The 57,671-nt window shown below is 70.5% G+C and carries 56 protein-coding genes and 2 tRNA genes (2 of these 58 cut by a window edge); 38 read left to right on the top strand and 20 right to left on the bottom strand.

Translation table 11 applies throughout. The annotated features are described in order from the left end of the window. The 5 genes from FE256_RS01210 to FE256_RS01190 form a co-directional block, all read left to right on the top strand. Positions 1-223: the 3' portion of a YraN family protein gene (locus FE256_RS01210; RefSeq protein WP_138172400.1), read on the top strand. It extends 140 nt beyond the left edge of the window; 223 of the gene's 363 nt are visible here — the last part of the coding sequence; its start codon lies off the left edge, out of view; the stop codon is at positions 221-223. After that, positions 220-1,743 carry a YifB family Mg chelatase-like AAA ATPase gene (locus tag FE256_RS01205; protein WP_138172399.1) on the top strand — a complete coding sequence of 508 codons (1,524 nt, stop codon included), beginning with the start codon at positions 220-222 and terminating at the stop codon, positions 1,741-1,743. Before FE256_RS01210 ends, FE256_RS01205 begins: the two co-directional genes overlap by 4 nt. After that, on the top strand, positions 1,740-2,900 hold the full coding sequence (dprA, locus tag FE256_RS01200) for a DNA-processing protein DprA (protein WP_138172398.1): 1,161 nt from the start codon (positions 1,740-1,742) through the stop codon (positions 2,898-2,900). Before FE256_RS01205 ends, dprA begins: the two co-directional genes overlap by 4 nt. Before the next feature lie 233 nt (positions 2,901-3,133). Then, the gene (locus FE256_RS01195; protein ID WP_138172397.1) at positions 3,134-4,039 is read left to right on the top strand and encodes a tyrosine recombinase XerC; all 906 of its coding nucleotides are present in this window, start codon (positions 3,134-3,136) and stop codon (positions 4,037-4,039) included. 113 nt (positions 4,040-4,152) lie between these two features. Beyond that, complete coding sequence (locus FE256_RS01190; RefSeq protein WP_138172396.1) at positions 4,153-4,776, top strand: DUF3060 domain-containing protein; 624 nt, start codon at positions 4,153-4,155, stop codon at positions 4,774-4,776. A gap of 16 nt (positions 4,777-4,792) precedes the next feature. Here FE256_RS01190 and FE256_RS01185 read toward each other — a convergent pair whose 3' ends face one another. Beyond that, positions 4,793-5,308 carry a murein hydrolase activator EnvC family protein gene (locus FE256_RS01185; protein WP_252370863.1) on the bottom strand — a complete coding sequence of 172 codons (516 nt, stop codon included), beginning with the start codon at positions 5,306-5,308 and terminating at the stop codon, positions 4,793-4,795. 315 nt (positions 5,309-5,623) lie between these two features. Between FE256_RS01185 and rpsB the strand changes: the two genes are divergently transcribed. The 9 genes from rpsB (at position 5,624) to FE256_RS01140 (ending at position 12,366) form a co-directional block, all read left to right on the top strand. Beyond that, complete coding sequence (rpsB, locus tag FE256_RS01180) at positions 5,624-6,550, top strand: 30S ribosomal protein S2 (RefSeq protein ID WP_138172395.1); 927 nt, start codon at positions 5,624-5,626, stop codon at positions 6,548-6,550. Between the two features lie 129 nt (positions 6,551-6,679). Further along, complete coding sequence (gene tsf / locus FE256_RS01175; protein WP_138172394.1) at positions 6,680-7,507, top strand: translation elongation factor Ts; 828 nt, start codon at positions 6,680-6,682, stop codon at positions 7,505-7,507. 115 nt (positions 7,508-7,622) lie between these two features. Continuing rightward, a complete protein-coding gene (gene pyrH / locus FE256_RS01170; protein WP_138172393.1) occupies positions 7,623-8,342 on the top strand; it encodes a UMP kinase in 720 nt (239 codons plus the stop codon). A 74-nt stretch (positions 8,343-8,416) separates the two neighbouring features. Beyond that, complete coding sequence (frr, locus tag FE256_RS01165) at positions 8,417-8,971, top strand: ribosome recycling factor (protein ID WP_138172392.1); 555 nt, start codon at positions 8,417-8,419, stop codon at positions 8,969-8,971. Positions 8,972-9,070: 99 nt separating this feature from the next. Beyond that, a complete protein-coding gene (locus FE256_RS01160) occupies positions 9,071-10,021 on the top strand; it encodes a phosphatidate cytidylyltransferase (RefSeq protein ID WP_252370862.1) in 951 nt (316 codons plus the stop codon). Further along, positions 10,018-10,587 (top strand): DivIVA domain-containing protein, encoded by a 570-nt coding sequence (locus FE256_RS01155; RefSeq protein ID WP_138172391.1) that lies wholly within the window; start codon positions 10,018-10,020, stop codon positions 10,585-10,587. Before FE256_RS01160 ends, FE256_RS01155 begins: the two co-directional genes overlap by 4 nt. Before the next feature lie 48 nt (positions 10,588-10,635). Next, positions 10,636-11,349 carry an aggregation-promoting factor C-terminal-like domain-containing protein gene (locus FE256_RS01150; RefSeq protein ID WP_252370861.1) on the top strand — a complete coding sequence of 238 codons (714 nt, stop codon included), beginning with the start codon at positions 10,636-10,638 and terminating at the stop codon, positions 11,347-11,349. A 7-nt stretch (positions 11,350-11,356) separates the two neighbouring features. Next, on the top strand, positions 11,357-11,644 hold the full coding sequence (locus tag FE256_RS01145; protein WP_138172390.1) for an Rv1322 family protein: 288 nt from the start codon (positions 11,357-11,359) through the stop codon (positions 11,642-11,644). After that, positions 11,644-12,366 carry an alpha/beta hydrolase gene (locus FE256_RS01140; RefSeq protein ID WP_138172389.1) on the top strand — a complete coding sequence of 241 codons (723 nt, stop codon included), beginning with the start codon at positions 11,644-11,646 and terminating at the stop codon, positions 12,364-12,366. The genes FE256_RS01145 and FE256_RS01140 overlap by 1 nt, the downstream gene beginning before the upstream one ends. 3 nt (positions 12,367-12,369) lie before the next feature. Here the strand turns inward: FE256_RS01140 and FE256_RS01135 are convergent, their stop codons facing one another. After that, positions 12,370-13,443, bottom strand: coding sequence for an AI-2E family transporter (locus FE256_RS01135; RefSeq protein ID WP_138172388.1), 1,074 nt, complete (start codon positions 13,441-13,443; stop codon positions 12,370-12,372). A gap of 174 nt (positions 13,444-13,617) precedes the next feature. Here FE256_RS01135 and FE256_RS01130 point away from each other — a divergent pair, with 174 nt between their 5' ends. Next, entirely contained in the window at positions 13,618-15,420 is a 1,803-nt protein-coding gene (locus FE256_RS01130; protein ID WP_171024133.1) for a DUF8094 domain-containing protein, read from the top strand. Then, the gene (locus FE256_RS01125) at positions 15,417-16,352 is read left to right on the top strand and encodes a tetratricopeptide repeat protein (RefSeq protein WP_138172386.1); all 936 of its coding nucleotides are present in this window, start codon (positions 15,417-15,419) and stop codon (positions 16,350-16,352) included. Before FE256_RS01130 ends, FE256_RS01125 begins: the two co-directional genes overlap by 4 nt. A gap of 58 nt (positions 16,353-16,410) precedes the next feature. On the opposite strand, the gene glgB is transcribed toward FE256_RS01125, so the two are convergent. From glgB to glgX, 3 genes are all read right to left on the bottom strand, one after another. After that, entirely contained in the window at positions 16,411-18,549 is a 2,139-nt protein-coding gene (gene glgB, locus FE256_RS01120) for a 1,4-alpha-glucan branching protein GlgB (RefSeq protein WP_138172385.1), read from the bottom strand. Further along, entirely contained in the window at positions 18,546-20,633 is a 2,088-nt protein-coding gene (locus tag FE256_RS01115) for an alpha-1,4-glucan--maltose-1-phosphate maltosyltransferase (protein ID WP_394529557.1), read from the bottom strand. Before FE256_RS01115 ends, glgB begins: the two co-directional genes overlap by 4 nt. An 84-nt stretch (positions 20,634-20,717) precedes the next feature. Then, positions 20,718-22,808: a glycogen debranching protein GlgX gene (gene glgX / locus FE256_RS01110; RefSeq protein ID WP_138172384.1), complete on the bottom strand. Its 2,091-nt coding sequence runs from the start codon at positions 22,806-22,808 to the stop codon at positions 20,718-20,720. Positions 22,809-22,855: 47 nt separating this feature from the next. On the opposite strand from glgX, the gene FE256_RS01105 reads away from it, so the two are divergent. The 3 genes from FE256_RS01105 to ligA all read left to right on the top strand — a co-directional run bounded on the left by FE256_RS01105 (position 22,856) and on the right by ligA (position 27,747). Continuing rightward, positions 22,856-24,040, top strand: coding sequence for a cysteine desulfurase family protein (locus FE256_RS01105; RefSeq protein ID WP_138172383.1), 1,185 nt, complete (start codon positions 22,856-22,858; stop codon positions 24,038-24,040). A 9-nt stretch (positions 24,041-24,049) separates the two neighbouring features. After that, on the top strand, positions 24,050-25,147 hold the full coding sequence (mnmA, locus tag FE256_RS01100; RefSeq protein ID WP_138172382.1) for a tRNA 2-thiouridine(34) synthase MnmA: 1,098 nt from the start codon (positions 24,050-24,052) through the stop codon (positions 25,145-25,147). 158 nt (positions 25,148-25,305) lie between these two features. Further along, the gene (gene ligA, locus FE256_RS01095) at positions 25,306-27,747 is read left to right on the top strand and encodes an NAD-dependent DNA ligase LigA (RefSeq protein WP_138172381.1); all 2,442 of its coding nucleotides are present in this window, start codon (positions 25,306-25,308) and stop codon (positions 27,745-27,747) included. Positions 27,748-27,810: 63 nt separating this feature from the next. Here ligA and FE256_RS01090 read toward each other — a convergent pair whose 3' ends face one another. Next, positions 27,811-29,499, bottom strand: coding sequence for a long-chain-fatty-acid--CoA ligase (locus tag FE256_RS01090; RefSeq protein ID WP_138172380.1), 1,689 nt, complete (start codon positions 29,497-29,499; stop codon positions 27,811-27,813). A 60-nt stretch (positions 29,500-29,559) separates the two neighbouring features. Between FE256_RS01090 and gatC the strand changes: the two genes are divergently transcribed. From gatC to FE256_RS01060, 6 genes are all read left to right on the top strand, one after another. Continuing rightward, positions 29,560-29,859 (top strand): Asp-tRNA(Asn)/Glu-tRNA(Gln) amidotransferase subunit GatC, encoded by a 300-nt coding sequence (gene gatC / locus FE256_RS01085; RefSeq protein ID WP_138172379.1) that lies wholly within the window; start codon positions 29,560-29,562, stop codon positions 29,857-29,859. Then, a complete protein-coding gene (gene gatA, locus FE256_RS01080) occupies positions 29,856-31,376 on the top strand; it encodes an Asp-tRNA(Asn)/Glu-tRNA(Gln) amidotransferase subunit GatA (protein WP_138172378.1) in 1,521 nt (506 codons plus the stop codon). Before gatC ends, gatA begins: the two co-directional genes overlap by 4 nt. Further along, positions 31,376-32,893, top strand: coding sequence for an Asp-tRNA(Asn)/Glu-tRNA(Gln) amidotransferase subunit GatB (gene gatB / locus FE256_RS01075; RefSeq protein WP_138172377.1), 1,518 nt, complete (start codon positions 31,376-31,378; stop codon positions 32,891-32,893). Before gatA ends, gatB begins: the two co-directional genes overlap by 1 nt. A gap of 263 nt (positions 32,894-33,156) precedes the next feature. Further along, the gene (locus FE256_RS01070; protein WP_138172376.1) at positions 33,157-34,413 is read left to right on the top strand and encodes a DNA polymerase IV; all 1,257 of its coding nucleotides are present in this window, start codon (positions 33,157-33,159) and stop codon (positions 34,411-34,413) included. A 63-nt stretch (positions 34,414-34,476) separates the two neighbouring features. After that, the gene (locus tag FE256_RS01065) at positions 34,477-34,797 is read left to right on the top strand and encodes a hypothetical protein (RefSeq protein WP_138172375.1); all 321 of its coding nucleotides are present in this window, start codon (positions 34,477-34,479) and stop codon (positions 34,795-34,797) included. Further along, a complete protein-coding gene (locus tag FE256_RS01060) occupies positions 34,772-35,365 on the top strand; it encodes a nucleoside/nucleotide kinase family protein (protein ID WP_252370860.1) in 594 nt (197 codons plus the stop codon). The genes FE256_RS01065 and FE256_RS01060 overlap by 26 nt, the downstream gene beginning before the upstream one ends. A gap of 12 nt (positions 35,366-35,377) precedes the next feature. On the opposite strand, the gene FE256_RS01055 is transcribed toward FE256_RS01060, so the two are convergent. From FE256_RS01055 to FE256_RS01030, 6 genes are all read right to left on the bottom strand, one after another. Next, positions 35,378-35,884: a DUF2017 family protein gene (locus FE256_RS01055; protein WP_138172374.1), complete on the bottom strand. Its 507-nt coding sequence runs from the start codon at positions 35,882-35,884 to the stop codon at positions 35,378-35,380. Next, positions 35,881-36,174: an ATP-dependent Clp protease adapter ClpS gene (gene clpS / locus FE256_RS01050; RefSeq protein WP_138172373.1), complete on the bottom strand. Its 294-nt coding sequence runs from the start codon at positions 36,172-36,174 to the stop codon at positions 35,881-35,883. Before clpS ends, FE256_RS01055 begins: the two co-directional genes overlap by 4 nt. Then, positions 36,174-36,551, bottom strand: a complete 378-nt coding sequence (locus FE256_RS01045) for a metallopeptidase family protein (RefSeq protein ID WP_138172372.1) — start codon at positions 36,549-36,551, stop codon at positions 36,174-36,176. The genes clpS and FE256_RS01045 overlap by 1 nt, the downstream gene beginning before the upstream one ends. Positions 36,552-36,677: 126 nt before the next feature. Further along, positions 36,678-36,753: transfer RNA gene (locus FE256_RS01040), tRNA-His, on the bottom strand. A 36-nt stretch (positions 36,754-36,789) separates the two neighbouring features. Next, a complete protein-coding gene (gene orn / locus FE256_RS01035; protein WP_138172371.1) occupies positions 36,790-37,416 on the bottom strand; it encodes an oligoribonuclease in 627 nt (208 codons plus the stop codon). A gap of 37 nt (positions 37,417-37,453) precedes the next feature. After that, positions 37,454-37,526 (bottom strand) — tRNA-Arg (locus tag FE256_RS01030). 103 nt (positions 37,527-37,629) lie between these two features. Here FE256_RS01030 and FE256_RS01025 point away from each other — a divergent pair. Further along, the gene (locus FE256_RS01025; protein WP_138172370.1) at positions 37,630-37,839 is read left to right on the top strand and encodes a methyltransferase; all 210 of its coding nucleotides are present in this window, start codon (positions 37,630-37,632) and stop codon (positions 37,837-37,839) included. Between the two features lie 10 nt (positions 37,840-37,849). Here the strand turns inward: FE256_RS01025 and yczE are convergent, their stop codons facing one another. Further along, positions 37,850-38,458, bottom strand: a complete 609-nt coding sequence (gene yczE / locus FE256_RS01020) for a membrane protein YczE (protein WP_138172369.1) — start codon at positions 38,456-38,458, stop codon at positions 37,850-37,852. Positions 38,459-38,519: 61 nt separating this feature from the next. Between yczE and yczR the strand changes: the two genes are divergently transcribed. Next, positions 38,520-39,938: a MocR-like transcription factor YczR gene (gene yczR / locus FE256_RS01015; RefSeq protein WP_138172368.1), complete on the top strand. Its 1,419-nt coding sequence runs from the start codon at positions 38,520-38,522 to the stop codon at positions 39,936-39,938. Positions 39,939-40,013: 75 nt separating this feature from the next. Here yczR and FE256_RS17980 read toward each other — a convergent pair whose 3' ends face one another. After that, entirely contained in the window at positions 40,014-40,271 is a 258-nt protein-coding gene (locus FE256_RS17980) for a hypothetical protein (protein WP_171024131.1), read from the bottom strand. Positions 40,272-40,508: 237 nt separating this feature from the next. Here FE256_RS17980 and FE256_RS17975 point away from each other — a divergent pair, with 237 nt between their 5' ends. From FE256_RS17975 to FE256_RS00995, 4 genes are all read left to right on the top strand, one after another. Then, positions 40,509-41,039 (top strand): single-stranded DNA-binding protein, encoded by a 531-nt coding sequence (locus FE256_RS17975; protein WP_171024130.1) that lies wholly within the window; start codon positions 40,509-40,511, stop codon positions 41,037-41,039. A gap of 41 nt (positions 41,040-41,080) precedes the next feature. Continuing rightward, positions 41,081-41,569, top strand: a complete 489-nt coding sequence (locus FE256_RS17970; RefSeq protein WP_252370859.1) for a DUF6993 domain-containing protein — start codon at positions 41,081-41,083, stop codon at positions 41,567-41,569. A gap of 181 nt (positions 41,570-41,750) precedes the next feature. After that, complete coding sequence (gene ettA, locus FE256_RS01000; protein WP_138172366.1) at positions 41,751-43,430, top strand: energy-dependent translational throttle protein EttA; 1,680 nt, start codon at positions 41,751-41,753, stop codon at positions 43,428-43,430. Beyond that, complete coding sequence (locus FE256_RS00995) at positions 43,423-43,959, top strand: acyl-CoA thioesterase (RefSeq protein WP_252370858.1); 537 nt, start codon at positions 43,423-43,425, stop codon at positions 43,957-43,959. The genes ettA and FE256_RS00995 overlap by 8 nt, the downstream gene beginning before the upstream one ends. Before the next feature lie 27 nt (positions 43,960-43,986). On the opposite strand, the gene FE256_RS00990 is transcribed toward FE256_RS00995, so the two are convergent. Beyond that, positions 43,987-44,856: an acyl-CoA thioesterase gene (locus FE256_RS00990; RefSeq protein ID WP_138172364.1), complete on the bottom strand. Its 870-nt coding sequence runs from the start codon at positions 44,854-44,856 to the stop codon at positions 43,987-43,989. A gap of 52 nt (positions 44,857-44,908) precedes the next feature. On the opposite strand from FE256_RS00990, the gene FE256_RS00985 reads away from it, so the two are divergent. Then, positions 44,909-45,577 carry a DUF8185 domain-containing protein gene (locus FE256_RS00985; protein ID WP_138172363.1) on the top strand — a complete coding sequence of 223 codons (669 nt, stop codon included), beginning with the start codon at positions 44,909-44,911 and terminating at the stop codon, positions 45,575-45,577. 171 nt (positions 45,578-45,748) lie between these two features. Then, a complete protein-coding gene (locus tag FE256_RS00980) occupies positions 45,749-46,555 on the top strand; it encodes a cation-transporting ATPase (protein ID WP_138172362.1) in 807 nt (268 codons plus the stop codon). Between the two features lie 18 nt (positions 46,556-46,573). Here FE256_RS00980 and FE256_RS00975 read toward each other — a convergent pair whose 3' ends face one another. From FE256_RS00975 to pepN, 5 genes are all read right to left on the bottom strand, one after another. Then, complete coding sequence (locus tag FE256_RS00975; RefSeq protein ID WP_171024129.1) at positions 46,574-47,056, bottom strand: globin; 483 nt, start codon at positions 47,054-47,056, stop codon at positions 46,574-46,576. Next, a complete protein-coding gene (locus tag FE256_RS00970) occupies positions 47,053-48,330 on the bottom strand; it encodes a mechanosensitive ion channel family protein (RefSeq protein ID WP_138172361.1) in 1,278 nt (425 codons plus the stop codon). Before FE256_RS00970 ends, FE256_RS00975 begins: the two co-directional genes overlap by 4 nt. 68 nt (positions 48,331-48,398) lie before the next feature. Further along, a complete protein-coding gene (locus FE256_RS00965) occupies positions 48,399-49,187 on the bottom strand; it encodes an ABC transporter permease (protein WP_138172360.1) in 789 nt (262 codons plus the stop codon). Further along, entirely contained in the window at positions 49,184-50,095 is a 912-nt protein-coding gene (locus FE256_RS00960) for an ABC transporter ATP-binding protein (RefSeq protein WP_138172359.1), read from the bottom strand. Before FE256_RS00960 ends, FE256_RS00965 begins: the two co-directional genes overlap by 4 nt. Positions 50,096-50,226: 131 nt before the next feature. Beyond that, positions 50,227-52,776 carry an aminopeptidase N gene (gene pepN / locus FE256_RS00955; RefSeq protein WP_138172358.1) on the bottom strand — a complete coding sequence of 850 codons (2,550 nt, stop codon included), beginning with the start codon at positions 52,774-52,776 and terminating at the stop codon, positions 50,227-50,229. A gap of 126 nt (positions 52,777-52,902) precedes the next feature. Here pepN and FE256_RS00950 point away from each other — a divergent pair, with 126 nt between their 5' ends. The 5 genes from FE256_RS00950 to FE256_RS00930 all read left to right on the top strand — a co-directional run. Continuing rightward, positions 52,903-54,090, top strand: coding sequence for a ferrochelatase (locus tag FE256_RS00950; RefSeq protein ID WP_138172357.1), 1,188 nt, complete (start codon positions 52,903-52,905; stop codon positions 54,088-54,090). An 84-nt stretch (positions 54,091-54,174) separates the two neighbouring features. Next, a complete protein-coding gene (locus FE256_RS00945) occupies positions 54,175-54,717 on the top strand; it encodes a ribose-5-phosphate isomerase (RefSeq protein WP_138172356.1) in 543 nt (180 codons plus the stop codon). Further along, positions 54,717-55,706, top strand: coding sequence for an Fpg/Nei family DNA glycosylase (locus FE256_RS00940; RefSeq protein WP_138172355.1), 990 nt, complete (start codon positions 54,717-54,719; stop codon positions 55,704-55,706). Before FE256_RS00945 ends, FE256_RS00940 begins: the two co-directional genes overlap by 1 nt. 18 nt (positions 55,707-55,724) lie before the next feature. After that, the gene (locus FE256_RS00935) at positions 55,725-56,357 is read left to right on the top strand and encodes an FMN-binding negative transcriptional regulator (RefSeq protein WP_171024128.1); all 633 of its coding nucleotides are present in this window, start codon (positions 55,725-55,727) and stop codon (positions 56,355-56,357) included. Beyond that, positions 56,354-57,671: the 5' portion of an amidohydrolase gene (locus FE256_RS00930; protein ID WP_138172354.1), read on the top strand. It continues 179 nt past the right edge of the window; the window shows 1,318 of its 1,497 coding nt (coding positions 1-1,318); it begins with the start codon at positions 56,354-56,356; the stop codon falls past the right edge of the window. The genes FE256_RS00935 and FE256_RS00930 overlap by 4 nt, the downstream gene beginning before the upstream one ends.

The following is a 57,671-nucleotide window of genomic DNA, read 5'->3' as shown; positions in this document are numbered from 1 at the left end:
GCTCGTCGTGGTGGAGCTGAAGGCCCGGACGAGCGAGGCGTTCGGGCACCCGTTCGAGGCGATCGACAGACGCAAGGCGACACGCCTGTGGCGCCTGGCGATGGCGTGGATCGCGGTACACCCCGACGAGGCGCGCTCCCGTCGGCTGCGCATCGACGCGATCGCGCTGATCGGCGCCGATCCCCGCACGGCCCGCCTGGAGCACCTCGAGGACGCGCTGTGACCGTCGCGCGGACGTGGGCCGTGGCCCTGACCGGCGTGCGCGGCGACCTCGTCGAGGTCGAGGCCGACCTCTCGCCCCAGACGCCCGAGTTCGCGATCATCGGGCTCCCCGACAAGGCCCTCGGTGAGGCCGGGCGGAGGGTGCGGAACGCCTGCACCAATCGCGGGCTCGAACTGCCCAAGCGACGGCTGACGGTGAACCTGTCGCCCGCGAGCCTGCCGAAACGCGGGTCGGCGTTCGACGTCGCGATCGCGGTCGCCGCGCTGGCGACGACGGGGACGATGGATGCCGCCCGCGTCGCTGACACGGTACACATCGGCGAATTGGGCCTCGACGGTCGTCTTCGCCCGGTCCCGGGGGTTCTCCCGGCGGTGTTGACCGCGCAACGCGCGGGCAGGTCGCGGGTCGTGGTGCCGGTCGCGAATGCGGCGGAAGCGGCGCTCGTCGAGGGCATCGAGGTGCGCGCAGCCGTCTGCCTCGCAGAGGTCGTGCGCTGGCACGGAGGCTCGAGCGAGGCGCCGGATCTTCCGGCGGTGTTGGCCGCGGACGAGCCGGCGTCCGTCGGGGAGGTCCTGGATCTCGCCGATGTCGTGGGGCAGCCCGACGCCGTGGAGGCCCTGATCGTCGCCGCCGCCGGTGGACACCATCTGCTCATGAGCGGCCCGCCGGGCGCGGGGAAGACGATGCTGGCGCGCCGTCTCCCCGGCATCCTGCCCGATCTGGACGACGATGCCGCGCTGTCCGTCGCCTCGGTCCGGTCGCTGTCCGGAGAGGTGGTGACGCGACTGTCTCGGACGCCGCCGTTCGAAAGCCCCCACCACGGTGCGAGTGCGGCCGCCCTGATCGGGGGAGGATCCGGAGTCGTGCGGCCGGGGGCCATCGCACGCGCGAGCGAGGGCGTGCTGTTCCTCGACGAGGGCGGCGAGTTTCCCGCGTCGGTGCTGGACGCTCTCCGGCAACCGCTCGAGAACGGTGTCATCCAGCTGCACCGGTCAGGGGTGTCCGCGACCTTTCCGGCCCGGTTCCAGCTCGTCGTGGCCACCAACCCGTGCCCGTGCGGGCAGTACGGCGTTCCCGGCGGAGTGTGCGAGTGCGCGCCGCAGGCGATTCGGCGGTACACGCGCAGACTCTCGGGACCGCTGCTCGACCGCATCGACCTCGACCTGCGGTTGCAGCGCGTGTCGCGCGCACTCCGCGACGGCGGATCGCCCCTGGTGACGACGACCGAGGCACGCGCCATCGTGCGGAGCGCCCGAGAACGCGCAGCGCAGCGATGGGCGGATACGCCCTGGCGACGCAACGCTGATGTGCCCGGTACCTGGCTGCGGGGCCCCGCGCTCCCGGACGGCGAGATTCTTCGTCCTCTGGACACGGCTCTGCGACGCGGTTCGCTCACGCTGCGCGGGTACGACCGTCTGCTGCGGGTGGCGTGGACCGTGGCAGATCTCGCCGGTCGAGATCGCCTGCACGGCGATGACGTGGGGCGAGCGCTGTTCCTTCGACAGGGGAGTGTCGCGTGAACGGCATCGAGCATTCCGCGGATGCGGTGGTCGAGGCCCTGGACGGTCTGGGCGTCGCGGGAGGCGTCGACCTCGCCGACGCTTACGCCCGGGTGTGGTGGACCGTGCTCGCTGAGCCCGGCGACGGCGCGGCCGGCGAGCTGATCGCCCGGTACGGCGCGATCGAGGCGCTCCGCATCGCGACGACGGACACCGACGACGAGTGGGATGCCGCTCGCGAGCGATGGCGCCCCCGCCAGAAGCCCGAGTTCGTCCGATCGACGCTGGAGGCTGCCCGTCGGGCGAGCGCTGCGCTGATCGTTCCGCCCGATCCGCGCTGGCCCGATCGCCTCGATGATCTCGGTGTGCACACGCCGCCGGCGCTCTGGACGCGAGGAGACCTGGGCCGACTCGCGGGCGCCGCCACGGTCGCGATCGTCGGTGCGCGCGCGGCGACACCCTACGGAGAGGGCGTCGCCACGGACCTCGCCGCCGAGCTGGCCTCCGACGGCGTGATCGTGGTCTCCGGGGCCGCGTACGGGATCGACGGAGCGGCACACCGCGCGACATTGAGGGCCGGGGGGAGCACCGTCGCCTTCCTCGCGGGCGGCGTGGACCGCGCCTATCCCCGCGGGCACGAGAGCCTCCTTGCCGGTGTCGCGGTGTCGGGCGCTGTGGTCAGTGAGACGCCGTGCGGGGCGACCCCCACCAAGTGGCGATTCCTCGCTCGAAACAGACTCATCGCTGCTCTGGCGGATGCGGTCGTCGTCGTCGAGGCGGGCCACCGGAGCGGATCGCTCAACACCGCCGCGCACGCGGCGCAGCTCGGGCGCGCGCTCGGCGCGGTTCCCGGACCCATTACGAGCGCGGCGTCGGCCGGCAGTCATCGCGTGCTCCGAGAGTTCGACGGTGTGTGCGTGACCTCGGCGGCCGACGTTCGCGAAATGCTCGGGGAGCGAGTCACCGGGTCCTCGGAAGGCGGCGCCGAGGGCCGCACCGACGACACCACGCGACTTCTCGACGCCCTGTCACCGCGCGCCGGGCGGGATGTCGACGACATCGCCCGTCGCGCCGGGTTCTCCCCGGATGACGCGCGTGCGCGGCTGGGGTTCGCCGAATTCGAAGGGCGTGCCGTGCGGGACGACGACGGCCGGTGGCGTTCGCTCTCCGCGCGGTGAGGATCTCCCCGCGCAACGAAGCACCGCGGCCGGGGTGCGCTCCCGGCCTCGGCAGCGGCGGGCAGATGCAGCGTCGTGTTCCGCGCCGGGGACGCCACCGCCGCCCCCGGCGCGCGTAGATGATCCGCCGTTCACCGCGCCGCGGACGTCGCCGCCCTCGCTCCGCGCAGATTCTCCGCCGATCACGCGCGTCGCACGCCGCCCGCATCGCGCGCCAGGGGCAGTCTTGTCCCGTGCGCATCTCCGAGGCGGTCGAGGGCTACCTGAGCCACCTCGGCGACGTGCGCCGGCTCTCGCCCGCGACGGTCCGCGCATACCGGTCCGATCTCGTCGATCTCGTGCGGGCAGCGGGAGATCCCGACGTGCGCGACGTCGACATCGAGGCGCTGCGGCAATGGCAGTGGGATGCCGCGACCGCCGGTCTCAGCAAGGCCACGGCCGCACGTCGCACGTCGGCGGCGAAAGGCTTCCTCGCCTGGGCGCAGGACGAGGGCCTCATCGACGCGGACCCGGGGCAACGGCTCGTGGCCCCCAAGCGGGGACGGAGCCTTCCCCGGGTCGCGACGGCACCGGCTCTCGACGGGCTGCTCGCCGACGCCGAGAGCGCAGCCCGGTCCGGAGACCCCGTCGCGCTGCGCGACCACGCCCTCCTCGAGATCCTCTACGGCACCGGCGCGCGCGTCTCGGAGATCTGCGGGCTCGACCTCGACGACATCGACCACGAGCGCCGCACTCTGCGGCTGCGCGGAAAGGGAGACAAGGAACGCGTCGTTCCCTACGGCGTCCCCGCCGCGCACGCGCTCGACGCCTACCTCGTCCGGGGCCGCGCCGGGCTCGTCGACCGCGGCGACGGGGGCGGCGGGCCCGCCGTCTTCCTCGGCGCGCGCGGAGGCCGCCTCGGACCCCGCGCCGTGCACACCCTCGTCTCGCGCATCGTCGCGCCCGTCGTGGGAACCGAGTCGCTCGGACCGCACGCCCTGCGCCACTCCGCCGCCACCCACCTCCTCGACGGCGGCGCCGACCTGCGTTCGGTGCAGGAGATCCTCGGTCACGCCAGCCTCGGCACGACGCAGATCTACACGCACGTCTCCGCCGAACGTCTGCGGGATGCGTATCGGCTGGCGCACCCGCGCGCCTGACGCACACGGACCGCTCCCGGCACGTGCGCCCGCGCATTCGCGCGGCTGACACGCACCGACACGCACCGCGGTTGCGCTTGGCTCCCCTCCACGCGGCGTCGTAGCGTTGCCGTGTGAACCGTCGCGCACGACTCGCCGCCTCGGTGATCGGGGTGCTCGTCGGAGTCTCGGTGCTCGTCGGCTGCGGACTCGCGCCCCAACCCGTCATCACCCGGCTGCCGCCACCCGCCACTTCCGGCACCTCCTCGAGCGCTGTACCGACCCCGTCGAACACGCCGAGTGTCGAGGCCGCGCCTTCGACGGCTCCCTCGCGGAGCCCGGACTCCGCCCGCGGTGCCGCCGACGGTGCGCTGACGGACTGCGGCGACGGGGGCACCGCGTCGGTCAACGGCGGTGAGCGGGCGGTCCGCGTCGAGGGAACGTGCGCTCAGCTCACGGTGTCGGGCTCCGCTCTCACCGTCGACGCGAGCGGCGCCACGATCGGTGTGCTGACCCTCGCCGGTGACCGCATCCGCGTCGTCGCGGCATCCATCGACAGCGCGACGAGCCAGGGCAACGACAGCGCCCTCGCCGTCGCGGGAGCCGTCGGACGACTGGACCTCAGTGGCGACCGTGCGACCGTGACGGTCGGCGGCGCGATCTCGTCGCTCCTCGTCCGCGGACAGGACAACACCGTCACCGCCGCCGGCGGCATCGGCGAAAGCGCGGTCGAGGGACGCGGCAACCGCATCGGCTGAGCGACCGCCATCACCCTCAACAGCACGGGAGCAGCACCGCCCGCGGCACTCCGCCGAGCAGACGCAGCGGATTGACGTAGTCGCCGTTCCAGCGCACCCCGAAGTGCACCGTGCCCATCGCCGCGTGGCCTCCCTCGGCCACCTCGCCGACCTGATCGCCGCGGGCGACGGCATCGCCGACGCGGAGCAGCGTCGTCACGGGCTCGAACGTCGTGACCAGGCCGTCGCCGTGGTCGATCGTCACCACAGGGCGACCGGCGACGGACCCGGCGAACGCGATCGTCCCGGCCGCGGGGGAGCGGACCCTCCCGACCGATCCGAGATCCACGCCGCGATGGCCGGCTGCGTACCGGTGCACGGGCGCCTCGAACGGCCGCACGATCTGCACGGCGTCGACCGGCCACACCCATCCGCGGTGCGCGAGCGGATCGTCGACACCGGCCCACGCCGGTCCGACGCCCCCGGCCCCCGCGATCACGACGATCGTGAGGAGCATGCTCCACCGTTGCGCGGTCGTGAGTCGAGCGTTCATGCCTCGATGCTGCCGGGGACGGGGGAGCCGCCGCGGGCATCGCGGACCGTTCCGTGCACGGCCCTCGAACCAGGCCGCGTGGGGAGGAGCCGTCCTGTATGCTGGAGGACGCATCCCGTCTCTCGGGATGACTCCGCGTGCCCACAGCGCAGCGCACTGGTCTCCGGATCAGCGCATCGCGCGGCATCCACACCCCACGGTCCTCCGCTCCGGCGGAAAGGCGGGTGTGCGCCGGGCACCAGGCTCGCCGCTCGATCGAACGGCGCGAACAACCGCAACCACGGCGTGAAAAGCGCCCAGAACAGGAGTACGACCATGGCCGTCGTCACCATCCGCCAGCTGCTTGACAGCGGCGTGCACTTCGGACACCAGACCCGTCGGTGGAACCCGAAGGTCAAGCGCTTCATCCTGACCGAGCGCTCCGGCATCCACATCATCGACCTCCAGCAGTCGCTGTCGTACATCGACAAGGCCTACGAGTTCGTCAAGGAGACCGTCGCGCACGGCGGCACCATCCTCTTCGTCGGCACCAAGAAGCAGGCGCAGGAAGTCCTCGCCGAGCAGGCCACCCGCGTGGGCCAGCCCTACGTCAACCAGCGCTGGCTCGGTGGCCTCCTCACCAACTTCCAGACGGTGTCGAAGCGCCTCGCCCGCATGAAGGAGCTCGAGGAGCTCGACTACGAGAACCCGGCCGAGAGCGGCTTCACCAAGAAGGAGCTCCTGCTCAAGAAGCGCGAGCTCGACAAGCTGCACAAGTCGCTCGGTGGTATCCGCAACCTGCAGAAGACCCCCTCGGCGATCTGGGTCGTCGACGCCAAGCGCGAGCACCTCGCCATCGACGAGGCCAAGAAGCTCGGCATCCCCGTCATCGGCATCCTCGACACGAACGCCGACCCCGACGAGTTCCAGTACCCGATCCCCGGCAACGACGACGCGATCCGCTCCGTGAGCCTGCTCACGCGCATCATCGCCGACGCCGCCGCCGAGGGCCTGATCCAGCGTCACCAGCCCGCCGGTGAGGAAGAGGCCGCCGAGCCCCTCGCCGAGTGGGAGCGCGAGCTGCTCGAGACCCCCGCCGAGTCGACCGAGGCACCCGCCGAGACCGGTGCCGAGGCCGTCGAGGCCGCGACCGAGTCGGCTGACGACGCCGCCGGCGCCGAGGCCCACGACGAGGCCGTCGCCGACGCGTCGGGCGAAGAGGCCGCCGAGGTCGCCGACGCCGAGGCCACCGACAGCAAGTAAGCCCGCCGCCGCTCACCGCGGCGTCACCCGCACAGGCTACGATCCGGCGGGGTCGTGACCGCGCCCCAGGGCGCTCACGGCCCCGCCGAGCTCACATCAGAACGCACAACGACAAGGAGACGCCACACCATGGCAAACTTCACGATCGCCGACATCAAGGCTCTGCGCGAGCAGCTCGGCACCGGCATGGTCGACACCAAGAAGGCGCTCGAAGAGGCCGACGGCGACGTCGAGAAGGCCGTCGAGATCCTGCGCCTGAAGGGCGCGAAGGGCAACGCCAAGCGCGCTGACCGCTCCACGAGCGAGGGCCTTGTCACCGCCCGTGAGACCGAGGGTGCCGTCACGCTCCTCGAGCTCGCGTGCGAGACCGACTTCGTCGCGAAGAACGACCGCTTCATCGCTCTCGCCGACAAGGTCGTGGCCGCTGCGGCCGCCGCCGGTGCCGACTCGGTCGAGGCCGCCCTCGCCGCCGACGCCGACGGCCAGACCGTCGAGCAGCTCATCTCGGACGAGGCCGCCATCATCGGCGAGAAGGTCGAACTCCGTCGCGTCCGCACCATCCGCGGCGACAAGTTCGAGGTCTACCTGCACAAGACCAGCAAGGACCTCCCGCCCCAGGTCGGCGTCGTCCTCGCCTACACCGGCGACGACGCGGAGACCGCGCGCAGCATCGCGCAGCACATCTCCTTCGCCAACCCTTCGTTCCTCACCCGCGACGACGTGCCGGAGGCCGACGTCGAGAAGGAGCGCGAGATCGTCACCGAGATCTCCCGCAACGAGGGCAAGCCCGAGGCCGCCCTGCCGAAGATCGTCGAAGGCCGCGTCAACGCGTTCTTCAAGCAGGTCTCGCTGCTCGACCAGGACTATGCCAAGGACAACAAGCTGTCCGTCGCGAAGGTCGCCTCCGACGCCGGTCTCACCCTGACCGACTTCGCTCGCTTCAAGGTCGGCGCGTAAGCATCGATGACAAGGCCCGGGATGCCACGGCATCCCGGGCCTTTTCCCTGCGCGCGCGACGTATCGGTCGGCGCAGCGGGGGCAGTAGTTTGATCAAGACGAGAGGACACCCCACGTGATCGATGAAGCGACCAGACGACGCCGCGTACTGCTGAAACTCTCCGGTGAGGCCTTCGGGGGAGGACAGTTGGGAGTCAACCCCGACGTCGTCAGCCAGATCGCCCGTGAGATCGCCGAGGCGGTGGATCGCGTCGAGATCGCGATCGTCGTCGGCGGCGGCAACTTCTTCCGCGGGGCTGAGCTCAGCCAGCGCGGCATGGACCGCGGCCGCGCCGACTACATGGGCATGCTCGGCACGGTGATGAACTCCCTCGCCCTGCAGGACTTTCTCGAGCAGGCCGGTGCCGCCACCCGCGTGCAGTCGGCGATCTCGATGACCCAGGTCGCCGAGCCGTACATCCCGCGTCGCGCGGTGCGGCACATGGAGAAGGGGCGCGTCATCATCTTCGGCGCCGGTGCGGGCCTGCCGTACTTCTCCACCGATACCGTCGCCGCCCAGCGCGCCCTCGAGATCGGTGCGACCGAGGTGCTCGTCGCCAAGAACGGTGTCGACGGCGTGTACACCGCCGACCCGCGCGTGGATCCCTCGGCGACGAAGCTCGACCACCTCACCTACAACGACGCCCTGCAGAAGGGCCTCAAGGTCGTGGACTCGACCGCGTTCAGCCTCTGCATGGACAACGGCATGGACATGCGCGTGTTCGGGATGGAGCCCACGGGCAACGTCACGCGTGCGCTGCTGGGCGAGACCATCGGCACTCTCGTCACTTCGTGACGCGCGGCGCGGGCCCGGGCTCCGGGCCCGCGCGCGGCTAGACTGACAAGTCAGTACCAACGAATGGAGTCACCGTGATCGCCGATGTCCTCGCCGATGCCGGAGCGCGCATGGACCGCGCCGTGGAGGCCGCGAAGGAGGACTTCGCGACCGTCCGCACCGGGCGCGCGAACCCCCAGATGTTCCAGAAGATCCTGGTCGACTACTACGGCTCGCCCACGCCTCTCGCGCAGTTGGCGTCGCTGAACAACCCCGAGGCCCGCACGCTCGTGGTCAACCCCTACGACAAGTCGGCGCTCAAGGCGATCGAGCAGGCGATCCGCGACATGCCGAACCTCGGCGTGAACCCCACCAACGACGGCAACATCGTGCGCGTCACGATGCCCGAGCTGACCGAGGACCGCCGCAAAGAGTACGTGAAGATCGTGCGCGGCAAGGGCGAGGATGCCAAGGTGCAGGTGCGCAACCTCCGCCGCAAGGCCAAGGACGACCTGGACGCGCTCAAGAGCGACGTCGGCGAAGACGAGCTCGTCCGCGCCGAGAAGGAGCTCGACGGTGTGACGCGGGCGCACGTCGACGCGATCGACGAGGCGCTCAAGCGCAAAGAGGCTGAACTGCTCGAGGTCTGAACCGTGCCCGAGGCCCCCGACGCCGATGAGACGGCGCCCGACCTTCCCTCCCGCCGGAGGGGGGATCCGGCGCGCCGTGCGCCGGCCACCGGCGAAGGCGTGACCGCGATCGAATCGCAGCTGCGCGCGATGCGCACGGATGCCGAACAGCACATCGCGCACGCCCGGGCGGAGTTCGACCAGGCGAACGAGCGCATCAAGGAGCGGACCGGCCGCGATCTGATCGTGGCCAGTCTCATCGGCGTGGCGATCGGCGTCGTGGTCGTCGCTTCGCTGATCTTCATCAAGGGGCTCTTCGCTCTCTTCGCGCTGGGGGCCATGGCCCTCGCGGTGTTTGAGTTCTCCCGCGCGCTGCAGGTCTCCGGCCGGCGGGTCGACGTCATCCCGCAGCTCGCGGCGGGAGTGCTGCTCCTGGCGAGCGGCTTCTTCGTGGGGCTGTGGTTGCACTGGGTGGCGACGCTCGCCGCGGTCGCGATCGTCGTGGTCTGGCGGCTCACCGCACAGTTGCACGCCGGCGACGGACGATCCCCGAGGGACGTCGTGGCCGACGTGCTGGTCGGCGCCTTCGTGCAGCTCTACGTGCCGTTCCTCACCAGCATGGCCATGATCCTGCTGGCCCAGGACGGCGGGGAGTGGTGGGTCCTCGCGTTCCTCGTGCTCGCCGTCGTCGCCGACACGGGTGCGTACGTCTCGGGTCTGACGTTCGGCCGGGGCGGGCGGCATCCGATGGCCCCCCGCATCAGCCCGAAGAAGACGTGGGAGGGCTTCGCCGGAGCTTTCGTCGCCGCTCTCATCGCGGGGGTGCTGCTGGCCGTCTTCATGCTGCAGCTGCCCTGGTGGACGGGGCTGATCTTCGGCGCCGTGGTCCTCGCCACCGCCACGGTCGGCGACCTCGGCGAGTCGATGCTCAAGCGCGACCTCGGCATCAAGGACATGAGCTCCTGGCTGCCGGGTCACGGCGGGGTGCTCGACCGGCTCGACTCGATCCTGCCCTCCGCCACGGCGGCGTTGGCGATGTACTACGTTCTGTCTCCCCTGGGGGTGTCATGACCGAGATTGCGACGACCCGTCCGCCCGCTCCGTTCCCCTCCGCGCCCGGACGTCGAAAAGGGTACGAGAAGCGGGCTGTGGATGCCTTCCTCGAGAAGGCTCGTGAGGCTTTCGAGGCCGACGAACCCGGGGCTCTCCGCTCGACCGAGGTCCGGTCCGCGGCCTTCCCCCTCGTCCGGGGCGGCTACGCCGTCGGACCGGTGGATGCGGCCCTCGGCCGGGTCGAGGACGCCTTCGCCGCCCGCGAACGCGACTACGCGCTGTCCCGCCTGGGCGCGCGCGCCTGGGTCGCCGAGACGCGCGATACCGCTCAGGTCGTGCTCGACCGGTTGGCTCGTCCCCCGGGTGAGCGCTTCGACCGCGTGGGGGTCCTGCACTACGGCTACAGCGTGCACGAAGTGGACATCGTCGCCGACCGTATCGCGCGCTACCTCGTCGCCGGCGATCCGATCACCCCGGAGCAGGTCCGTTCCGTGGCGTTCCGCCTGCAGCGCGGCGGCTACCGCGAGACGCAGGTGGATGCCGTGCTGGATGCGGTCATCGAAGTCATGCTGGCGGTCGGTTGAGCTGGGCGTGGCACCCCCGCCGAGCACACCGGTAGTATCGAGCGCACTGTGACTTCCGGAACCGACCTCACGCGCGCGACGTCCCGACGGGCAGCCCGTCGCGGGTTGGTCGCGGTCGACGTGGTCCATCCGGCGCCGTCGAGCCGCCGAGGTCCGCACTGGACGCGGCGCCGGGGCGTTGTCGGCGTCTTTGCGGCGTGCGCCGCGCTCGCTTTCACGGGTGCCTACGTCGGCCCGATGGGCGGGGCGATCCTGCGGGCCCAGGCCGACGAGCCGCAAACGGTGACGCTGTACGCCGAAGGTCTCGGCGACTCGCAGCACGTGTCCACCGGCGGTGAGAAGCAAGCGCCCACTCTCGATCGTTCGAGCTACAACGTCTACGTGAAGCCGAAGCCGACCCCCACTCCGACTCCGGTCGCCACGTCGTCGAGGTCGGGTTCGGAGGCGTCCAGCGGCGGCGGCGGTCCGGTGTTGTACTCGGGCGGCGGCGCGCCGAGCGAGTGGATGTCGGCGGCGGGTATCTCCGAGGCCGACATGGGGTACGTCGACTACATCGTCAAGCGCGAGAGCGGATGGAACCCCAACGCCACGAACCGCTCCTCGGGTGCGTGCGGCCTCGTTCAGGCACTCCCGTGCAGCAAAGTGCCCGGCAACGGGTACGACCCCGTCGACAACCTCCGGTGGGCGACCGGATACGCGACGGGTCGGTACGGCAGCTGGGCCGAGGCGTACGCCTTCTGGACCAGCAACCACTGGTGGTGAGCGGGTCGTGCCACGATCCCGCAAGCGGCGGCCGTCGCGCGATCGCGCCGACGCCTCACTCGATCGCCTGATCGCCGGGTGGAAGCGCACCGAGGTCAAGCGCGGCGCGGAGTGGACGGTGCAGCCGCTGTCGGCGGCCCAGGCGCGGAAGGCCTACATCTGTCCCGGCTGCGGTCGTACGGTCGAGGTGGGCGTCGCTCACCTCGTGGTGTGGCGGGCGGACGGAGTCCTCGGCGAGGCGGCCGATCTCGCTGCACGACGGCATTGGCACACACACTGTTGGAGGATCGCCTGATGGAGATACGCGGCCCCGTGCTGCTGCCCGCGCGCCGAGAGGACGTCGAGTTCGAGACCGTCGACGGTCTCACCCTCGTGGGCGAGCTCGCTCTCCCCGAGAATCGCGCGCCGGTGGCGACGCTCGTGACCCTCCACCCGCTGCCCACGGCGGGCGGGTTCATGGACTCGCACATCCTCCGCAAGGCCGCGGGGCGGCTCCCCGCCCTGGCAGACCTCGCGGTGCTCCGGTTCAACACGCGCGGCACCACGTCGCCGCGCGGCACCAGCGACGGGGCGTTCGACGGGGGAACGGCCGAGGTGTTCGACGTCGCCGCCGCCGTGGACTTCGTCCGCGAGCGCGGGCTGCCACGCCCGTGGCTCGTGGGGTGGTCGTTCGGCACCGAACTCGCGCTGAAGTACGGGCGCGACCACGACATCGAGGGCGTCATCCTCCTTTCGCCTCCTCTTCACCGCGCGTCGGCCGACGAGGTCGCCGCGTGGGCCGGGGACTCGCGCCGGGTGATCGTCCTCGTCCCGGAGTTCGACGACTATCTTCGCCCCGACGAGGCCCGCGAACGCTTCGCGTCGATCCCGCACGCGCAGCTCATCGCCGTCGACGGTGGCAAGCACCTGTGGGTGGGCGAGAACCAGACCCGTCGCGTCCTGACCGAGATCGTCGCCGCGGTCAACCCCGACGCGCTGCCTCTGCCCTTGCAGTGGGACGAGCCCGCCGAGGGTTGAGCCTCAGCGCTCGTTCTGCCGCGGGATGATGACCTCGCGGTAGATGATGAGGATGCTCGCGGCGACCGGGATCGCGATGAGCGCACCCAGCAGGTTCAGGAGCGCGCCACCGGCGAGTGCCGAGATCACCACGACCGATCCCGGCACCGACACGGCGCGGTTCATGATGCGCGGCGAGATCACGTACGCCTCGATCTGCATGTAGACGAGGTAGTACACCAGCGCGATGATCGCGATGGTCGGCGAACCGAGCCCCGGAATGAGGCAGGTCAGAACGATGATCGTGGAGCCCGTGAGCGTTCCGACGAGCGGGATGAGCGAGAAGAAGAACGCGATCACGGCCAGGACCGCGGGGAAGGGCGCCTGGATGATCGTGAGGAAGATGGCGCTCAGGATGCCGTTTATCACCCCCAGGCTCACCTGACCCATGACGTAGTAGCCCACCGAATCGGTGATCTTCTCGGAGAGTTCGATGAAGCGGGCGCGCTTGGATGCCGGGACGAGCTGGTACACCGCGGACTTCAGCGACGGAGTCGACGCCGTGAAGTAGATCGTGAGGATGAGCACGATGAATGCGCCGCCGAGCCCCGCGGCCAGCGCCCCACCGACCGTCAGCAGGCTGTTGCCGACCATCGTCGAGATCGAGCCCACATCGAGCGTGGAGAACCAGTGCTGGACGCCGGCCCACACCTCGTCGAGCCGGAGCCAGGGGAACGTCGTGGTGGCCCAGTCCTGCACGTTCACGACGAGCTGGTTCCACTGCCCCGGACGCAGGAGCGCTTCGATCTGCCCGACGAGCTGCGTGATCTGGCTGACGATGATCGGAACGACCATGATGATGATCCCGGCGAAGATGCCCAGCACCCCGAGGATCGTCAGGAGCACGGCGGCCCATCGCGGCAACCCACGGCGTTCGAGGAACGACACGACAGGGTCCAGACCCAGCGACAGGAACAGCGCGGTCCCGACATACAGCAGGATCGTCGACAGATTTTGGACGCTGCCGATGACCAGGAGGCCGACTCCGACGCCGAGGGTCGCGAGCAATGCGACTCTGAAGGGATTGTGGATCTTCATCCTGGCGACTCCTGCCTCCGGAGGGCGCGACCGCGCCCGTGTCGAAAGGATACTGAGAGCGAGCGTGGTCACGGCACCGCCGGGCCTCGCCGCGAACTTTCAGCCGGCCTCAGCTAGTCTGAAACGTCGATTCTTCGGTGGCCGCCCGAGTCGCCGGTGGGGATGGTGTGTAGCGTGAGATTCGTCTGGGCCGTGGTGGCGTTCGTCATCGCCGCTGCCATGATCGGCGCGGGCATCGCTCAGCGCACCGTCTTCCAGGGGCCTTCCGAGGCCACGGAGACGATTCAGACCGACGGTTCGACGGCGTACACGCTGATCGACGGCGCGGTCCTCGGCAGCCTGCCGGGGGCGCAATCGCTCCGCGTGGTCGGCGACGGCGAGGTCTTCGTCTCGTACGGTCGCACCGCCGACATGCGGGCCTGGCTCGCCGACGTCCCCTACACGGCCGTGACGCTCGGTGCCGAGAACGCCGTCGCGACGGGTCTCGTGCGCGCGTCGACCACGAGCCCCGCGACAGAGGCGACCGCCGCACGCACACCCGCGGGCTCCGACCTGTGGCTCGATGAGTTCCAGCAGACCGGATCGCTCGCGACGACGCTGCAGTTGCCGGCCGACATGAGTGTGCTCGTCGCGAGCGACGGGACCGCTCCGGCCCCTTCCGACGTCACGCTCACGTGGCCCATCGACAACTCGACTCCGTGGGCGGGGCCGTTGATCGCCGGGGGAGCCGTCGCGCTCCTCGCGGGCATCGTGCTGTATCTGCTCGGCATCCGACACGTCCGGCGATCGCGCCGCCCGCGCCGCAAGGGCTTGCCCCTGCCGGTCACCGAACCGATCTCGATCGCCGATGCCGACGCCGCTGAGAAGGGCGTGATCAGCTCGTCGCCGGATGCTCGGGGCCGCCGGCCGTGGGGACCCCAGCGCCGTGTATTGATCGCCGTCCCGGCGCTGGGTCTGTCGGCGGCTCTGTTCGCCGGCTGCTCCGCGGACGCCTGGCCTCAGCTCGCTGCGAGCGAGAGCCCCAGTCCGACACCTACCGTCATCGTGCCCGAGGGACAGTTCCCGCCCGTGGTCACCGAGTCGCAGGCCGAGAGCATCGTCTCGCGCATCGCCACGACCGTGGGCCAGGCCGACGCCGCCCTCGACGTCGCCGCGGCCGAGACGCGCCTGACCGGACCGGCCCTGGCCGAGCGCAAGACCAACTACACCCTGCGCGCCGCCCTCCCGGATCGCCCGGCGCTTCCGGCGATTCCCGCGGATCCGGTGCAGATCATCCTGCCGCAGACGACGGGCGGCTGGCCGCGCACCGTGATGACCGTGGTCGAGTCCGGCGACACCGCCGCCCCCACGACGTCGATCATGATGATGACTCAGGACGACCCGTGGTCGGAGTACCGCGTGTCGTACATCGGCAACCTCGAGGCATCCACAAACCTGCCGGAACTGGCCGCTCCTTACGTGGGGGCGACGCAGGTGCCGCCGGACTCCTCATTCCTCGTCATGGCCCCGGACAAGGTGGCCGCGGCGTACGCCGATCTGATCAACAACGGTCAGAACAGCGCGTCGTGGGCTTTGTTCGACACTGCGAACGACCTGCTCCTGCCGGCGATCGAGGACAACAAGCGCAAGCGCACGGATGAGCTGAACCAGACGGGCCAGGGCACCGCCGAGATCAGCTTCGCGGCTTCCGCGGGCCCCGCGTCGCCCATCGCCCTCGCGACTCTCGACACCGGTGCGATCGTCGCGGTGAATGTATACGAGAGCGACACCGCCAAGCCGACGAACGCGGATGCCGTCATCAAGCTCGACAACAACCCCGCGGTGAAGGCACTGACCGGCGTCGACCAGTCGGCGACGGGCTTCACCACGACCTACTCCGACCAGATCTTCTTCTACGTGCCCAGCCAGGGATCGGACGACAAGATCCGGCTCCTGGGCTACCGTTCCAGCCTCCTCGAAGCGAAGGTGTCCCCGTGAGCACTCCCACCCCCGGATCCGTCCTGCGCGGCGCCGTCGACCTGTCGTCGCTGCGCAACCGTCCGCAGCCGCCCGCCGAGTCCGCCGCAGGTGCGTCCGCGGCTGCTCCTGCGTCGCTGGTGTCCGACGTCACCGACGCGTCGTTCCCTCAGGTCCTTGAGCTCTCACGCAGCGTGCCGGTCGTCGTCGACCTGTGGGCCGAGTGGTGCGGCCCGTGCAAGCAACTGAGCCCTGTTCTCGAGAAGGTCGTCACCGAGCTGGCGGGCAAGGTCGTGCTGGCGAAGGTCGACGTCGACGCCAACCCGCAGCTCGCTCAGGGCTTCCGCGCGCAGTCCATCCCCATGGTCGTGGCCCTCGTGGCCGGTCAGCCCGTGCCGCTGTTCACCGGCGCGGTCCCCGAACAGCAGGTGCGCGAGGTGTTCGCCCAGCTGCTGCAGCTCGCCGCGCAGCACGGCGTCACCGGTACGGTGCCCGTCGAGGGTGCGGAGGACGCCGCGGAGGAACCCGCCGAGACCCCTCTGCCGCCCCTGCATGCCGAAGCGTTCGCCGCCATCGAAGAGGGCGACTACCCCCGCGCCATCGCGGCCTACGAGCGCGCCCTCGAAGAGAACCCCCGCGACGCCGACGCGCGCGCCGGGCTCGGTCAGGTGCGGCTGCTCGACCGCGTGCAGGGTGCCGATCTGCAGGCCGCACGGGCCGCCGCAGCCGCGGCACCGACCGACTTCGAGGCCCAGTTCCTCGTGGCCGACCTCGACGTCGCCGGCGGACACGTCGACGACGCCTTCGCGCGGCTGCTCGACCTGTTCGCCTCGCTGCCGTCCGAGAGTCGTGCCCCGGTGCGTGAGCGCCTGCTGGAGCTCTTCGGTCTCGTCGGCGATGAGGACGCCCGCGTCATCCGGGCTCGTTCGCGCCTGGCATCCCTCTTGTTCTGACCGAACGACGAAGGCCCTGTCTCCGGACAGGGCCTTCGTCGTCTCGCGGTGCGCGGTGTCAGCCGGCGCGGTGGTGCAGCCAGAGGACGCCGAGCGGCGGAACCGTGAGGACGGCGCTCCCGCGGGCGTCGGTCGTGACCGAGCCGAGGTTGCCCTGACCCGAGCCGCCGAACGCCTCGGCATCGCTGTTGAGCACTTCCGTCCACGTGCCGGCCTCAGGCAGATCGAGGGGGAAGTCGCCGAGCGGGACGCCGGAGAAGTTGCACACCACGGCGACCGTGTTGCCGTGGTGGTCGCGGCGGGCGAAGGCGAGGACGTTGGGGTTCCACGCCGGAGCGCCCAGGCGCGAGAACGCGGCTCCGTCGTGGTCGCGCGACCACAGGGGGGCGTGCGCGCGGTAGACCCGGTTCAGCTCCGCGACGAACGAGTGCAGCTGCGCGTGCGAGGGTTGGTCGAGCATCCACCAATCCAGACCGCGCGACTCCGACCACTCCGACATCTGGCCGAACTCCTGGCCCATGAACAGCAGCTGCTTGCCGGGGTGACCCCACATGTAGGCCAGGAACGCCCGCATGTTCGCGAGCTTCTGCCAGTGGTCGCCCGGCATCCGCCCGAAGAGGCTCCCCTTGCCGTGCACGACCTCGTCGTGGCTGATAGGGAGGATGAAGTTCTCGCTGAACGCATACACGAACGAGAACGACAGCTCGCCCTCGTGGTGCGAGCGATACATGGGGTCGCGCGCGATGTACTGGAGCGAATCGTTCATCCAGCCCATGTTCCACTTGAAGCCGAACCCGAGGCCGGCGTGGCCCGTGGGCGCGGTGACCCCCGGGAAGCTGGTCGACTCCTCGGCGATCATGGCGATGCCCGGGTATCGCTTGTACGCGGTGGCGTTGACTTCCTGCAGGAACCGGATGGCCTCGAGGTTCTCGCGCCCACCGAACTGGTTCGGGGCCCACTCGCCGTCGTTGCGGGAGTAGTCGAGGTAGAGCATGGATGCCACGGCATCCACGCGCAGTCCGTCGACGTGGAACTCCTCGAACCAGTACAGCGCGTTGGCGACGAGGAAGTTGCGCACCTCGTTGCGGCCGTAGTCGAAGATGAGCGTGCCCCAGTCCTTGTGCTCGCCGCGGCGGGGGTCGGGGTGCTCGTAGAGCGGCTCGCCGTCGAATCGCGCGAGAGCGAACTCGTCCTTGGGGAAGTGACCGGGGACCCAGTCCATGATCACGCCGATGCCCGCTTGGTGCAGACGGTCGATCAGGTACCGGAGATCGTCGGGGTCGCCGAAACGGCTGGTGGGGGCGTAGTAGCCCGAGACCTGATAGCCCCACGACCCGCCGAACGGGTGCTCGGACAGTGGGAGGAACTCGACGTGCGTGAATCCCTGGGCGGTGACGTAGTCGATGATCTCGTCGGCCCCGTCACGGTACGACAGGCCCGGGCGCCACGACGCGAAGTGCAGTTCGTAGATCGACATGGGCCGGTCGATCGGCGCGGTGGTCGATCGCTCCTCGATCCACTCGTCGTCCGCCCAGCGGTAGTCGGACGCGGTCACCACGGAGGCGGTGGCCGGGGGGACTTCGGCGAGGCGGGCCATCGGATCGGCCTTCTGGATCCAGGCTCCTGCGCGGGTGAGGATCTCGAACTTGTAGCGCGCTCCGACACCGACCTCGGGGAGGAAGAGCTCCCAGACGCCGCTTCCGCCCATCGAGCGCATCGCACTGCCCGAGCCGTCCCACCCGTTGAAGTCGCCGATGACGCGCACGGCGCGGGCGTCGGGCGCCCACACGGTGAACGCCGTGCCCGCAGACGCGTCGAGCTCGCGCACGTGCGCGCCGAGCACGCGCCACAGCTCTTCGTGGCGCCCCTCCGAGATCAGGTGCAGGTCGAGCTCGCCGACCGACGGCGCGTGGCGATAGCCGTCGTCGGCGAGATGGTCGCCGCCGCCGTCGTAGGTCGCGTGCACCCGGTAGCGGCCGGGGGAGGTGGGAACGCGTCCCTCCCAGACGCCGGAGCGCACGTGCGTGAGAGCGAGGGTCGAGTCGTCGTCGAACCGGGCCACCACCTCACGCGCGAGGGGCCGACGCGTGCGGATGACCCACCCGTCCGCGGTCTCGTGCACGCCGAGGACGCTGTGCGGGTCGTGGTGGGCGCCGTGGGCGACGGCATCCAGGAGTTCCGGGGGAAGAGCGGTCATCGTGTCTCCTTCACGTGCAGGATGTGCACGGGTTCGGCGAATGCGTCCAGGCGCACGAAGTTGTGGTCGGTCCACGTCCAGACCTGGCCGGTCACGAGGTCTTCGACCTCGAACGGCGCGCCCGGTTCGACGCCCCAGAGCGTGGTGTCGAGGTGGACCGTCGTCTCGCGTGCGGAGTGCGGGTCGACGTTGGCCACGACGATGATCGTGTCCGACGCGCCGGTCGGCGACAGAGCGGCATCCAGGTGCTTGGCGTAGACGAGGATGGCGTCGTCGTCGCTCCACTGCACGTGGAGATTGCGCAGCTGGAGCAGCGCGGGGTGGTCGCGGCGGATGCCGTTGAGTCGGCGCAGATAGGGCGCCAGGGAGTCGCCGGACGCTTCGGCACCGGACCAGTCGCGGAATTTGTACTCGTACTTCTCGTTGTCGATGTTCTCTTCGGACCCCGGACGCGCGACGTTCTCGTACAGCTCGTAGCCGGCGTAGACGCCGTACGTCGGAGCCGCGGTGGCGGCGAGGGCGGCGCGGATCTTGTACGCCGGACGTCCTCCGAACTGCAGGTACTCGGTGAGGATGTCGGGCGTATTGACGAACAGGTTCGGACGCAGGAAGTCGGCCGTGTCGTGGGCGAGGCCGGCGAAGAACTCCTCGAGCTCCTCCTTCGTGTTCCGCCAGGTGAAGTACGTGTAGCTCTGCTGGAAACCGGCCATCGCGAGTCCCTGCAGCGGCGCCGGACGTGTGAAGGCCTCGGCGAGGAACACGACGTCGGGGTCTTCGGCGCTGACCGTGGCGATCAGCCACTCCCAGAACTGCAGGGGCTTCGTGTGAGGGTTGTCGACGCGGAAGATGCGCACGCCCTGGGCGATCCAGTGGCGGACGATGCGCAGGACCTCGGCGCGGATGCCGTCGGGATCGTTGTCGAAGTTCACCGGGTAGATGTCCTGGTACTTCTTCGGCGGGTTCTCGGCGTAGGCGATCGAGCCGTCGGGGAGGGTCGTGAACCACTCCGGGTGCTCGGTCACCCAGGGGTGGTCGGGTGAGGCCTGCAGGGCCAGGTCGAGCGCGACCTCGATGCCGTTCTCACGCGCCGCGACGACGAAGGCGCGGAAGTCCTCGAGAGTGCCGAGGTCGGGGTGCACGGTGTCGTGACCACCCGCCGGTCCGCCGATGGCCCACGGGGACCCCGGGTCGCCGGGGGCCGTCACGAGGGTGTTGTTCGGACCCTTGCGGTTGCGTTCGCCGATCGGGTGGATCGGCGGGAGGTACAGGACGTCGAAGCCCATGCCGGCCACGCCGGGGAGTCGGTCGACGGCGGTGCGGAACGTCCCGCTGATCACGGATCCGTCCTCGGCGCGCGTGGCGCCCTCGGAGCGGGGGAAGAACTCGTACCAGGCGCCCACACCGGCGCGCTCGCGCTCGACGAGGAGCTCAGCGTCCTTCCCGACGGACACGAGGCTCATCATGGGCCGGGCGGCGAACAGAGCCGCGATCTCGGGGTCCCGTACGACCTGGAGCGCGATGTCGTCGTGGGTGTCGGGGTCGCGCAGCGTCCGAGCGGCGGCGTACAGCAGGTCTTTGTCGCTGCCGGGACGCTTCTTCTCTCCGCGGGCGCGGTCGAACAGCTGCGCGCCCATCTCGCGCATGAGCGCCGCGTCGACGCCGGCGGCGATCTTGACGTCGGCGGCGTGCTCCCACGTGGCGAAGTCATCGGCGAACGCCTCGAAGCGGAACCGCCACACGCCCTGCTCGAGCGGAGCGACCAGGGTGCTCCACCGGTCGAAGCCGTCGTTGAGCGGCGACAGGCGGTGCAGGGACTCGTCGCCCGAGGGCGAGAACAGACGTACGTGGACGCCGATGCGGTCGTGCCCTTCGCGGAAGGCCGTGACGGTGAACGGGACGGCCTCGCCGACGAAAGCCGACGGTCGGAACCGTCCGCCCGGCACCTGCGGATGGGGGAGCGCCAAGGGGATGCGCGGAGTCACGACCCCCTTCGTCGAGAGCGTCGGTTTGACCGGACGCACCGGGATCGAGGCGCCACTGCGCCAGGGGGAAACGGGCGAGGGGATCGTCGTCGTGGTGGCCACGAGTCCGAACCTACCGTGGGGGGACGACGTTCCCGCAGGGCTTGCCCCGGGTCTTGACAGGTCGGCGAGTCGGAGGCACCGTGCTCAGTCGCGGGCGTCGACGCGGAACAGACGCATGGACGTCTCCGCCAACGGGACGATATCTCCGGGGAGGAAGCGGGGCGCGTCGTGCTGGGGGGATTCGTCGGCGCTCGACCACAGCGAGACGTACTCGACGTCGTCGCCCAGGACCGGGAGCGTCACCTCGACGGGGCGCTCGTTGCCGTGCACGACGAGCAGGATGCGATTGAGATCCTCGTCCTCCGGCGTCGAGGTGGCGAGGTACTGCAGCGTCCGGTGGGAGGGATTCGTCCAGCGCTCGCTCGACATCGTCTCGCCGTGCTCGTCGAACCAGTCCATCACCGACGCGGACGGGATGCGTTCGCCGAGGCGGGCGAAATGGCGGGGACGCAACGCCGGATTCTCGCGCCGCAGGGCGAGGAGCCGCTGCGTGTGGGCGAAGAGGTCCTGCTGCCACGGGGCGAGGTCCCACGAGAGCCAGGTGAGGGACGAGTCGTGACAGTAGGCGTTGTTGTTGCCGCGCTGGGTGCGCCCCATCTCGTCGCCCGCCGTGATCATCGGCACGCCCGCCGAGAGCAGCAGCGTGCCCAGGAGGTTGCGCATCGCCTTGCGGCGCGTGGCGAGGATGCGCGGGTCGTCCGTCTTTCCTTCGGCGCCGTGGTTGTAGGAACGGTTCGTGTCGGCGCCGTCGCGGTTCTGCTCGCCGTTGCCGAGATTGTGCTTGACGTCGTACGACACCAGATCGCGCAGCGTGAAGCCGTCGTGGGCAGTGACGAAGTTGACGCTCGCGAGCGGCCCGCGTTCCTCGGAGAACGTGTTGGACGACCCCGCCAGGCGCGTCGCGAAGCCGCCGATACCCACCGGTGCCGTGTCGGCGCGACGGGCGTAGTCGATGTCGCTGAGCCAGAAGTTGCGCACCCGGTCGCGGTACCGGTCGTTCCACTCGTGCCAGCCGTCGCCGAAGTTGCCGGTCTGCCAGCCGCCCATTCCGACGTCCCACGGCTCGGCGATGAGCTTGGTCCCCGCCAGGCGCTCGTCGTCGCGGATGGCCTGCAGCAGGGGGTGATCGGGAGTGAAGGAGTGGTGCTCATCGCGACCGAGCGTCACGGCCAGGTCGAACCGGAACCCGTCGATCTGGACGTCGTTCGCCCAATACCGCAACGAGTCGAGCACGAGACGCGCCGCGGCATCCGTCGCCGTGTTCACGGCGTTGCCGCACCCGGTCTCGTCGATGTACGCGCCCTCGTCGGTCTGCCGGTAGTACGAACGGTTGTCCAGGCCGCGCAGACCCGTGCGCGGACCGCCGATGCCCTCTTCGGCGGTGTGGTTGTAGACCACGTCGAGGATCACCTCGAGGCCGGCTTCGTGCAGGAGCTTGACCATTCCCTTGAACTCCCGGAGCACCGCCTCCGGCCCCTCGGCGCGGCTCGCGGCGGTGGCGTAGCCGGCGTGCGGTGTGAAGAAGTTCAGCGAGTTGTAGCCCCAGTAGTTGGTCAGCCCGAGCTGCAGCAGGCGCGGTTCGGTGGCGAACGCGTGGACGGGCAGGAGCTCGACGCTGGTGATGCCCAGCGAGCGGAAGTGCTCGATCATCGCCGGGTGGGCGAGACCGGCATACGTGCCGTGGAGGGCCGGAGGCACGTGCGGATGCCGCTTGCTGAGGCCCTTCACGTGGCCCTCGTAGATGACGGTGCGGTCCATCGGCACCCGGGGCTTGGTCACTCCGCCCCAATCGAACCCGCCGTCGACGACCACCGACCGCCAGTCGCCGAAGCCGCCCGAGACCAGGCCCCGCGAATACGGCTCGATGAGCAGCGACTGCGGGTTGAAGGTGTTGCCGGGACCCAGCGGACCGCCCGCCCGCACCGCGTAGCGCGCCCCCGGGCGCAGGAGCGGAGTGGATGCCTCGAACACGCTGTCGCCGACGCGGGTCATCGGGAGCGTCTCGACGGCCCAATCGAGGTCGACGTCGTCGAAGACCACCAGGTGCATCGTGTCGGCGTTCGCCGACCACACCCGCAGGGTTCCGCCGTCGGGGCCGAGCCGCACGCCGAGGTCGTCGAGAGACGAGGCGAGGAGGGCAGGGCGCAGCGAGAGGGCCGCTTCGGGTGGGACCATGCGTCCTAGGGTAGTGAAGGACACGCACGGGACACCGGGGAGGGCGAATGCCGGTCTATCTCGACCACGCGGCCACCACCCCGCTTCGACCCGAAGCCCGGGACGCGTGGCTTTCGGCCCACGAGGTGCTGGGCAACCCGTCCTCGATCCACGGCGCCGGACAGGCCGCGCGGCGTCTGCTCGAGGATGCCCGCGAGCAGCTCGCCGACGTGCTCGGATGTCAGCCGATCGAGGTCGTGCTGACCTCGAGTGGGACCGAGGCGGCGAATCTCGCGCTCAAGGGTCTCTGGTGGTCGCGCGCGGCCGCGACCGACGCCGTGGTGCTGCCCGACGGGGAGCATCACGCGACGCTCGACACCGTGGGGTGGCTGGTAGCCGAGGGCGGGGCGCGCGTGCGGCCTGTCGGCCTCGACGCGTTCGGGCGCATCCCTGTCGACGCCTTCGCCGCGGCGCTGCCCGGGGCAGCCCTCGCGACGGCGCTCGTGGCCAACAACGAGGTCGGGACCATCCAGGATGCCGCGGGCCTGGCGCGCGCGGCGGGGGCGGCCGGCGTGCCCCTCCACCTCGACGCCGTGTCGGCCCTCGGACACGTCGACGTCGACTTCGCGCGCTGGCGCGGGGAGGGGAGCGGCGCGCACGGCCTGGTGGCGATGTCGGTGTCGGCCCACAAGGTCGGCGGTCCGATCGGTGTCGGCGCGGCGGTCGTGTCTCGCCATGCGCGCATGACGCCGTTGGTCCACGGCGGGGGGCAGCAGCGCGGGCTCCGCGCCGGGACGCAGGATGCCGCGGGGGCCGCGGCGTTCGCGGCGGCGGCCGTGGCGTCCGAGGCGGAGCGTGCGCGCGAGTCGGCCCGGCTCGGGGCGCTGCGTGAACGGATGGTCCGCGGCATCCTGGGGGCGGTTCCGGCCGCGCGCCTGCTCGGCGACCCGGCCGACCGCCTGCCGGGCAACGCCCATCTGCTGTTCCCGGGGGCAGCGGGCGAGACGCTGCTGTTCCTGCTCGACATGGCGGGCATCTCCGTCTCGACGGGGTCGGCGTGCCAAGCCGGTGTCGCCGAACCGTCTCACGTGGTGCTCGCTCTGGGCCTCGACGACCGCGCCGCGCGATCGGTGCTGCGCCTGACGCTCGGACGCACGTCGACCGACGCCGATGTCGACGCGCTGCTGGCGGCGCTTCCGTCCGCGTACGAGCGGGCCGTGGCATCCGGCGCCCGTTCAGCGGGTGGTTCGTAGACTGGGACGATGCGAGTTCTTGCGGCGATGAGCGGTGGTGTGGACTCCGCGGTGGCTGCGGCCCGCGCGGTGGAGGCGGGGCACGACGTCGTCGGTGTGCACCTCGCGCTCTCGCGCGCCGGAGGGACGCTGCGTGCCGGCAGCCGTGGCTGCTGCACGATCGAGGACGCCATGGACGCTCGACGCGCGTCGGACAAGCTCGGCATCCCGTTCTACGTGTGGGACTTCTCGGAGCGGTTCCGCGACGACGTCATCGACGACTTCGTGTCGGAGTACCGCGCCGGCCGCACCCCGAACCCGTGCATGCGCTGCAACGAGAAGATCAAGTTCGCCGCGCTCCTGGAGCGTGCGCTCGAGCTCGGTTTCGACGCGGTGTGCACCGGGCACTACGCCACCCTCGTCGACACTCCCCGGGGGCGCGAACTCCACCGGGCCTCGGATGCCGCGAAGGACCAGTCCTACGTTCTCGGTGTCCTCACCGCCGAACAGCTCGCGCACACGTACTTCCCGCTCGGAACGACGCCCTCGAAGGCCGTCGTGCGGGCGGAGGCCGAGGAGCGCGGGCTGTCGGTCGCGCAGAAGCCCGACAGCCATGACATCTGCTTCATCCCGGACGGCGACACGCGCGGCTGGCTCGCCGACAAGGTGGGCGCCGAGCGCGGCGAGATCCTCGACCGCGCCGGCGCCGTCGTCGGCACGCACGAGGGGGCGCACGCATTCACCGTCGGACAGCGGCGCGGACTGCAGCTCGGTGTTCCCGCGGCCGACGGCAAGCCCCGGTTCGTCCTCGAGGTGCGTCCGGTGAACAACACCGTGGTGGTGGGCCCGAAAGAGGCACTGGCGTGTGCCGAGATCGCGGGGGAGCGCTTCACCTGGGCGGGCCGTGCGCCCGCGTCCGCCACGTTCGACTGCCACGTCCAGATCCGTGCCCACGCGGATCCGGTGCCCGCGTCGGCGGTGCTCGAAGACGGCGTCGTGACGGTGCGGCCCGCGGAGCCGTTCGACGGCGTCGCGCCCGGACAGACCGCCGTGCTGTACGACGGCACGCGCGTGATCGGGCAGTTCACGATCGACCGCACGGTATCGGCGGTTCCCGTCGAGGCGTGAGCCGACGACACCGTCGCGCCTTCGGGCAACGGAGGAGTTTCGGCGAAGGGAGGACGGTCCAGCGCGACATCCGTCCTCCGCTCCCGGAATCTCCTCCCGCACGTGTCCGCGCGGCAACCCCCGCAGGTGATGTCGGGGGCCGTCCCTAAGCTGGACGCGTGACCGAGCACGCTCAGCTTCCCGATCTGACCCTCGACGACGCGCGCGCCGAGGTCGACGACCTGACGCAGCGCATCCTGGGGGCGCGCGACGCCTACTACGGTCGGGATGCCGAGCTCGTCGACGACGCGACCTACGACAGGTGGATGCACCGGCTCGAGGCGATCGAGCGGCTCCACCCCGAGCTGCAGGGGCAGGACAGCCCCACGCAGTCGGTGGGTGCGGCCGAGGCGACCGATCTCGTGACGATCGAGCACGCCGAGCGGATGCTGAGCCTCGACAACGTCTTCTCCGCCGACGAGCTTCGCGACTGGGCCGTCAAGACCCAGGCCTCCGCCGGTCGACCCGTGCAGTGGCTCAGCGAGCTCAAGATCGACGGTCTCGCGATCAGCCTGCGGTACGAGAACGGGGTGCTGACCTCTGCGGCCACTCGCGGCGACGGGCGCGTCGGCGAGATCGTCACCGACAACGCATTGCGGGTCGCCGGCATCCCGCGTGAGCTCTCGGGCGAGGGACATCCCGCTCTCGTCGAGGTGCGCGGTGAGGTCTTCATCCCCGTCGCCGCGTTCGAGAACCTCAATCGACTCCAGGGGGAGTACCGGGGGCGCGCGGTCGCCGAGGCGCGGGAGCGCGCCGCGGCGCGTCGCGGGGGCGTGAAGGCCTTCGACGAGGACAAGGCGGAGGTGGCCGCGGCCCGCCGTTTCCCGGCGTTCGCCAATCCGCGCAACGCCGCCAGCGGCGGCTTGCGGCAGCAGATCGAGAAGAAGACGGGGCTCGAGCTCGAGGCCGGTCTCGCCCGCATCGAGTCCCTCGCGCTCTACGTGCACGGCATCGGCGCGTGGCCCGATCCGCCGGTCGCCGCGCAGAGCGAGGTCTACGACCTCCTGAAGTCGTGGGGCCTGCCCACCTCGCCGTACAGCCGCGTAGAGCCCTCCGTCGACGGGGTGCTGGCGTTCGTGGCGCACTACGGCGACCACCGCCATGACGTCGAGCACGAGATCGACGGCGTCGTGGTGAAGGTCGACGAACTGGCGTTGCACGACGAGCTCGGCGCCACCAGTCGCGCGCCGCGCTGGGCGATCGCCTACAAGTACCCGCCCGAGCAGGTGAACACGAAGCTCCTCGACATCGTCGTCTCGGTGGGGCGCACGGGGCGCGCGACGCCGTTCGCCGTGATGGAGCCCGCGCGGGTGGCCGGGAGCGTCGTGCGGCAGGCCACACTGCACAACCAGGACGTCGTCAAGGTCAAGGGCGTGCTCATCGGCGACACCGTGGTGCTGCGCAAGGCCGGTGACGTCATCCCCGAGGTCCTCGGCCCCGTCGTCGAGTTGCGCGATGGCACCGAGCGCGCGTTCGTGATGCCGACGAACTGCCCCGAGTGCGGCACACCACTGCGTCCCGCGAAAGAGGGCGACATCGACCTCCGGTGCCCCAACGCTCGCTCGTGCCCGGCGCAAGTGCGCGGACGTGTCGAGCACATCGGCTCCCGCGGGGCCCTCGACATCGAGGCACTCGGTGAGGTGACCGCGGCCGCGCTGACACAGCCCGACGTCCCCGCCGAACCTCCGCTCGACACCGAGGCGGGACTGTTCGACCTCACCGTCGAACAACTCGTCCCCATCGAGGTCGTCGTCCGCGATGCCGAGACCGGCGAGCGCAAGATCGACGAGAAGACCGGCGACGAGGTCCGTCGCGCGCCGTTCCAGAAGCTCGGGCCCGCGACGTATCCCCCCGGAACCGAAGACCTCGATCCCGCCGAGCGCCGCCGCCGCGGCATCCGGAAAGACCACCGCGAGGTGCTCCCGTCCGAGCAGGCCGTGAAGCTCGTGGCCGAGCTCGAGAAGGCCAAGACCAAAGATCTCTGGCGTCTCCTCGTATCGCTGAACATCCGCCACGTCGGCCCCGTCGCCGCACGCGCCCTCGCGCAGTGGTTCGGGTCATTGGATGCCATCCGCGCGGCGTCTCGTGACGAGCTCGCCGCGGTCGAGGGCGTCGGCGGGATCATCGCCGATGCCGTGATCGACTGGTTCGAGGTGGACTGGCATCGCGAGATCGTGGAGCGCTGGGCCGCGGCCGGAGTGCGCTTCGCCATCCCCGGGCACCCTGGTCCCGGCGCCGCGGCGGCGGCCGGAGGAGTCCTCGCCGGTCTCACCGTCGTGGCCACCGGCTCACTCGACGGCTACACCCGCGAGGGGGCGCAAGAGGCGATCATCCAGGCGGGCGGCAAAGCAGCCTCGAGCGTGTCCAAGAAGACCGACTTCGTCGCGGCCGGTCCCGGGGCCGGGTCGAAGCTCGCCAAGGCCGAAGAGCTCGGGCTCCGGATCTTGGATGCCGCGGCCTTCCACGTGCTCGTCACTCAGGGGCCGGACGCCCTGCCCGCACGGGTCGACGAACCGGCCGATCCGGCGGACGAACAGGCCGATCCGGTGCCGGAGGGCTGATCCCGCCGAGCCCCGACGCAGAGGGGCCGGCGGATGATCCACCGGCCCGTTCGGGAACGGCGGTCAGTGCGACAGCAGGCGCTCCTTGACCTGGCGCCGCAGCACCTTGCCGATCAGCGACTTCGGCAGCTCGTCGACGACCACGACGCGCCGGGGCACTTTGTACGGCGTCAGGATGCCCCGCGCGAAGGTCCGCACCTCTTCGGGGTCGAGGTCGGAGCCGGGTGCGGCAACGACCGCCGCGACCACGTCCTCGCCGGAGTGATCGCTGGGAATGCCCACGACGGCCACATCGGCGACGGCGGGGTGCTGGCGCAGAACGTTCTCGACCTCGGTGGGCGCGACGTTGAAGCCGCCCGTGATGATGAGCTCCTTGATGCGGTCGACGACGCGGACGAAGCCGCCGTCGTCGATCGTGACGATGTCGCCGGTGCGGAACCATCCATCCACGAACACCGCGTCGGTCTCTTCCGGCTTGCCGTAATAGCCCGAGAACACCTGCGGACCGCGCACGAGCAGCTCGCCGCGTCCGCCCGGCTCGACATCCGTTCGGGGATCATCCGGATCGACGACGCGGCACTCCGTGCCGGGAAGCGGCAGCCCCACGGTGCCGGGGACACGGTTCTCGGCGACCGGGTTGGCCATGAGCACGGGGGAGCACTCGCTGAGCCCGTAGCCCTCCACGAGGTATCCGCCCGTGGCCTTCTCGAACGGCACCACGAGATCGTGGGGGAGTGCCATCGCGCCGGAGATCGCGATCTCGGTCCCGGCGAGCGACACCCCCTGGGCCTCCGCGGCGGCGAGCAGACGCTCTGCGATCGGCGGCACAAGGGGCAGGAACGTCGCCGGGTGCTTCTTCGTCACCGCGAGCACCAGATCGGGATCGAACTTCGGGAACAGCACCAGGCGCGCGCCCATCGACATCGCGAAGGTCAGGCAGAGGGTCAGGCCGTAGGCGTGGAACATCGGGAGCACGGCGTAGACGACGCACCCCTGGCCCCGCACGATCGACGGCACCCACGCGCGCGACTGTGCGGCGTTGGAGAGAAGGTTCGCGTGCGACAGCATCGCGCCCTTCGGCATGCCGGTCGTGCCGCTCGTGTACTGGATGATCGCGAGATCGGTTTCGGTCGGCCGTGGGTGAGCCTCGGGCAGCGGATCGTGTCGCACCACCTCGGCCCAGGGGGTGGCATCCGAGGTCTTCTCGGTGAGGGCGGCGCGTGCCTCGCGCGCCTTGGCGATGGGCAGACGAAGCGCGACCTGCATGCGCAACGGCATGGCCTGCGTCACGTCGACCGAGATGAGTGTGTCCATCTGCAGATCGGCGGGGAACTCCTGCACCGTGGCCACGACCTTGCTCCACACGATCGCGTGCTTCGCGCCGTGGTCCTCGAACTGCTTCCGCAGCTCGCGCGGGGTGTAGAGCGGGTTGTGCTCGACGACGACGGCGCCGAGCCGCAGGACGGCGTAGAACGCGACGATGTGCTGCGGGCAGTTGGGCAGCACGATCGCGACCGGATCGCCGGCGCGGACACCGTACGCGGCGAGAGCCGCCGCGGCGCGGGCGACTTCGGCCGACAACTCGGCGTACGTGGTCTCGCGGCCGAAGAACTCCAACGCCGGGGCGTCGGGGTAGTCGCGGGTGGACGCGTCGAGGATGTCGACGAGCGACCCCGACTGCGGGTCGAGGTCCTCCGGGACTCCGGGGGCATAGCTGGCGGTCCAGGGGCGAGGCGGTTCGAAGCTCGTCACCGCTCCAGCGTAGGTGGGGGTGGGTCTCGGCGCGCGGTGGTCGCGAACTAGACTTGCCGGGTGTCTGAAATCACCCCTGATCTCGTGCGCCATCTCGGTGTGCTCGCTCGGATCCAGTTGAGCGACGACGAGGTGCAACGCCTCACCGGGCAGCTGGATGCCATCGTCGACAACATCGCCAAGGTGTCCGAGGTGGCAACGCCCGACGTCGTCGCGACGAGCCACCCGATTCCACTGAACAACGTCTTCCGCCCCGATGTCGTGGGCGTCACGCTCACCCGCGACGAGGTGCTGCAGAATGCTCCCGACCAGGCCGACGGCCGGTTCCGGGTGACCGCGATCCTGGGGGAGGAGCGGTGACCGATCTCACGCGCCTGAGCGCCGCCGACCTCGCCGCCGCACTGACCGAGAAAGAGGTGTCGAGCGTCGAGGCGACGCAGGCGCACCTCGACCGCATCGCCGCCGTCGACGGCGACGTCCACGCCTTCCTCCACGTGAGCGACCACGCCCTCGACGTCGCGGCCGACATCGACCGCCGCCGCGCGGCCGGCGAGCAGCTCGGCGAGCTCGCGGGTGTGCCCTTGGCCGTCAAGGACGTCCTGGTCACGACCGACATGCCCTCGACCAGCGGATCGAAGATCCTCGAGGGCTACATGTCGCCCTACGACGCCACGGTCGTCGCGCGCTCCCGTGCGGCGGGGCTCGTGCCGCTCGGCAAGACGAACATGGACGAGTTCGCCATGGGGTCGTCGACGGAGTTCTCGGCGTACGGTCCCACGCGCAACCCGTGGGACCTCGATCGGATCCCCGGTGGCTCGGGCGGTGGCTCGGCCGCGGCCGTCGCCGCCTTCGAGGCCCCCCTCGCGCTCGGCTCCGACACGGGCGGTTCGATCCGTCAGCCCGCGCACGTGACCGGCACGGTGGGCGTGAAGCCGACTTACGGCGGAGTCAGCCGTTACGGCGCGATCGCCCTGGCATCCAGCCTCGATCAGGTCGGACCCGTGACGCGCACCGTGCTCGACTCCGGCCTCCTGCACGACGTCATCGGCGGCCACGACCCGCACGACTCGACGTCGCTGTCCGACGCGTGGCCGTCCTTCGCCGCCGCCGCCCGCGAGGGTGCGACCGGCGAGGTGCTGAAGGGCCTCAAGGTCGGCGTCATCCGCGAACTCGACGACCGCGGTTTCCAGAAGGGCGTCTCCGACTCCTTCCGCGCGTCGCTCGCCGCGATGGAGGCGCAGGGCGCCGAGATCGTCGAGATCAGCGCGCCGCACTTCGAATACGGCGTCGCCGCGTACTACCTGATCCTCCCCGCCGAGGCGTCCAGCAACCTGGCGAAGTTCGACTCGGTGCGCTTCGGTCTGCGCGTCACGCCGCAGGGCACCCCCACGGTCGAGAACGTCATGGCCGCCACGCGCGACGCGGGCTTCGGCCCCGAGGTCAAGCGCCGCATCATCCTGGGCACATACGCGCTGTCCGCGGGGTACTACGACGCCTACTACGGCAGCGCCCAGAAGGTGCGCACGCTCATCCAGCAGGACTTCGACGCCGCCTTCGCCGAGGTCGACGTCATCGCCACTCCCTCGGCACCGACGACCGCGTTCCGCCTGGGCGAGAAGATCGACGACCCGCTCCAGATGTACCTCAACGACGTGACGACGATTCCCGCGAACCTCGCGGGGGTCCCCGGCATCTCGATCCCGAGCGGACTGGCCGCGGAAGATGGTCTGCCCGTCGGCATCCAGTTCCTCGCCCCCGCGCGCGAAGACGCCCGTCTGTACCGCGTCGGCGCCGCGCTCGAGGCACTGCTGGTCGACCAGTGGGGCGGTCCGCTCCTGGATCAGGCCCCCTCTCTCACGAACGGAGCGTCGCGCTGATGGCGAAAGATGCGCTAATGGACTTCGACGAGGCGCTCGAGATGTTCGAGCCCGTCCTCGGTTTCGAGGTGCACGTCGAGCTGAACACCGCGACCAAGATGTTCTCGGCCGCGCCGAACCCCGCGAACGAGGCGAACCACGCCGCCGCCCCCAACACCCTCGTCGCGCCGGTCGACATGGGCCTGCCGGGCGCGTTGCCGGTCGTCAACGCCGAGGCGATCCGTTCGTCGATCAGCTTGGGCCTGGCCCTCGGTTGTTCGATCGCGCCGTCCAGCCGCTTTGCACGGAAGAACTACTTCTACCCCGACCTCGGCAAGAACTACCAGATCTCGCAGTACGACGAGCCGATCGCCTTCGAGGGCTCGGTCGAGGTCGAACTCGAAGACGGCACGATCGTCACCGTGCCGATCGAGCGCGCGCACATGGAAGAAGATGCGGGCAAGCTCACGCACATGGGTGGAGCCACCGGCCGCATCCAGGGCGCGGAGTACTCGCTCGTCGACTACAACCGTGCGGGTGTGCCGCTAGTCGAGATCGTGACGAAGCCGATCTTCGGCGCCGAGCACGCAGCTCCGGCGCTGGCGAAGGCGTACGTCGCGACGATCCGCGACATCGTGCGGGCTCTCGGTATCTCCGAGGCGCGTCTGGAACGCGGCAACCTCCGCTGCGATGCGAACGTGTCGCTGCGCCCCCGCGGTCAACAGAAGCTGGGCACCCGCACCGAGACGAAGAACGTCAACTCGATGCGGTCGGTCGAGCGCGCCGTGCGGTACGAGATCCAGCGACAGGCCGCGATTCTCGCGAAGGGCGGCACGATCACGCAGGAGACGCGGCACTGGCACGAAGACACAGGACGTACGTCGCCGGGTCGCCCCAAGTCGGATGCCGACGACTACCGCTACTTCCCGGAGCCCGATCTGCTCCCCGTGGTTCCCGCGCCCGAGCTCATCGAGGAACTGCGCGCCGCTCTGCCGGAGCCGCCGGCCGCACGGCGTCGCCGCCTAAAGGCCGATTGGGGCTTCGCCGACATCGACTTCCAGGGCGTCGTCAACGCCGGCCTGCTCGACGAGGTCGAAGCCACCGTCGCCGCGGGCGCCACGCCCGCCGCCGCCCGCAAGTGGTGGCTGAGCGAGATCAGCCGCATCGCGAACGCCGAAGAGCGGGAGCCGGCAGACCTCGTCAGCCCGCAGAACGTCGCCGCGCTGCAGCAGCTGGTCGACGCCGGAACGCTCACCGACAAGCTCGCGCGCCAGGTGCTCGAGGGCGTCATCGCCGGCGAGGGCACTCCGCAAGAGGTCGTCGATGCTCGGGGCCTCGCCGTGGTCTCCGACGACGGCGCACTGATCGCCGCGATCGACGACGCCCTCGCCGCGCAGCCCGACGTGCTCGCGAAGATCCGCGACGGCAAGGTGCAGGCCGCTGGTGCGGTCATCGGCGCCGTCATGAAGGCGATGAAGGGCCAGGCCGACGCCGCGCGCGTGCGCGAGCTCGTACTGGAGCGCGCCGCCGCGCAATAGGACACCCCGGATGCCACGGCATCACCGGTCGCGCATCGGTGGGCCGTGGCATCCGTCGTTCCCGGGCTGCCGCAACGGGTCTCGCGTCGTGCCGAGGCGATGAGCGGCGAGGGCGCGCGCGGAAACTCGGTGATTCGCGCGAACTCCGTGAGGCGCGCGCGCCATCGACTGAGGTTGCGCGAATCGCTGAGACTACGCACGTCGCACTGGCGCTTCCGCACCCCGGGCCCACGATGTCGGAGGCCCGGGGGAGAATGGATGCCATGGGACGCGGAGACGGTACGGGACGCATCGTCTCGCCGGCCGGTGCCGACGACACGGGCACCGGCATCCTCCACGTCGACATGGACGCGTTCTTCGCCTCGGTGGCGGTGCTCGACGACCCGTCTCTCGCGGGCAAGCCGCTCATCATCGGCGGATCCGAAGGGCGGGGTGTCGTCTCGAGCGCGTCGTACGAGGCGCGCCGCTACGGGGTGAAGTCGGCGATGCCCGTCGCGATCGCGCTGCGGATGTGTCCGACGGCGATCGTGGTCAATCCGCCCTACTCGCGCTACACCGAGATGTCCCGTCAGGTCATGGCGATCTTCGACGAGATCACGCCCCTGGTGGAGCCCCTGTCGATCGACGAGGCGTTCCTCGACGTCCGAGGAGCACGACGGCTGTGGGGCAGCCCCGGCACCATCGCACGCGATCTGCGCGCGCGTGTGAAGGAGAGGACGGGCCTGACGTGCAGTATCGGCGTGGCCGCGACCAAACACGTCGCGAAGATGGCTTCGACGATCTCCAAGCCCGACGGGCTGCTGGTCGTGGCCGAGGCCGACACCGAGGCCTTCTTGCGTCCACGCTCCGTGCGTGCGCTGTGGGGCGTCGGGCCGAAAGCGGCCGAAGCCCTGGAGTCTCGCGGCATCCGCCTCATCGCCGATGTCCTCGACACCCCACGCCCCGCGCTCGAGAAGGTGCTCGGTTCGGCGATGGGCGAACGCATCTGGCACCTCGCGCGCGGCATCGACGCCCGTGAGGTGCACACCGGGCGGGTCGAGAAGAGCGTCGGCCACGAAGAGACCTTCCACACCGACATCTCCGACACCGCCACGCTGCACGTCGAGATGCGGCGCCTCGCCGACCGCGTGGGCGCGCGGCTGCGCAGCCAGCAGTTCGAGGCCTCCACGATCTCGATCAAGGTCCGCTTCAGCGATTTCACGACCCTCAGCCGCTCCCGCACGCTCACGGAACCGACGTCGGTCGGCCAGCGGATCGGCGACGCGGCCATCGAGCTGTTCGACGGGATCGACCGTCGCCAGGCGGTTCGACTCGTCGGGGTGCGCGGCGAGAAGCTGCGGCCCACGGCGATGGCGGCGACGCTGTGGGACGACGACGCCGAATGGCGCCGCGTCGAGGGCGCGCTCGACGGCGCGGCCGCGCGGTTCGGCCGCGGCGCCGTGACGCGCGGTTCGCTCCTGGGCCCCGCCCGCGGTGGGGGAGCGCTGCCGACGAATCCGCGACCTTCGTACGAGCACTGACACGGCGGCGTCTCGGACGCAACGCCCCTGGGCCTCGTCGGTGGTGCCCGGTACGGTGGGGACATGCCCAACATCGCATTGGAACTCGGCAAGCAGGCCACCAGCTTCGGCGTCACGTCCGCCTACGGAGAGCAGCAGGACGTCGACGGCGTGCGCATCGTCCCCGTCGCCCTGACCTGGGCCGGTTTCGGCGGGGGCTCCGACGAGCAGGGCAACGGCGGCGGCGGGGGCGGCGGCTACACGTTGCCCCTGGGTGCCTACATCCGCCGCGGTGACGACTTGCGCTTCGACCCGAACCTGGTGTCGCTGCTCGCCGTCGCGATTCCCTTCGTGTGGGTCGCCGGTCGCGCCCTCAGCCGTGTCATCCGCGCCCTCAAGAAGTAGCGCCGATCCCCTCGACGAGGCCCTGACCGTCGCGGTCGGGGCTGTCTCGGCGCGCGTGGCGGCGGTGGGGGCGGCCAATCCGGTGGTGCTCATCGACGGTCGCAGCGGCGCGGGAAAGAGCTCTCTGGCCCGGCGATTGGTGAGCACGTGGCCCGGCCGGGGTCGTGTGCAGCTGGTGGCGCTCGACGATCTCTACCCGGGGTGGGACGGGCTGGCCGACGGTGCGCGCTATGCGCGCGAGACGATCCTGCTCCCGCACGCGAAGGGGACGATCGGCGTGTGGCAGCGCTGGGACTGGGAGGCCGGCGAACGTGCCGAGGCTCATGCGGTGGATCCGTCGCTCCCGCTCGTCGTCGAGGGATCGGGGCTGTTGACCGCTGCCGCAGCCCCTTTGGCGGACGTCCGCGTGTGGCTGGACGCACCGGATCGCTCGCGGAAGGACCGTGCCTTGCACCGCGACGGTGACACGTATCGTCCGCACTGGGAGCGATGGGCGAAGCAAGAAGACGAGCACCTCGTGCGCGACGAGCCGCAGACGCTCGCGTCGCTGGTCCTCTGCCTGCCGTAGCGAAGAGGGCCCTCAGTGCTCGGTCGGCGGGGCGTCCAGATTCCGGTCGAGCGCCGTGACGAGCCCATCCAAGCGGTAGCCGATCCAGTCGTAGATGCCGAAGCGCGCGTCATCCGGGCGATGGTCGTCGTCGTCCTGGATGCCGAGCCGCGTGGCGAGCACGAGGCGCACCGCCGAGAGGGTGCGCATCCACGCGCGGGCTTCGTTCTCGCCCAGCGCGACCGTGATCGTCGTGTCGGGGTCGCTCGTCGGATCGAGGGCGACGCCGTCCATCCCCAGGGTGTCGAGGACCGTCCGCGCGTCCTCGGCGCGGCGGTCGAGCATGTCGGCGCCGGTGAGGCGGCGGAACTCGCGGCTGGCGGCCTCGTCGTCGGGGTAGGCGTCGGGCAAGAGCCGCGCGACCGCGGGGTCGTCCTCGTGCCCGGTACCGACGACGAGGTCGCGGAACTGCCCGACGATGCCCGCCAGGTGCAGTGCCTCGAGGCCGCTGACCTCGAGGACGACGATGCGGTCGTTCATGCGGGGTCCTTCCGAACCGTGGCCCACAGGCCGAAGTCGTGCATGGCTTGAGCGTGGACTTCCATGACCTCGCGCGGGCCACGGGCGACCACCGCGTGGCCGTCGTGGTGCACGGCGAGCATCAGACGGTGCGCGGTGTCCGCGTCGAAACCGAAGTAGGACCGGAAGACGTGGACGACGTAGCTCATCAGATTGATCGGGTCGTTCCAGACGACGGTCTGCCACGAGACCGGGGGAGCGACCTCGATCTCGGTGAGTTCGTCGAGCTCGGGAGATGCCAGACCGGCCATCACGCCCACCCCAGCTCGTGCAGTCGGGCGTCGTCGATCCCGTAGAAGTGCGCGATCTCGTGGACCAGGGTCGTGTGGATCTCGTCGCGCAGCTCGTCCTCGTCGGTGCACGCGGCCAGGTGCGGCTCGCGGTAGAGGATGATCCGATCCGGCAGCTCGCCGCTGCCGTAGCGTTCACGTTCGGTCAGCGCCCACCCGTCGTACAGGCCGAGCAGATCGAGCGATCCGTCCTCCGGGCGGTCTTCGACCACGAAGACGACGTTGTCGAGACCGTCGACCATGTCGTCGGGGAGATGGTCGAGTTCGGCCACGACGAGGGCCTCGAACGCGGTCGCATCCAGGTCGAGGGGAGGGAGCGCGTCGACGTCTTCGTGCATGAGGCCTCCCTGCTGAGCGGACGATCGCGACGGGATGCCGAGCCGCGTCGTCCGATCGATTCTACGAGTCCCGCGAGGTCTCGGCGGGAATGACGAAGGCCCGCCTGGGAGGCGGGCCTTCGATGCTGGGGTGGCTAACGGGACTTGAACCCGCGACCCCCGCGACCACAACGCGGTGCTCTACCAACTGAGCTATAGCCACCATGTGTCTGCCGCAGCGGACAACTGAACGATTATGTCATACGTCGCGCGCGAACGACGAAACGACCGACGATGCGGCAGCCTTCGCCTCGTCGCTCGAGGGGCCGGGCTCGGGAACGAAGACGGCCTTGCGGTAGTAGGCGAGCTCGCGGATGGATTCGAGGATGTCGGCGAGGGCGCGGTGGCCGCCGTTCTTGGCCGGGGCGTTGAAGTAGGCGCGCGGATACCAGCGGCGCGAGAGTTCTTTGATGCTCGACACGTCGACGTTGCGGTAGTGCAGCCAACGGTCGACCCGCGGCATGTACTTCGCGAGGAACATCCGGTCGGTGCCGATGGTGTTGCCCGCGAGCGGTGCCTTGCCCTCGAGCGGTGCGAAGCGCTGGATGTACTCGAGCGCCTGGAATTCGGCATCCGCGAGGCTCACACCGTTCGGGATCTCGTCGAGCAGACCCGACGAGCGGTGCATCTCGGTGACGAACTCGCCCATGTTCGCCAGGGCCGAATCGTCGGGCTTGATGACGATCTGGAAACCCGGGTCGAGCACGTTCAGCTCGAAGTCGGTCACGACGATCGCGATCTCGACGAGCTCGTCGACGGCGAGATCGAGGCCCGTCATCTCGCAGTCGATCCACACGAGCCGGTCGTTCTCAGATGCGCCTACCATCCCTTCAGTCTAGTGAGGGGGTCGGTCGCCATCTCGGTCCCCCAGGCACGATTCGAACGTGCGACCGGCGGATTAGAAGGCCGCTGCTCTATCCACTGAGCTACTGGGGGTCGGGGTCCAGGATATCGGTGACCGCGCACGGCGTGGTCGACCCCCTGGCGGGCCGCCGCCCGCGGGCGTACTCTCCGGCCAGGTCGAACGAAAGGAGAAAACATGTCTGAGACGACGACGCGACGACTCTGGGTCGCCCACGGGCCGAACGGCGTGGTCGGCAAGATCCAGCAGGATGCCGAGGGCTATGCCGTGCACATGGCGGGCAAGGACGAGCGTCTCGGGGTCTATCCCACGATGGCGATCGCCAAGAACGCCCTGCACTCGCACCTGAGGCCGGGGAGCGACCGACCCGAATTCCGGGAGCACTGACCACCGCTCGTCACACCCGGGCCGCGCGACGAGGACGTCGCTGCGGCTCGGGTGCGGCCAAGAGCGGCAGCGCCACGTGCACGAGGGGTCCGATGCCGAGCGCGAAGACGACCGTCCCGATCCCGACGGTGCCGCCGAGCAGCCACCCCGCGACGAGCACCGTGCCCTCGACGCCGAGGCGGCACGCCCAGATCGGCCATCCGAAGCGGGCGTGCAGGCCCGTCATGAGACCGTCGCGCGGCCCGGGGCCGAAGTGCGCACCGATGTACAGGCCGGATGCCACCGCCACCGTGACGACGCCGGCGCCCAGCATCGCGGCTTGCCACAGGAGGGAGTGCGGGTGGGGAAGTACTCCGAGAGCGAGCTGCATGCTCGTGCCGACGAGGAGGATGTTCGCGATCGTGCCGACCCCGGGCCGTTGGTGGAGCGGGATCCACAGCAGCAGCACACCGAGGCCCACGATGTTCGTGATCCAGCCGACGCCCACACCCGTCACGCGCGAGAGTCCCTCGGCGAACACGGTCCACGGGTCGACACCCAGTCCAGCGGCGACGGTCAGGGCGCACCCGAATCCGTAGAGGGCGAGGCCGATGAGAAGACGAAGGATCCTGGATGCCACGGCCAAATCCAATCACGAGATTGGGTGTAGCCAAGAGGTCCAATCGGTCTATTCTGGCCCCATGGACTCCCGGATCTCAGCGCGTGCCCTCGCGCAAGCGCTCGGCGGGTGGCGCGGCCGCGGCCCCGCCTACGAATCGCTGGCGGACGGCATCCGTCTGCTCTGTCTCGACAATCGCATCGCCCCTCGCACGGCGCTTCCGGCGGAGCGCGAGCTTGCGGCGGCGCTGGCCCTCAGCCGCACGACCGTGGCTGCCACCTACCGGAGCTTGCGAGACTCCGGGCACATCGAGAGCCTCCGGGGAAGCGGCAGCGTCACTCTGCCCCTGCGCCGCAACGACCCCGGGGCGGATGACCGCCGCGACGGTGTGATCGACCTGCAGCAGGCGAGTCCACCGGCATGGCCCGGTCTTCCGGCGGTGATCTCGGAGGTGGCGCGGGATGCCGCCGCCCTCGTCGCCCGCACCGGTTACGACGTGGTCGGCGACCCGCATCTGCGCGAGACGATCGCGCAGCGCTATCGCGACCGCGGGCTGCCCACGCGCGCCGACCAGATCCTCGTGACCACCGGTGCGCAGAGTGCGCTCCACCTCATCGCCTCGGTGCTGTTGTCCCGCGCCGATCGGGTGCTGATCGAGACGCCGACCTATCCGCACGGGGCGGACGCCTTCCGTGCCGCGGGCGCGCGGCTCGTCGGTGTTCCGGTGTCGACCGACGACGGATGGGATCTCGATCGCGCCGCGCAGACGTTCGCCCGCGTGCTCCCCGCTCTCGCCTACCTGATGCCGGACTTCCAGAACCCCACGGGCCGCACGATGAGCCCGGGGGAGGTGGACTCCTTCGTCGACGGATCGCAACGAGCGGGCACGTTCCTGGTGCTCGACGAGACGACATCGGAGCTCGACATCGATCGAAGGACGACGGGGACCGCGTTTCCCGACCTCGATCGCGTCATCCGCGTCGGATCCCTCGGCAAGACCGTCTGGGGTGGCCTGCGGGTCGGCTGGGTGCGCGCGCATTCCGACGTCGTTCGCCGTCTGGCGAGCGGCCGACCGGTGCACGACCTCGGTACGCCCGAGTTCGAGCAGGCCGTCGCCGCCCGCCTCATCGGTCGGTTGGACGAGATCAGTGCGCAGCGCGCCGACGTGCTGCGCGGCGGACGCGATGCGCTCGTCGGCACGCTCGCGAGCGCGTTCCCCGAGTGGGACGTCCCGTCCGTGAACGGCGGCGTCTCGCTGTGGGTCGGTATCGGTGAGCCGGTGAGTACCCCCTTGGTGATGAACGCGCGCGCCCGCGGTCTGCTGCTGTCGGCCGGCTCGCGGTTCGCCGTCGACGGCGGCCACGACCGTCGGCTCCGGATCCCGTTCACCGCCGCGCCGCACACGCTCGAACGAGCCGTCGCGGTCCTCCGCGCCGCGTGGGAGGACGTGAGGGGAGCGACGGCGGGCGCGGCGCTCGACGACCTGACGGCGGTGGTCTGACGTCCTGCGCCGCGGTAGGCGCGGGGCTCGGTCGGCCCCGGGGACGCGCCGAGCATGCACCGCCGTCCCGCCCGATCACCGGGCGTAGCGGAGGCAGTCCAGGGCATCGGCGGCCGACCAGAACTCACCGAGCCGACGGAACCGCCCGGTCGCGCCGTGGAACCGCTCGGCCGCATAGCGCCAGCCGCCGTCGGCGGCGATCGCACGGACGTGGCCCACGACGACGCCGCGCGGATCGGCGATGCGCCACAGGCCGACGGCGACGTGCGTCGCCGCGCCCCACCCGGCCGGGCGCGGCGCCGGTGCGAGGTCGTTCCACAGTGCGGTGCTCATGCCCTCACGGTACGAGGGGCCTCCGACATCGCCTCCGCCCCCGAGGTCGCCGCTCGCCGGAGGCCCGTCGTGGGGGGATCGGGTGCGAATCCTCCCCAGGTCGGCGACCGCGCGAGTTCTCCACGGAAGTGCTGTTCCGGCCCACGCCGCCCGGTCGAGCCCGGTCATCCTGGCGGTGGCTCCGGCATCCGTCGGGCACGCGGATGCCGGAGCGCACACCTACGAGAGGACACCATCATGAGCGACCACATCACCCTCGTCGGCAACGTCGTGGGCGACCCCGAAGAGCGGGCCACGCGGGGCGGTGATCCGATCGCCGCGTTCCGCCTGGCGGTGAGCGAACGCCGATTCGACCGCGAACGCGGACAGTGGGTCGACGGGCACACCAACTACTACTCCGTCTCGGTCTTCGGAGAACTGGGGCGCAACGCGCTCGCGTCCCTCCGCAAGGGGGAGCGGGTGATCGTCGCCGGACGACTCCGGTTGCGGGAATGGGAGACCGAGGCGAAGCGCGGCGTGAGCGCCGACATCACCGCCGATGCGATCGGCCACGACTTGCGCTGGGGCAGCTCCGTCTTCACGCGCGGCTCCCGCGCACAGACCGGTGGGGAACCCGACGAGGGGGCGACGTCCGCGGCCGACGGTGATGCGTGGGCGGTGCCGGGCGAGTCGCCGGCTGATCCGAGGGACGGCTCGACGACACCGGATCCCGACGATGCCCGCGCGACACCGGCACTGGTGGATGCCGGCGATCCGACACCGTTCTGAGCGGGACGAGGGGCGCGCGGCCTGTCCGTAGACTCGGGCGGGTGATCCGCCTGAACCGACGACCGGCCGCACTGCTGGCTCTGGCTGCGGCCCTGGCGCTGGCGGGGTGCACGCCCGTCACGCCGGAGGCCGCCCCCACCGTCACGGCCCCCTCGGCGTCGGCCCCGACGGCGTCGTCTTCCGCGCCGCCCGTCGCTCCGTCGTTCGTCGCGGACGGCTCGGCCGCCGAAAATCTCCCGCTGTTCACCCAGGTCGTCCGGACCGTGTGGGCGGGCCCGGACCGCGCCGCGGGCCGCGCCTACGTCGATGCGCTCGTGGCCGCCGGCTTCGAGAAGGCCGCCATGCAGGTCACGGCCGATCAGACCACGATCGGCAACGCCGCCGAGAGCATCGAGTTCTCGGTCCGGTGGCAGGACGACTGCCTCGTCGGACAGGTCGGACCCTCGATCGGCGATCCGGTCGCCGCCGTCCTGCCGGGGCTCACCGCGGGGGGATGCCTCATCGGACAGACGCGCGCCATCGATTGGTGACCGGCTCGTCGATCTTGCGCCGATGTGCGATCGCGGGCGCGGTGCGCGCCGACGGTCGGCGTTCAGGGTGTCGTTGCTAGGCTGGAGGGGACTTCTGCGCGCCCGGGCGCTCCGCTGAGATTCGACTCCGCGGCCCCGGGAGGGCGCGGCCCTCATCCCCGATCGAAGGTGGTACTCCTCGATGGCCGAATACATCTACTCCATGGTCCGCGCCCGCAAGGCCGTGGGCGACAAGCTCATCCTCGACGACGTCACGATGTCGTTCCTGCCCGGCGCCAAGATCGGCATGGTCGGCCCGAACGGTGCGGGTAAGTCCACGATCCTCAAGATCATGGCCGGCCTCGACACGCCGTCCAACGGCGAGGCGCGGCTGAGCCCGGGCTTCACGGTGGGCATCCTCATGCAGGAGCCCGAGCTCGACGACAGCAAGACGGTGCTCGAGAACATCCAGGACGGCGTCGCGATCAAGCCGAAGCTCGATCGCTTCAACGAGATCTCCGCGCTCATGGCCGACCCCGACGCCGACTTCGACGCGCTGCTCGCCGAGATGGGCACCCTGCAGGAAGAGATCGACGCCGCCGACGGGTGGGACCTCGACTCCCAGCTCGAGCAGGCGATGGACGCCCTGCGCACCCCGCCGGCCGACGCCTCCGTCGTGCCGCTCTCCGGTGGTGAGCGCCGCCGCGTCGCCCTCGCGAAGCTGCTGCTGCAGAAGCCCGACCTGCTGCTGCTCGACGAGCCCACCAACCACCTCGACGCCGAGAGCGTGCTCTGGCTCGAGCAGCACCTCAAGGCCTACAAGGGCGCTGTCATCGCCATCACCCACGACCGGTACTTCCTCGACAACGTCGCGGAGTGGATCGCCGAGGTCGACCGCGGGCACCTGTACCCTTACGAGGGCAACTACTCGACCTACCTCGAGAAGAAGGGCCAGCGCCTCGACGTCCAGGGCAAGAAGGACGCCAAGCTCGCCAAGCGCCTCAAAGAAGAACTCGAGTGGGTGCGCTCCAACGCCAAGGGCCGCCAGGTCAAGTCGAAGGCCCGCCTCGCGCGCTACGAAGAGATGGCCGCAGAGGCCGAGCGCACGCGCAAGTTGGACTTCGACGAGATCCAGATCCCCGCGGGTCCGCGCCTCGGCAGCATCGTGATCGACGCCAAGAAGCTCGAGAAGAGCTTCGGCGACCGCTCGCTCATCAGCAACCTGAGCTTCAACCTTCCCCCCAACGGCATCGTCGGCGTCATCGGCCCCAACGGTGTCGGAAAGACGACGCTGTTCAAGACGATCGTGGGTCTCGAGCCGCTCAACGGCGGCACGCTGAAGATCGGCGAGACCGTCAAGATCAGCTACGTCGACCAGTCGCGCGCGAACATCGACCCCGAGAAGACGCTGTGGGAGGTCGTGTCCGACGGGCTCGACATCATCACGGTCGGAAAGACCGAGATCCCTTCGCGCGCGTACGTGTCGAAGTTCGGATTTAAGGGACCCGACCAGCAGAAGAAGGCCGGCGTGCTCTCGGGTGGTGAGCGCAACCGCCTGAACCTCGCGCTGACGCTCAAAGAGGGCGGCAACCTGCTGCTCCTCGACGAGCCGACCAACGATCTCGACGTCGAGACCCTCAGCTCGCTCGAGAACGCCCTGCTGGAGTTCCCCGGATGCGCCGTGGTCATCACGCACGACCGGTGGTTCCTCGACCGCATCGCGACGCACATCCTCGCCTACGAGGGCACCGAGGAGCACCCCGACCAGTGGCACTGGTTCGAGGGCAACTTCGAGGCGTACGAGGCCAACAAGATCGAGCGTCTCGGGCAGGATGCCGCCAACCCGTCGCGTTCGACCTACCGCAAGCTCACGCGTGACTGAGTCCCGCGAAGAGGCCCGGGGAGCGGCGGAGACCGCTCCCCGGCGCCTCCACGTGCCGATCCCGCTGCGGTGGGGCGATCTCGACGCGCTCGGGCACGTCAACAACACCTCGATGCTCAAACTCCTCGAAGAGGCGCGTCTGCGCGCCTTCTGGCGCGGCGACGACGACGGCGACCCGCTGCCGACGGCGGTATTCGACATGGACGTGCTCGAGAGCGGAGGAGAGCGGGCGACCCTCATCGCTCGGCAAGAGATCGAGTACCTGCGCCCGGTGCCGTACAGCCAGCGGCCGCTCGACGTGCGCCTCTGGATCGGTGCCATGGGCGGTTCCAGCGCCGACATCTGCTTCGAAGTCTTCAGCCCGATCGGCGTCGAAGATCCCGTGCTCTACGCGCGGGCGACCGCGGTCGTCGTGCTCGTCGACACGGCGAGCGGACGTCCGATTCGGTGGACCGAGACCGAACGCCGCGCCTGGGCTCCGTACGTGGGCGCCCCCATCGAGTACCGCCGCCGCGCCGCGGGGCGCTGACCGCACTCGAACCCCCGGTCGGCGCGGTTACTCCTGCGGCACCCGCACCATGACCTCTTGCGCGACGCTCGCGAGCAGGATGCCGTCCCGGGTGTAGATCCGTCCGGTCGAGAGTCCGCGCCCGCCGCGCGCGTTCGGCGACTCCTGGACGTACAGCAGCCAGTCGTCGGCCCGGCCGGGGCGATGCCACCACATCGCGTGGTCCAGGCTCGCCACCCGCAAGCCCGGCGCGTTCCACGGCACCCCGTGGCCGCGCAGGATGGGCTCCTGGATCGTGAGATCGCTCAGGTACGCCAAGGCGGCGCGGTGGATCGCGGGATCGTCGGGGAGCGTGCGCCGGGTGCGCATCCACACCGCCTGTCGGGGAACGTGCGGGCCCTCGACAGAGGTGTAGACCGGCGAGGGCACGTGCAGCACGTCCACGGGACGCTCCGAGAATATGCGTCGGCTCATCGGGTGGAGGGCGTCGTCGTCGATCGGCGGCAGATCCTCGGGCTGCGGAACGCCCTCGGGCATGGGCTCCGCGTGCTCGAGACCGGGACCGTCGTCCTGGAACGACGCGATCATCGAGAAGATCGGCACGCCCGCCTGAAAGGCCTGGGTCCGCCGGGTCGAGAAAGACCGTCCGTCGTGGATGCGGTCGACCGAGAACGTGATCCCGTCGGACGGGTCGCCCGGGCGCAGGAAGTAGCCGTGCATGGAGTGCACGGTGCGCTCCGGCGGCAGCGTCCGCGAGGCCGCGACGACGGACTGCGCGAGCACTTGACCGCCGTAGACGCGGCCGAACGGCATGGGCTGAGATACGCCGGTGAAGATGTCCTCGGTGGTCCGTGCGCCCGCGTCGCGGAGATCGAGCACCGCGAGCAACGAGGCGACGGGGTCGATGGCGTCGGTCACGCTCACTCCCGTTCCGGCACAGAGCTCTGCGCCTCTTGATAGTTTAGGGCGGGTGTCCGCGCGCCTGTTGTTCCCCGACCCGCAGGCGTCAGCCGACCTGCTGACCTTCGCCTCCCGCGCCGTCCGACTCGGCGACGGATCCGTCCGTCTTCGCGCCGAAGGCGGTGTGCTCGTGACCACGGCGGCGCCGCTCGCCCCACGGGGACTCCTGGATGCCACGCCCACGGTGCTCGGCATCCGGGTGTCCGCCGTCGACCCGGAGCTGGAGTGCGACCTGGTGGTGGAGGCATCAGCGCTCCGGCTCGCGCCGGACGACGCCTCCGCGGTCGTGCTCCCCGAGATCGCGAGCGCGCCGGCGTGGGCCGGCGTCTCCCCACCGCGCGGTGGATGGGAGCCGGCCGATGCGATCGACAGCGCGGTCCTGGCCGCGCGCGCACAATACGGGATCGCCGCCGTCGCCGACGCGCTTCCCGCCGACCCCGGCGAGGACGTCGTCCGGACGGTACGCGCGCAGATCTGGGGCCAGGCGGACGAGGCGCTGGGGGGTCTGCCGCTCGGCACGGCCTTCGCGGCGTACGCTCTGGGCTTCATCGCGGGCGCCGAGCAGGCTGTGCTCCGCACGAGCGGGGTGTGGACGCGGGTGACGCTCGGCCGCGGGCATGTCCTCGTGCGCGGGCCGGTGCGTTCGGGACTCACCGCGGTCCGGGCGACGGGGCGCTGACCCAGCGACCTCATAGGCGCCGTCGGTACCGTCGAAACCACGCAAGGGGAGTATTCCTCGACGGCGTCCCCGTCATCACGAGCCCACGGTTGGGCTCCGGGGGCACCGGTTCCTCGGAACGGAAGAGACCTTGACGTCGCGGCAGCCTGCCGCCCGTCGAGAGGTGTCCCCGTGTCGAAGTTCTCCCGTCTGTTCGATCTCGCTTCCCGTGCCGTGGACAAGGCCTCCACGTCGCGGCCCGCGTCGTCGACCGGCTCCGGTGGAGGCACGGACTGGCGAGATCTGGTCCGTACCGCCGCGGGTGCCGTCACCGGTGATCGCCGTGACGCTCCCGCGGCATCCTCCGCCACCCCCGTGGCACCGGGGCACGGGTATGCACCGCCCGCGGCCGAGGCCGCGGCGCTGAGGTCCGAGGACCGCGCCGCAATCGCCCGCTACGACTACCTCCTGCGTACGGCCGACCCCGATCAGGTGGAACGTCTGCACCGCGACGCATTCGAGCGCCTGTCCCCGGCGCAGCGCGCGCACGTGCGGGGACGCATGGATGCCGAGTTCGCACCGCACGAGCGTCCCCGCAGCGACGCGCCCGCCGACCTCGCCCGCGCGGCGGGCCGTGCGGAGGCGCAGCGCCCCGGCCGGATGTCGGCGCTGCTGGCGCGAGCGGGCCGTGGCGGACTCGTCGGGGCCGGCGTGATCGGCGCGGGTGGACTGCTCGCCGCCGTGGCCGGCGGAGCGATCGTGAGCGCGGTCGCGGCACCCCTTTTGGCTCAGGCGATGAACGCGGGCGTCGACTTCGCCGGGCTCGCGGAAGGGCTCGACGTCGAGGCTCTGGCATCCGGGCTCAGAGCCGACGCGTTCGGCGACGTCGCCGGGGGAGCGCAGGACGCCCTCTCGGGAGCCGGCGAGGGGCTCAGCGGTATCGGCGAGCAGATCTCGGGCTTCGATCTGCCGGGCCTGGGCGACTTCTTCGGTCGCTGAGACGAGGCAGGGCGGAGGTCAGCCGACCGGGGCGCCACCGTCCTGCCGGGGCGTCTCCGCCGCCCTCACGGGCAGCCCGGTGGCGGGGCGTCCGCCCTGCACCGGACCGATGCCGCGCGGCTCGAACGTGTTGACCATGGCGCGCGCGGCACGTTCGAGGTAGTCCCACAGCGGTGCCTCGAGTGCCGGGGGGAGGGCGATCTCGTCCACCGCCGCGCGCATGTGGCGCAGCCACCGGTCGCGGGCGTCCGGGTCGACGTGGAACGGCATGTGCCGCATCCGCAGGCGCGGGTGCCCGCGCTTCTCGCTGTACTCCGACGGGCCGCCCCAATACTGCGCCAGGAAGAGGGTCAGCCGGTCTGCCGCAGGGCCGAGGTCCTCTTCCGGGTACATCGGCTTGAGGACTTCGTCGCCGGCGACGCCCCGGTAGAACGCATCGACCAGTCGGCGGAACGTCTCCATGCCGCCGGCCTGCTCGTAGAAGGTGATCGGTTCGCTCACGCGGGTGCTCCGTCGTCATCGGCCCGCACGGCGGGAGGGGTGGGCTTGACCACGTCGTCGGCGGCGGGAGGTGCGGCCGGACCGGTCGAGGCTTCGGCGGCGGGGACCGCGTCCGTCGTGGCCGGCCGGGGCTTCTTCGGGCGCGGCTGCGCCTTCTCGGCCGCGATCTCGGCGGCGACGGCGTCCTGATCCAGGACGGTGTCGGACACCGCGAGCTTGCGGCGCCGGGGGCGCCACACCGGGCGCTCCGTCGCCGTGGTGACCGGCGTCGGCTTCGTCTTGGGCGGGTGGGCGCCGCGCACGCTCTGCGCGCCCTCGGCGCCGGTCAGGACGATCGAGTTCAGCTGCGGGAGCGTCAGACCCATCGCGTCGATCGCGCGCTTCAGCCGCACGCGAAGTTCGCGGGCGACATCGTCCTTCGCGCTCGACCGGGTCTTCATCACGAGCCGGATGACGAGGGCGTCGCCGCTGATGGATTCCAGGCCCCAGATCTCGGGCTGCTCGATGATGCGCGAGCGCCACTTCGTCTCTTTGGCCAGCGCTTTCGCGGCGCCGAGCATCGCCTTCTCGACATCGTCGATGTCCGCATCCGTGGGGACGGCGAGATCGATGATGACGCGCGACCACCCCTGCGACATGTTGCCGATCCGCGTGATCTCGCCGTTGCGGACGTACCAGAGAGTGCCGTTGACATCGCGGACGTGGGTGATGCGCACGCTGACGAACTCCACGATGCCGGTGGCCAGCCCCAGATCGACGACATCGCCGATGCCGATCTGGTCCTCGGCGACGATGAAGATCCCGTTGAGCACGTCCTTGACGATGTTCTGAGCGCCGAAGCCGAGTCCCGCACCCACCGCCGCGGTGAGCAGGGTGAGGGATGCCAGGGCGTTGGGAGCGACGATCCCGGCGATCCACACGAGGGCGACCACGACGAGGACGACGTTGACGATGTTCTGCAGGATCGTGCCGAGCGTGCGGGTGCGCTGCACGAGGCGGACGGCGCTGAGGGGGGAGCGGTCGAGGGCTTGCGTGTCATCGACCCGCGCTTTGCTCTTGGCTCCGTTGACGATGCGGTCCACCACGCGCCGGATGATGACGCGGAGCACCCAGGCAGCCACGATCACGCCGATGATGATCCCGAGGATCCGCAGCACGGTGCCGCCGAACTCGAGCAGGCGGTCGCCGATCCACGCCCACGTCGACGGGTCGGCCAGGTCGGAGGGCGAGGTCGGGCTGGGGGAGGGCTCTGGTGCGGAGGCGAGAACAGACATCGGGTTCATGCTAACGAGGGATGCCTCGGTGCCCGCTGAGCACCGAGGCATCCCTCACTGATCCGACGTCACGCGTCGCGGCGCTGCAGCAGCACCGTGCCGATGCCGACGAGTCCGACGACCCAGGCGACGAGTGTCAACGCCGGGACAAGGATGTCCGCGGTGGGAATCGCCGTCAGCGTCGACCCCGCCGAGACCGGGAGATAGCGTCCGAGATCGACGAGCCACTGCCACGACTCCCCGCCGAGTTGGAAGAGGCCCACCGCGATCGGCGCCACGAACAGCACTCCGACGGTCGCCGCGATCGCTCCGGCCCCGTTGCGGACGATCAGCCCGAACCCGGTGCCGATGAGCGCATAGACGACCATGGCGCAGACACCCAGCACGAGGGGAAGAAGGGACTGCGCCGGATCCGACCAGACCACGGCGGTGGACGCCGTGGGAATCGTGACCGCGAGACCGATCAGGTAGGTCAGGACGGTCGCCGCTCCCACGACCAGGGCGATCGCGACGGCCTTGGCCAGCGCGGCCTGCCCGCGCCGCGGGGTCGCGGTCATCGTCGAGCGGATCATGCCGGTGGCGTACTCACCCGTGACGGCGATCGCGCCCAGCACGCCGGCCACGAGCATCGTGAACTGGGCCGACACGAGGACCCCGAAGATCGGATTACCGCCCTCTGCGGCCGACATGTAGAGGAACGCGATGGCCACCGTCAGGGCGGCACCGATTCCCAGGGCCCACCAGGTCGAGCGCACGGTCGTGAGCTTGAGCAGTTCGCTGCGCAGACTGCGGAGGAAGGTCGGCCCGCTGGCGGCCCGGGTGAACGTGGCGCGGCGCGGGGAGGTCAGGGCGGTCATGCGAGTTCCTTCGTCTTGTACTCGATCGCGTCGTCGGTCAGGGCGAGGTAGGCGTCCTCGAGGGAACCGTTGCGCGGGGTCAGTTCGTGCAGGGGGATGCCGTGGCGGGCGGCGAGATCGCCGATGTCGGCGGCGCTCGCCCCCGTGAGGCTGGCCAGCCCGGGCGCGTCGAGGGTCGCGGTGACCCCCGTCGGGGAGAGGACGTCGACGAGACGCGCGAGGTCGGGAGATCGGACGAGGACGGTCTCGGACGTCCACGACCGCACGAGGTCGTTCAACGGTGCGTCGGCCAGGACCGCGCCACGACCGAGGACGATGACATGGTCGGCCGTCTGGGCCATCTCGCTCATGAGGTGGCTGGACAGCAGCACGGTGCGTCCCTCGGCAGCCAGGTGACGGACGAACTCGCGCACCCAGCGCACGCCCTCGGGGTCGAGGCCGTTGACGGGCTCGTCGAGGATGAGGGTGTGGGGGTCGCCGAGCAGCGCCGCGGCGATCCCCAGTCGCTGCCCCATGCCCAGCGAGAAGCCGCCGGCCCGCTTGTCGGCGACCGAGGCGAGGCCGGTGAGGTCGATGACCTCGTCGACACGACGGCGGTCGATGCCCTGCGTGGCCGCCATCACCCGGAGGTGGTTGCGGGCCGAGCGCCCGGTGTGGACGGCCTTGGCGTCCAGCAGCACACCCACCTCGGTGAGGGGAGCCGCGAGGCGGCCGTAGGGGGTGCCGTTGACGGTGACGCTGCCGGCGGTGGGGCGGTCGAGCCCCACGATCATGCGCATCGTGGTCGACTTGCCGGCGCCGTTGGGCCCGAGAAAGCCCGTGACCCGGCCCGGCGGCACGGTGAAGGAGACGTCGGACACGGCCGTGCGTGTGCCGTAGCGCTTGGTGAGGTGGTCTGCGACGATCATGTGTCCAGGCTAGGAATCACCCCCACACCGGCGCGTCCCCCGCACGGCTGATCTCTGACCCGTATGTACATCTCCAGACGTACGTACGCCCCCTCCCGCCGGAGCGGGAAGGGGGCGTACGGGGACTCGACCTACTGCGCGTCGCGCTCCTGCACCGCGAGCGCGCGCTCGACGCCCGCGAGGTTCTCGCTCACCAGGCGGCGCAGCGCCGGCGCCGCGTCGGAGTGCGACGAGAGCCAGGCGCGGGTGGCGTCACGCAGCGCGCGGTTCGCCAGGGCCGCGGGGTACAGCCCCACGATGAGGTACTGCGCGATCTGGTAGCTGCGGCTCTCCCAGATCGGCAGCAGCATCGCGAAGTACGGCTCGACGAAATCGGCCAGCACGTCGACCGTGGCCGGGTGGGTGAAGCCGAGAGCGGCCGCGCGCACGATCGTGTTCGGGGCGTCCGCCCGATCGATGAGCGAGCTCCACGCTTCCTGCTTCGCCTCGTGGGAGGGCAGGGCGGCCCGGGCCTGGGCCGCGAACTCGCCGCCCTTGGCCGTGTTGTCGGCCGCGCGCGCCGCGTCGATGTCGGCCGCGGTGACGGATCCGCCCGCGGCGAGGGCCACGAGGAGCTGCCACGACAGGTCGGTGTCGATCTCGAGACCCTCGAGCACGGTCTCACCGTCGCGCAGCGCCCGGACGGTCTCGACGTGGGCGGGCGTGGCCGCGGCCGACGCGAAGGCCGTCACGAACTGCAGCTGGCTGTCGCTGCCGGACTCGGCAGCCTGGGCCAGCTCCCACAGCCCGTCGGCGACCCGCTCACGGGCCTCCGCGCGCTTCCCGGGGGCGACGTAGCTGTTGGCGGCGAGCTGCAGCTGGGCGAGGGTCGTGCGGACGGTGGTCGACTCCGTCTCGGCGCCGATGTTGCGCAGCACCAGATCGATGTAGTCGGTCGCCGAGGACTCGGCATCCCGGGTCTGGTCCCATGCGGCGCCCCAGACGAGCGAGCGAGCCAGCGGGTCGGCGATGTCCTTCAGGTGCGCGATCGCCGTGGCCAGCGACCGCTCGTCGAGACGGATCTTCGCGTAAGCGAGATCGTCGTCGTTCAGGAGCACGAGGTCGGGACGACGGATGCCGCGCAGCTCGGGCACCTCGGTGCGGTCACCGTCCACGTCGAGCTCGGCGCGGTGCACGCGCTCGAGGCGACCGGACCGGTCGAGCGAGTAGAACCCGACCGCGAGGCGGTGCGGACGGATCGTCGGGTAGTCCGACGGTGCCGTCTGCACGATCGCGAAGCGCGTGATCGACCCGTGCTCGTCCTGCTCGATAAGGGGGGAGAGGGTGTTGACGCCCGCCGTCTCGAGCCACTTCTTCGCCCAGTCGCCGAGGTCGCGGCCGCTCGTGGCCTCGAGCTCGGCGAGGAGGTCGCCGACCTCGGTGTTCGACCACTGGTGCTTCTGGAAGTACGCGGCGACACCGGCGAAGAACTGCTCGATGCCGACCCACGCGGCCAGCTGCTTGAGAACCGACCCGCCCTTGGCGTACGTGATGCCGTCGAAGTTGACCTGGACGTCTTCGAGGTCGGTGATCTCGGCGACGACGGGGTGCGTCGAGGGGAGCTGGTCCTGGCGATAGGCCCAGGTCTTCTCCATCGCGTTGAAGGTCGTCCATGCGGCCTTCCACTCGGTGGCCTCGGCGGTCGCGATCGTCGACGCCCACTCGGCGAACGACTCGTTCAGCCACAGGTCGTTCCACCACTTCATGGTCACGAGGTCGCCGAACCACATGTGCGCCAGCTCGTGCAGGATCGTCACGACGCGGCGTTCCTTGACGGCATCCGTGACCTTGCTCCGGAAGACGTACGTCTCGGTGAACGTGACGGCGCCGGCGTTCTCCATCGCGCCTGCGTTGAACTCCGGCACGAAGAGCTGGTCGTACTTGGCGAAGGGGTAGGGGAAGCCGAACTTCTCCTCGAAGTACGCGAAGCCCTGACGGGTCTTGTCGAAGACGTAATCGGCATCCAGGTACTGCCACAGGCTCTTGCGGGCGTAGACGCCGAGCGGGATGACGCGGCCGTCGGCGCTCGTGAGTTCCGAGAATGTGGATTCGTACGGGCCCGCGACGAGCGCGGTGATGTACGAGGAGATGCGGGGCGTGGGCGGGAACTCCCACCGTGCCGCGCCGTCGCCGAGCTCGACCGGCTCGGGAGTGGGGGAGTTGGAGACGACCTTCCACGCGGCGGGAGCGGTCACGGTGAAGGTGAACGCGGCCTTGAGGTCGGGCTGCTCGAACACCGTGAAGACACGCCGCGAATCGGGCACCTCGAACTGCGAGTAGAGGTACACCTCGCCGTCGACGGGGTCGACGAAGCGGTGCAGGCCCTCGCCGGTGTTGGTGTACTCGCAGTCGGCGTCGACGACGAGCTCGTTCGTGGCCTCGAGTCCGTCCAGCGCGATGCGCGAGTCGGCGAACGCGGCGGCGGGGTCGATCGTGCGACCGTTCAGGGTCACCGAGTTGACCGTGCGGGCGATCAGGTCGATGAAGGTCGAAGCGCCCTCGGCCGCGGCGAAGCGGACGGTCGTGACCGAACCGAAGACCTCGTCGCCCCGCGTCAGGTCGAGGTGCACGTCGTACTCGTGCGTGTCGACGATCGCGCGGCGCTCCTGCGCTTCGATGCGGGTGAGGTTCTCTCCTGGCACTGGCGTTCTCCCGTGGATGAGGGTGGATCGTCGCGGATGACGCTGCTGGCGCCGACGACAACCGTATAAGCCTACTGTCGAGACATCCCACGGTCGGGCTCACCGCGTAGGTGGAAAGATGTGGGGGTGAGCACGATCGATACGGACACCAGCCCCGAGACCGTCCTGTACGCGTCTCCCGCCGCGGCATCCGGACCCAAATGGGTCGAGACGCCCGTGGCGTACGACGCCATCCTCCTCGCCGGCTTCGGCGGTCCCGAGGGACAGGACGACGTCATCCCGTTCCTGCGCAACGTCACGCGCGGGCGCGGCATCCCCGATGAGCGCCTCGAAGAGGTCGCTCACCACTACCGTCACTTCGGCGGAGTGAGCCCCATCAATCAGCACAACCGCGAGCTGAAGGCGGCGCTGGAGGCCGAGATCGCGCGGCGTGGGCTGAACCTGCCGGTCTACTGGGGCAACCGCAACTGGGCGCCGTACCTCGAAGAGGCCGTCACCGAGGCGGCCGAGGCCGGCGACACGACGCTCCTGGCGATCGCGACGAGCGCCTACAGCTCCTTCTCGAGCTGCCGCCAGTACCGCGAGGACTACGCCCGCGTGCTGGAGGCCACCGGACTCGGCGAGACCGTCACGATCGACAAGGTCCGCCAGTTCTTCGACCACCCCGGCTTCGTCTCGGCCTTCGTCGAGGGCGTGAAGGATGCCGTGTCGGCGTACGTCGCCGACGGCATCGCCGCCGAGAAGATCCGGGTGCTGTTCTCGACCCACTCGATCCCGACCGCCGACGCGCAGCGCTCCGGCCCGCGGGACGTCGACTTCGGCGAAGGCGGCGCCTACGAGGCTCAGCACAAGGCCGTCGCCGCGTACGTCATGGCCGAGGTCGCCGCCTCGGTGGCCGACGTCGAGTGGGAGCTGGTGTACCAGTCCCGCTCCGGCCCGGCCTCGCAGCCGTGGCTCGAGCCGGACGTCAACGACGTCATCGCGGAGCTCCCCGGTCGCGGAGCCGAGGCTGTCGTCATCGTGCCGCTCGGCTTCGTCAGCGACCACATGGAAGTGCTGTGGGACCTCGACACCGAGGCGATGGAGGCGGCCGAAGAAGCCGGCATCCGGGCCGTCCGCACGCCGACCCCGGGCGTCGACCCGGCGTACGTGTCGGGTCTGGTCGACCTCGTCGAGGAGCGCCTGGCGGGCACGCCGAAGTCCGAGCGCCCCCACGTCACCGATCTCGGTCCCTGGTACGACGTGTGCCGCCCGGGCTGCTGCGAGAACATCCGCGCCGGCTTCAAGCCGGTCGCTGCGGGCCTGCGCCCCTGACTCGACCGAAGCCGCCCGGTGTCCGCACCGGGCGGCTTCGTCGTGTGCGGCCGGGGTGTCCGAAGCTCTCAATAAGATGAGCGCATGCGCATTCACATCGGCACCGATCACGCCGGTCTCGAGTTCTCCACCCAGCTGCAGCACCACTTGGCCTCGCAGGGCCACGAGGTCGTCGATCACGGACCGATCGAGTACGACCCGCTCGACGACTACCCGGCCTTCTGCATCCGCGCCGCTCAAGCGGTCGTGCGCGACCACGCCGACGGCGTCGAGACTCTGGGCGTGGTGTTCGGCGGCTCCGGCAACGGCGAGCAGATCGCGGCGAACAAGGTGCCGGGTGTGCGAGCCGCGCTCGTCTGGAGCATCGCGACGGCCGAGCTCGCGCGCGAACACAACGACGCGAACGTGATTGCGATCGGCGCCCGTCAACACACGTTCGATGAGGCCGTCTCCTTCATCGACCGCTTCATCGCAACGCCGTTCTCGGGCGAAGAGCGCCACGCGCGCCGAATCGCACAACTCGCCGCCTTCGAGCAGGACGGCATTCTGCTGCCCGACCCGCGCGAGGGGCGTGCGACGCCCGACGTCCTCGACGCGAGCGACTCCTTCGACCCCGAGGCAGGCTGATGCCCGAAGGGCATTCCGTCCACCGCATCGCGCGCCAGTTCGATCGCAACATCGTGGGCCGCACGGTGGCGGCATCCAGCCCGCAGGGCCGCTTCGTCGAGGGCGCTTCGGTCATCGACGGCCGCGAGGCCCTCGAGGTCCGCGCGGTCGGCAAGCAGATGTTCCTGCGTTTCGACGGCGACGTGTGGTTGCGCGTGCACCTCGGCATGTACGGAGCGTGGGACTTCTCCGGAGAGGTCGCGGTCGACGCGACGATTGCCGCGGCCAACGGTCGCATGGGCCAGACCAATCAGCGCGGCACACTCCTCGACACGCCGATCCTGGATGCCGCCGGCGAGAACTCGCTCACCTCGATCGGTGCTCCGCGCCGCACCCGCGTGCGCATGTCGGAGCAGACCATGGGGCTCGAGGAGCAGACCGAGTGGCCGCCGCCGGTCGTGGGCGCGGTGCGTCTGCGCTTGCTGACCGAGGCGACGTGCGCCGACCTGCGCGGACCGACGACGTGCGCGCTGCAGACGCCCGACGAGGTCGCCGCGACGATCGCCAAGCTCGGCCCCGACCCGCTCGTCGACGACCTCGCCGAAGGGGAAGAGCGGTTCGTCGCGACCGTGCGCCGCAAGCCCACCGCGATCGGCCTGCTCCTGATGGACCAGGCGGTCGTCAGCGGCATCGGCAACGTGTACCGCGCCGAGATCCTCTTCCGCGCACGCCAGAACCCCCACACCCCGGGCCGTGACGTTCCCGAAGACACGGTGCGCGAGATCTGGCACGACTGGGTGCGGCTCTTGGCGATCGGCGTCGAGACCGGCCAGATGATGACGATGGACGACCTCGATCCCGAGGCGTACCGTCGCGCGATGGCGCGTCGCGACGACCGCCACTGGGTGTACCACCGTGCCGGCCTGCCGTGCCGGGTCTGCGGCACGACGGTACTGATGGAAGAGGCGGCGGGACGCAAGCTGTACTGGTGCCCGAGCTGCCAGGCGTGAGCGTTCTAGGCTGATCCGGTGCGTCAGAATCCGAGCTTCGTGATGACCGACGTCGGGGAGATCCGGCGTCTCATCGACCGCCATCCGTGGGTCACCCTCGTCTCCTCCGGGGCGGATGGGCTGGTGGCGTCTCACTACGCCGTCCTGCTCGACGAGGACCGTGACGATCTGACGATCGTCGGCCACGTCGGCAAGCCGGACGACGTGATCCTCGGTCTCGGCGAGAACGAACTTCTCGTCGTGGTCCAGGGCCCTCATGGCTACGTGTCCCCGCAGTGGTACGGCGATGTGGCGGCGGTGCCGACGTGGAACTTCGTCTCGGCCCACTTGAGTGGCATCCCGGAGCTTCTCTCGCCCGATGAGAACCTGCGCACCCTCGATCGGCTGGTCGCGCGCTTCGAGGGCGATGGCGACGACGCGCGGGGCCTCTACCGCGCGCCGAACGACGCCGGGTTCGTGGAGCGCCTGGAGCGCGGCACCGTCGGTTTCCGCCTGACCCCGACGCGCGTGACGGCCAAGCGCAAGCTCAGCCAGAACCGGTCCGCCGAGGTCGTGGACACGATCATCGACGGTCTCGGCGGGGCACCCTACGCCAATCCGGAACTCGCCGCCGAGATGCGCCGCGCAGCCGACGCGCGTCCGCGCGCATGATCGGCGAGACCGCGGGGTTCCTCCGCGCCGTGCGCGTCGCGGGCCCGGGCCGGGAGTTCCTGCCGACGCCCGATGAGCCCGTCGATCTCGTCATCCTCGGCGGACGCATCGTCGACATCGCTCCCACCGGCAACCTTCGTCCGCGCGGGCATGTCGTCGAGGGGGCGGGCGGCTGGCTCCTCCCGGGGCTGTGGGACCACCACGTCCACGTCCTGCAGTGGGCGCTGTCGGCAGACCGCATCGCCCTGGGTGACACCACGTCGGCACGGGAGGCCGCCGGAGTCATGGGGCGCGTCCCCGCCGTGGACGGGCGGCGCGTGGGGGTGGGCTTCCGCGACGGGCTCTGGGACGACGTTCCGACCCTCGAGCTCTTGGATGCCACCACCGGCGAGGTTCCGACGTACCTCGTCAACGCCGACGTTCACAGCGTGTGGCTCAACTCAGCGGCGTTCCGTCGCGAGGGCTTCGAGCCCCCGGCATCCGGAATGCTCCGTGAAGAAGATGCCTTCGAGATCTCCCGGCGGATCAACGCCGTCGACCCCGAGATCGCCGACCGGGCCGTCGAGCGGATGGCGCGGGCTGCCGCTGCGCGGGGGGTCGTGGGGCTCGTCGATCTCGACATGACGTGGAACGACGAAGCCTGGCAGCGCCGGGCGGCGCGGGGGTTCGACGCGCTGCGCGTGTCGTACGGCACGTATCCGGAGCATCTCGACCGGGCCATCGCGGAAGGCCTGCGCACGGGCGACCCCGTGCGCGGTGCGGCGCACGACCTCGTGCGCGTGGGCCCGCTCAAGGCGATCACCGACGGATCGCTCGGCACGCGCACCGCGGCGTGCGCGCACCACTACCCGGGCGACGTGCACAACCACGGGCTTCTCACGATCCCTCCCGATGAACTCGTCGATCTCATGACCCGCGCGACGGCCGCGGGCCTGGAATGTGCGATCCACGCGATCGGCGACCTCGCCAACGCCTACGCCCTCGACGCCTACGCCCGCACCGGTGCCGTCGGCACGATCGAGCACGCGCAGTTGGTCGCGCACGCGGACATCCCGCGCTTCGCCCGGCTGGGGGTCGCGGCGAGCGTCCAACCCGAGCACGCGCTCGACGATCGGGACATGACGGATGCCATCTGGGCCGAGCAGTCCGCTCAGGCCTACCCGCTGCGGGCCCTCGCCGACAGCGGGGCCAATCTCCGCTTCGGCTCCGATGCTCCGGTGTCGCCGCTCGACCCGTGGGCCGCGATCGCCTCGGCGGTCTTCCGTACCCGCGATGGGCGCGACGCCTGGCAGCCGCACGAGCGGATCGACATCG

The sequence above is a fragment of the Microbacterium sp. 5K110 genome (assembly GCF_005774735.1).
GTDB lineage: Bacteria > Actinomycetota > Actinomycetes > Actinomycetales > Microbacteriaceae > Microbacterium.
This window is presented reverse-complemented; position numbering and strand designations above follow the sequence as displayed.

Bases quoted from the DNA above. Each gene is read 5' to 3' on its own strand.
- FE256_RS01055 (WP_138172374.1), bottom strand. From the start codon at position 35,884: ATGAACGACCGCATCGTCGTCCTCGAGGTCAGCGGCCTCGAGGCACTG.
- FE256_RS00940 (WP_138172355.1), top strand. From the start codon at position 54,717: ATGCCCGAAGGGCATTCCGTCCACCGCATCGCGCGCCAGTTCGATCGC.
- orn (WP_138172371.1), bottom strand. From the start codon at position 37,416: ATGGTAGGCGCATCTGAGAACGACCGGCTCGTGTGGATCGACTGCGAG.
- FE256_RS01065 (WP_138172375.1), top strand. From the start codon at position 34,477: ATGCCCAACATCGCATTGGAACTCGGCAAGCAGGCCACCAGCTTCGGC.
- ettA (WP_138172366.1), top strand. From the start codon at position 41,751: ATGGCCGAATACATCTACTCCATGGTCCGCGCCCGCAAGGCCGTGGGC.
- FE256_RS01135 (WP_138172388.1), bottom strand. From the start codon at position 13,443: ATGAAGATCCACAATCCCTTCAGAGTCGCATTGCTCGCGACCCTCGGC.
- clpS (WP_138172373.1), bottom strand. From the start codon at position 36,174: ATGGCCGGTCTGGCATCTCCCGAGCTCGACGAACTCACCGAGATCGAG.
- FE256_RS01155 (WP_138172391.1), top strand. From the start codon at position 10,018: ATGACCGAGATTGCGACGACCCGTCCGCCCGCTCCGTTCCCCTCCGCG.
- FE256_RS17975 (WP_171024130.1), top strand. From the start codon at position 40,509: ATGAGCGACCACATCACCCTCGTCGGCAACGTCGTGGGCGACCCCGAA.
- FE256_RS01105 (WP_138172383.1), top strand. From the start codon at position 22,856: ATGCCGGTCTATCTCGACCACGCGGCCACCACCCCGCTTCGACCCGAA.
- glgX (WP_138172384.1), bottom strand. From the start codon at position 22,808: ATGGTCCCACCCGAAGCGGCCCTCTCGCTGCGCCCTGCCCTCCTCGCC.
- FE256_RS01045 (WP_138172372.1), bottom strand. From the start codon at position 36,551: ATGCACGAAGACGTCGACGCGCTCCCTCCCCTCGACCTGGATGCGACC.
- FE256_RS17980 (WP_171024131.1), bottom strand. From the start codon at position 40,271: ATGAGCACCGCACTGTGGAACGACCTCGCACCGGCGCCGCGCCCGGCC.
- yczR (WP_138172368.1), top strand. From the start codon at position 38,520: ATGGACTCCCGGATCTCAGCGCGTGCCCTCGCGCAAGCGCTCGGCGGG.
- glgB (WP_138172385.1), bottom strand. From the start codon at position 18,549: ATGACCGCTCTTCCCCCGGAACTCCTGGATGCCGTCGCCCACGGCGCC.
- FE256_RS01070 (WP_138172376.1), top strand. From the start codon at position 33,157: ATGGGACGCGGAGACGGTACGGGACGCATCGTCTCGCCGGCCGGTGCC.
- FE256_RS00945 (WP_138172356.1), top strand. From the start codon at position 54,175: ATGCGCATTCACATCGGCACCGATCACGCCGGTCTCGAGTTCTCCACC.
- FE256_RS01185 (WP_252370863.1), bottom strand. From the start codon at position 5,308: ATGAACGCTCGACTCACGACCGCGCAACGGTGGAGCATGCTCCTCACG.
- FE256_RS01025 (WP_138172370.1), top strand. From the start codon at position 37,630: ATGTCTGAGACGACGACGCGACGACTCTGGGTCGCCCACGGGCCGAAC.
- tsf (WP_138172394.1), top strand. From the start codon at position 6,680: ATGGCAAACTTCACGATCGCCGACATCAAGGCTCTGCGCGAGCAGCTC.
- FE256_RS00960 (WP_138172359.1), bottom strand. From the start codon at position 50,095: ATGATCGTCGCAGACCACCTCACCAAGCGCTACGGCACACGCACGGCC.
- rpsB (WP_138172395.1), top strand. From the start codon at position 5,624: ATGGCCGTCGTCACCATCCGCCAGCTGCTTGACAGCGGCGTGCACTTC.
- FE256_RS00965 (WP_138172360.1), bottom strand. From the start codon at position 49,187: ATGACCGCCCTGACCTCCCCGCGCCGCGCCACGTTCACCCGGGCCGCC.
- gatB (WP_138172377.1), top strand. From the start codon at position 31,376: ATGGCGAAAGATGCGCTAATGGACTTCGACGAGGCGCTCGAGATGTTC.
- mnmA (WP_138172382.1), top strand. From the start codon at position 24,050: ATGCGAGTTCTTGCGGCGATGAGCGGTGGTGTGGACTCCGCGGTGGCT.
- FE256_RS00970 (WP_138172361.1), bottom strand. From the start codon at position 48,330: ATGTCTGTTCTCGCCTCCGCACCAGAGCCCTCCCCCAGCCCGACCTCG.
- FE256_RS01140 (WP_138172389.1), top strand. From the start codon at position 11,644: ATGGAGATACGCGGCCCCGTGCTGCTGCCCGCGCGCCGAGAGGACGTC.